Source organism: Rhizobium sp. R693 (assembly GCF_002211315.1).
In the GTDB taxonomy this organism is placed as follows: domain Bacteria; phylum Pseudomonadota; class Alphaproteobacteria; order Rhizobiales; family Rhizobiaceae; genus Rhizobium.
On record NZ_LOKY01000045.1, the window covers coordinates 1 to 56,587 of the forward strand.

General features: G+C 59.2%; 58 protein-coding genes and 1 pseudogene (1 of these 59 cut by a window edge). 48 read left to right on the forward strand and 11 right to left on the reverse strand.

Going from position 1 to position 56,587, the window contains the following annotated elements; translation table 11 throughout:
- The 3 genes and pseudogenes from ATY79_RS22950 to ATY79_RS22960 all read left to right on the forward strand — a co-directional run.
- Positions 1-847, forward strand: a pseudogene (locus tag ATY79_RS22950) (transposase); the annotation flags it as partial.
- Positions 848-1,319: 472 nt separating this feature from the next.
- Positions 1,320-2,066: a helix-turn-helix transcriptional regulator gene (locus ATY79_RS22955; RefSeq protein WP_088691364.1), complete on the forward strand. Its 747-nt coding sequence runs from the start codon at positions 1,320-1,322 to the stop codon at positions 2,064-2,066.
- 12 nt (positions 2,067-2,078) lie between these two features.
- A complete protein-coding gene (locus tag ATY79_RS22960) occupies positions 2,079-2,825 on the forward strand; it encodes a helix-turn-helix transcriptional regulator (RefSeq protein WP_088704991.1) in 747 nt (248 codons plus the stop codon).
- Positions 2,826-2,843: 18 nt separating this feature from the next.
- Here the strand turns inward: ATY79_RS22960 and ATY79_RS22965 are convergent, their stop codons facing one another.
- The 6 genes from ATY79_RS22965 to motA all read right to left on the reverse strand — a co-directional run bounded on the left by ATY79_RS22965 (position 2,844) and on the right by motA (position 8,034).
- A complete protein-coding gene (locus ATY79_RS22965) occupies positions 2,844-3,284 on the reverse strand; it encodes a hypothetical protein (RefSeq protein ID WP_088691366.1) in 441 nt (146 codons plus the stop codon).
- 4 nt (positions 3,285-3,288) lie between these two features.
- Positions 3,289-4,368, reverse strand: a complete 1,080-nt coding sequence (flhB, locus tag ATY79_RS22970) for a flagellar biosynthesis protein FlhB (RefSeq protein ID WP_088691367.1) — start codon at positions 4,366-4,368, stop codon at positions 3,289-3,291.
- A gap of 128 nt (positions 4,369-4,496) precedes the next feature.
- The gene (gene fliG / locus ATY79_RS22975; RefSeq protein ID WP_088691368.1) at positions 4,497-5,537 is read right to left on the reverse strand and encodes a flagellar motor switch protein FliG; all 1,041 of its coding nucleotides are present in this window, start codon (positions 5,535-5,537) and stop codon (positions 4,497-4,499) included.
- 29 nt (positions 5,538-5,566) lie between these two features.
- Entirely contained in the window at positions 5,567-6,151 is a 585-nt protein-coding gene (gene fliN, locus ATY79_RS22980; protein ID WP_088704992.1) for a flagellar motor switch protein FliN, read from the reverse strand.
- 65 nt (positions 6,152-6,216) lie between these two features.
- Complete coding sequence (locus tag ATY79_RS22985; RefSeq protein ID WP_088704993.1) at positions 6,217-7,155, reverse strand: FliM/FliN family flagellar motor switch protein; 939 nt, start codon at positions 7,153-7,155, stop codon at positions 6,217-6,219.
- 6 nt (positions 7,156-7,161) lie between these two features.
- Positions 7,162-8,034 (reverse strand): flagellar motor stator protein MotA, encoded by an 873-nt coding sequence (gene motA / locus ATY79_RS22990; protein ID WP_088691371.1) that lies wholly within the window; start codon positions 8,032-8,034, stop codon positions 7,162-7,164.
- Positions 8,035-8,284: 250 nt separating this feature from the next.
- On the opposite strand from motA, the gene flgF reads away from it, so the two are divergent.
- From flgF to fliP, 13 genes are all read left to right on the forward strand, one after another.
- Positions 8,285-9,019 carry a flagellar basal-body rod protein FlgF gene (flgF, locus tag ATY79_RS22995; RefSeq protein ID WP_088704994.1) on the forward strand — a complete coding sequence of 245 codons (735 nt, stop codon included), beginning with the start codon at positions 8,285-8,287 and terminating at the stop codon, positions 9,017-9,019.
- Positions 9,020-9,033: 14 nt separating this feature from the next.
- A complete protein-coding gene (gene fliI, locus ATY79_RS23000; RefSeq protein WP_088691373.1) occupies positions 9,034-10,425 on the forward strand; it encodes a flagellar protein export ATPase FliI in 1,392 nt (463 codons plus the stop codon).
- A gap of 11 nt (positions 10,426-10,436) precedes the next feature.
- Complete coding sequence (locus ATY79_RS23005; RefSeq protein ID WP_088691374.1) at positions 10,437-10,988, forward strand: flagellar protein; 552 nt, start codon at positions 10,437-10,439, stop codon at positions 10,986-10,988.
- A 172-nt stretch (positions 10,989-11,160) separates the two neighbouring features.
- Positions 11,161-11,553 (forward strand): flagellar basal body rod protein FlgB, encoded by a 393-nt coding sequence (flgB, locus tag ATY79_RS23010; RefSeq protein ID WP_088704995.1) that lies wholly within the window; start codon positions 11,161-11,163, stop codon positions 11,551-11,553.
- Positions 11,554-11,557: 4 nt separating this feature from the next.
- A complete protein-coding gene (flgC, locus tag ATY79_RS23015) occupies positions 11,558-11,974 on the forward strand; it encodes a flagellar basal body rod protein FlgC (protein WP_088691376.1) in 417 nt (138 codons plus the stop codon).
- Positions 11,974-12,300, forward strand: a complete 327-nt coding sequence (locus ATY79_RS23020) for a flagellar hook-basal body complex protein FliE (RefSeq protein ID WP_088691377.1) — start codon at positions 11,974-11,976, stop codon at positions 12,298-12,300. The genes flgC and ATY79_RS23020 overlap by 1 nt, the downstream gene beginning before the upstream one ends.
- A gap of 19 nt (positions 12,301-12,319) precedes the next feature.
- Positions 12,320-13,108 carry a flagellar basal-body rod protein FlgG gene (flgG, locus tag ATY79_RS23025; RefSeq protein WP_088691378.1) on the forward strand — a complete coding sequence of 263 codons (789 nt, stop codon included), beginning with the start codon at positions 12,320-12,322 and terminating at the stop codon, positions 13,106-13,108.
- Positions 13,109-13,125: 17 nt separating this feature from the next.
- On the forward strand, positions 13,126-13,611 hold the full coding sequence (flgA, locus tag ATY79_RS23030) for a flagellar basal body P-ring formation chaperone FlgA (RefSeq protein ID WP_088691379.1): 486 nt from the start codon (positions 13,126-13,128) through the stop codon (positions 13,609-13,611).
- Positions 13,608-14,729: a flagellar basal body P-ring protein FlgI gene (locus ATY79_RS23035; RefSeq protein WP_088691380.1), complete on the forward strand. Its 1,122-nt coding sequence runs from the start codon at positions 13,608-13,610 to the stop codon at positions 14,727-14,729. Before flgA ends, ATY79_RS23035 begins: the two co-directional genes overlap by 4 nt.
- Positions 14,726-15,259 carry a MotE family protein gene (locus tag ATY79_RS23040; RefSeq protein WP_088704996.1) on the forward strand — a complete coding sequence of 178 codons (534 nt, stop codon included), beginning with the start codon at positions 14,726-14,728 and terminating at the stop codon, positions 15,257-15,259. Before ATY79_RS23035 ends, ATY79_RS23040 begins: the two co-directional genes overlap by 4 nt.
- On the forward strand, positions 15,256-15,972 hold the full coding sequence (flgH, locus tag ATY79_RS23045; protein WP_088691382.1) for a flagellar basal body L-ring protein FlgH: 717 nt from the start codon (positions 15,256-15,258) through the stop codon (positions 15,970-15,972). Before ATY79_RS23040 ends, flgH begins: the two co-directional genes overlap by 4 nt.
- 11 nt (positions 15,973-15,983) lie before the next feature.
- Complete coding sequence (locus ATY79_RS23050; RefSeq protein WP_088704997.1) at positions 15,984-16,502, forward strand: flagellar basal body-associated FliL family protein; 519 nt, start codon at positions 15,984-15,986, stop codon at positions 16,500-16,502.
- Positions 16,499-17,236 carry a flagellar type III secretion system pore protein FliP gene (gene fliP, locus ATY79_RS23055; RefSeq protein WP_088691384.1) on the forward strand — a complete coding sequence of 246 codons (738 nt, stop codon included), beginning with the start codon at positions 16,499-16,501 and terminating at the stop codon, positions 17,234-17,236. The genes ATY79_RS23050 and fliP overlap by 4 nt, the downstream gene beginning before the upstream one ends.
- A gap of 86 nt (positions 17,237-17,322) precedes the next feature.
- Here fliP and ATY79_RS23060 read toward each other — a convergent pair whose 3' ends face one another.
- Positions 17,323-19,245 carry a glycosyl transferase gene (locus ATY79_RS23060; RefSeq protein WP_088691385.1) on the reverse strand — a complete coding sequence of 641 codons (1,923 nt, stop codon included), beginning with the start codon at positions 19,243-19,245 and terminating at the stop codon, positions 17,323-17,325.
- A 351-nt stretch (positions 19,246-19,596) separates the two neighbouring features.
- Here ATY79_RS23060 and ATY79_RS23065 point away from each other — a divergent pair, with 351 nt between their 5' ends.
- The 26 genes from ATY79_RS23065 to folD all read left to right on the forward strand — a co-directional run bounded on the left by ATY79_RS23065 (position 19,597) and on the right by folD (position 44,648).
- Positions 19,597-20,487 carry a flagellin gene (locus ATY79_RS23065; RefSeq protein WP_088691386.1) on the forward strand — a complete coding sequence of 297 codons (891 nt, stop codon included), beginning with the start codon at positions 19,597-19,599 and terminating at the stop codon, positions 20,485-20,487.
- Between the two features lie 275 nt (positions 20,488-20,762).
- A complete protein-coding gene (locus ATY79_RS23070) occupies positions 20,763-21,653 on the forward strand; it encodes a flagellin (protein ID WP_088691387.1) in 891 nt (296 codons plus the stop codon).
- Positions 21,654-21,909: 256 nt separating this feature from the next.
- The gene (locus tag ATY79_RS23075; RefSeq protein WP_088691388.1) at positions 21,910-22,818 is read left to right on the forward strand and encodes a flagellin; all 909 of its coding nucleotides are present in this window, start codon (positions 21,910-21,912) and stop codon (positions 22,816-22,818) included.
- A gap of 266 nt (positions 22,819-23,084) precedes the next feature.
- On the forward strand, positions 23,085-24,050 hold the full coding sequence (locus ATY79_RS23080; RefSeq protein ID WP_088691389.1) for a flagellin: 966 nt from the start codon (positions 23,085-23,087) through the stop codon (positions 24,048-24,050).
- Positions 24,051-24,217: 167 nt separating this feature from the next.
- Positions 24,218-24,853, forward strand: coding sequence for a hypothetical protein (locus tag ATY79_RS23085; protein WP_189638064.1), 636 nt, complete (start codon positions 24,218-24,220; stop codon positions 24,851-24,853).
- Positions 24,850-26,148: a MotB family protein gene (locus tag ATY79_RS23090; RefSeq protein ID WP_088691390.1), complete on the forward strand. Its 1,299-nt coding sequence runs from the start codon at positions 24,850-24,852 to the stop codon at positions 26,146-26,148. Before ATY79_RS23085 ends, ATY79_RS23090 begins: the two co-directional genes overlap by 4 nt.
- Positions 26,149-26,151: 3 nt before the next feature.
- Positions 26,152-27,459, forward strand: coding sequence for a chemotaxis protein MotC (gene motC, locus ATY79_RS23095; RefSeq protein ID WP_088704998.1), 1,308 nt, complete (start codon positions 26,152-26,154; stop codon positions 27,457-27,459).
- Position 27,460: 1 nt separating this feature from the next.
- A complete protein-coding gene (locus ATY79_RS23100) occupies positions 27,461-28,873 on the forward strand; it encodes a flagellar hook-length control protein FliK (RefSeq protein WP_088704999.1) in 1,413 nt (470 codons plus the stop codon).
- Positions 28,815-29,378 carry a transglycosylase SLT domain-containing protein gene (locus ATY79_RS23105; RefSeq protein ID WP_088705000.1) on the forward strand — a complete coding sequence of 188 codons (564 nt, stop codon included), beginning with the start codon at positions 28,815-28,817 and terminating at the stop codon, positions 29,376-29,378. Before ATY79_RS23100 ends, ATY79_RS23105 begins: the two co-directional genes overlap by 59 nt.
- A 283-nt stretch (positions 29,379-29,661) precedes the next feature.
- The gene (locus ATY79_RS23110) at positions 29,662-30,333 is read left to right on the forward strand and encodes a winged helix-turn-helix domain-containing protein (protein WP_088691394.1); all 672 of its coding nucleotides are present in this window, start codon (positions 29,662-29,664) and stop codon (positions 30,331-30,333) included.
- A 128-nt stretch (positions 30,334-30,461) separates the two neighbouring features.
- On the forward strand, positions 30,462-31,754 hold the full coding sequence (locus ATY79_RS23115) for a flagellar hook protein FlgE (protein ID WP_088691395.1): 1,293 nt from the start codon (positions 30,462-30,464) through the stop codon (positions 31,752-31,754).
- A gap of 18 nt (positions 31,755-31,772) precedes the next feature.
- Positions 31,773-33,254 carry a flagellar hook-associated protein FlgK gene (gene flgK, locus ATY79_RS23120; protein WP_088691396.1) on the forward strand — a complete coding sequence of 494 codons (1,482 nt, stop codon included), beginning with the start codon at positions 31,773-31,775 and terminating at the stop codon, positions 33,252-33,254.
- A gap of 3 nt (positions 33,255-33,257) precedes the next feature.
- Entirely contained in the window at positions 33,258-34,304 is a 1,047-nt protein-coding gene (locus ATY79_RS23125; protein WP_088691397.1) for a flagellar hook-associated family protein, read from the forward strand.
- 36 nt (positions 34,305-34,340) lie between these two features.
- Positions 34,341-34,688 (forward strand): flagellar biosynthesis regulator FlaF, encoded by a 348-nt coding sequence (gene flaF, locus ATY79_RS23130; RefSeq protein WP_088691398.1) that lies wholly within the window; start codon positions 34,341-34,343, stop codon positions 34,686-34,688.
- Positions 34,685-35,134 (forward strand): flagellar biosynthesis repressor FlbT, encoded by a 450-nt coding sequence (gene flbT / locus ATY79_RS23135; RefSeq protein ID WP_088691399.1) that lies wholly within the window; start codon positions 34,685-34,687, stop codon positions 35,132-35,134. The genes flaF and flbT overlap by 4 nt, the downstream gene beginning before the upstream one ends.
- Positions 35,125-35,559: a flagellar hook assembly protein FlgD gene (gene flgD, locus ATY79_RS23140; RefSeq protein ID WP_088691400.1), complete on the forward strand. Its 435-nt coding sequence runs from the start codon at positions 35,125-35,127 to the stop codon at positions 35,557-35,559. Before flbT ends, flgD begins: the two co-directional genes overlap by 10 nt.
- A gap of 61 nt (positions 35,560-35,620) precedes the next feature.
- Complete coding sequence (gene fliQ, locus ATY79_RS23145) at positions 35,621-35,887, forward strand: flagellar biosynthesis protein FliQ (protein ID WP_018856808.1); 267 nt, start codon at positions 35,621-35,623, stop codon at positions 35,885-35,887.
- 88 nt (positions 35,888-35,975) lie between these two features.
- Positions 35,976-38,063, forward strand: coding sequence for a flagellar biosynthesis protein FlhA (flhA, locus tag ATY79_RS23150; RefSeq protein ID WP_088705001.1), 2,088 nt, complete (start codon positions 35,976-35,978; stop codon positions 38,061-38,063).
- Entirely contained in the window at positions 38,060-38,812 is a 753-nt protein-coding gene (gene fliR / locus ATY79_RS23155) for a flagellar biosynthetic protein FliR (protein ID WP_088705002.1), read from the forward strand. The genes flhA and fliR overlap by 4 nt, the downstream gene beginning before the upstream one ends.
- Positions 38,813-38,816: 4 nt before the next feature.
- Positions 38,817-39,230, forward strand: coding sequence for a hypothetical protein (locus ATY79_RS23160; protein WP_088691403.1), 414 nt, complete (start codon positions 38,817-38,819; stop codon positions 39,228-39,230).
- Between the two features lie 31 nt (positions 39,231-39,261).
- A complete protein-coding gene (locus ATY79_RS23165) occupies positions 39,262-39,828 on the forward strand; it encodes a rod-binding protein (protein WP_088691404.1) in 567 nt (188 codons plus the stop codon).
- A 17-nt stretch (positions 39,829-39,845) separates the two neighbouring features.
- Positions 39,846-40,211 (forward strand): hypothetical protein, encoded by a 366-nt coding sequence (locus ATY79_RS23170; RefSeq protein ID WP_088691405.1) that lies wholly within the window; start codon positions 39,846-39,848, stop codon positions 40,209-40,211.
- Positions 40,211-40,744, forward strand: coding sequence for a hypothetical protein (locus ATY79_RS23175; RefSeq protein ID WP_088691406.1), 534 nt, complete (start codon positions 40,211-40,213; stop codon positions 40,742-40,744). Before ATY79_RS23170 ends, ATY79_RS23175 begins: the two co-directional genes overlap by 1 nt.
- A gap of 289 nt (positions 40,745-41,033) precedes the next feature.
- Positions 41,034-41,804, forward strand: coding sequence for a WecB/TagA/CpsF family glycosyltransferase (locus tag ATY79_RS23180; RefSeq protein ID WP_088705003.1), 771 nt, complete (start codon positions 41,034-41,036; stop codon positions 41,802-41,804).
- Positions 41,805-41,903: 99 nt separating this feature from the next.
- Positions 41,904-43,622: a succinoglycan biosynthesis protein gene (locus tag ATY79_RS23185; protein WP_088705004.1), complete on the forward strand. Its 1,719-nt coding sequence runs from the start codon at positions 41,904-41,906 to the stop codon at positions 43,620-43,622.
- 126 nt (positions 43,623-43,748) lie between these two features.
- Positions 43,749-44,648 (forward strand): bifunctional methylenetetrahydrofolate dehydrogenase/methenyltetrahydrofolate cyclohydrolase FolD, encoded by a 900-nt coding sequence (gene folD / locus ATY79_RS23190; RefSeq protein ID WP_088691409.1) that lies wholly within the window; start codon positions 43,749-43,751, stop codon positions 44,646-44,648.
- Here the strand turns inward: folD and ATY79_RS23195 are convergent.
- Positions 44,627-45,670, reverse strand: a complete 1,044-nt coding sequence (locus tag ATY79_RS23195) for a substrate-binding domain-containing protein (protein WP_088691410.1) — start codon at positions 45,668-45,670, stop codon at positions 44,627-44,629. The genes folD and ATY79_RS23195 overlap by 22 nt on opposite strands.
- A 284-nt stretch (positions 45,671-45,954) precedes the next feature.
- Here ATY79_RS23195 and ATY79_RS23200 point away from each other — a divergent pair, with 284 nt between their 5' ends.
- From ATY79_RS23200 to ATY79_RS23225, 6 genes are all read left to right on the forward strand, one after another.
- Entirely contained in the window at positions 45,955-47,319 is a 1,365-nt protein-coding gene (locus ATY79_RS23200; protein WP_088705005.1) for an ABC transporter substrate-binding protein, read from the forward strand.
- A gap of 172 nt (positions 47,320-47,491) precedes the next feature.
- Positions 47,492-48,505, forward strand: a complete 1,014-nt coding sequence (locus ATY79_RS23205; RefSeq protein ID WP_088691412.1) for a sugar ABC transporter permease — start codon at positions 47,492-47,494, stop codon at positions 48,503-48,505.
- 1 nt (position 48,506) lies between these two features.
- Complete coding sequence (locus tag ATY79_RS23210; RefSeq protein ID WP_088691413.1) at positions 48,507-49,670, forward strand: carbohydrate ABC transporter permease; 1,164 nt, start codon at positions 48,507-48,509, stop codon at positions 49,668-49,670.
- 33 nt (positions 49,671-49,703) lie between these two features.
- Positions 49,704-51,350, forward strand: a complete 1,647-nt coding sequence (locus ATY79_RS23215) for an alpha-glucosidase family protein (protein WP_088691414.1) — start codon at positions 49,704-49,706, stop codon at positions 51,348-51,350.
- Positions 51,351-51,371: 21 nt separating this feature from the next.
- Complete coding sequence (gene ugpC / locus ATY79_RS23220; protein WP_088705006.1) at positions 51,372-52,463, forward strand: sn-glycerol-3-phosphate ABC transporter ATP-binding protein UgpC; 1,092 nt, start codon at positions 51,372-51,374, stop codon at positions 52,461-52,463.
- A 265-nt stretch (positions 52,464-52,728) separates the two neighbouring features.
- Positions 52,729-53,082, forward strand: a complete 354-nt coding sequence (locus ATY79_RS23225) for a hypothetical protein (RefSeq protein WP_037077031.1) — start codon at positions 52,729-52,731, stop codon at positions 53,080-53,082.
- A gap of 76 nt (positions 53,083-53,158) precedes the next feature.
- Here ATY79_RS23225 and edd read toward each other — a convergent pair whose 3' ends face one another.
- The 3 genes in view from edd to zwf are tightly spaced (at most 60 nt apart) and all read right to left on the reverse strand, a layout consistent with a single transcriptional unit that may run on beyond the window.
- Positions 53,159-54,979, reverse strand: coding sequence for a phosphogluconate dehydratase (gene edd / locus ATY79_RS23230; protein ID WP_088705007.1), 1,821 nt, complete (start codon positions 54,977-54,979; stop codon positions 53,159-53,161).
- Positions 54,980-55,039: 60 nt separating this feature from the next.
- Complete coding sequence (gene pgl, locus ATY79_RS23235) at positions 55,040-55,738, reverse strand: 6-phosphogluconolactonase (RefSeq protein ID WP_088705008.1); 699 nt, start codon at positions 55,736-55,738, stop codon at positions 55,040-55,042.
- A 10-nt stretch (positions 55,739-55,748) separates the two neighbouring features.
- Positions 55,749-56,587 carry the 3' portion of a glucose-6-phosphate dehydrogenase gene (zwf, locus tag ATY79_RS23240; RefSeq protein WP_088705009.1) on the reverse strand. It continues 637 nt past the right edge of the window, so the window shows 839 of its 1,476 coding nt (coding positions 638-1,476); its start codon lies off the right edge, out of view; it ends in the stop codon at positions 55,749-55,751.

Here is a 56,587-nt window from a genome sequence, read left to right on the forward strand (position 1 = left end):
GTCGCCGCTTCAACAACACGGATGTGGCCCAGCCATCTTCGATCAGATCGTTGAGCAGGCGATCGCCCATGGGCTGGTCGACGGTACGGTGCTCTATACCGACTCGACCCATCTGAAGGCCAATGCCGACAAGGGCAAATACGATCTTGCGATGATCGCGAAGTCACGCTCCGACTACTGGGCCGATCTCGACCGGGCGATCGAGACCGAGCGGACGCTGCATGGTCAGAAGCCGTTGAAGGAAAGAAGAGCGCGAGCCGCAGGTGAAGGCGACCAAGGTGTCACGCACCGATCCCGACAGCGGCTACATGGTGCGTGACGGCAAGCCGAAAGGGCTTCTTCTATCTCGATCACCGCACCGTCGATGGCCGGCACGCCATCATCACCACCCAAAGACGGCATGATGCGCAAGTCGAAGTTCGTCTACGAGGCTGAGACCGACGGCTATCGCTGCCCGCAAGGCCAACTGCTCGCCTACGCCACCACCGACCGCAATGGCTATCGCCATTATCGCTCCGATCCGGCGATCTGCCGGGATTGCCCGCTCTTGGCCTCCTGCACCACCAACACCAAGGCGATTCGCACCATCACCCGCCATGTCTGGGCCGACGCCCGCCAGCGCACCGATGCTCACCGCCTGACCCCCTGGGGCAAGGCGATCTACAAACGCCGAAAGGAGACGGTCGAACGCTCCTTTGCCGACGCCAAGTAGTTGCACGGCCACCGCTATGCCCGCTTCCGAAGTCAAATCCGCGTCGCATGCCAGTGCCTGCTGGCCGCCGCAGCCCAGAACATCAAGAAGATCGCAATGGCGCGGACCAAAGCACCAAAGCCCAGCATGGCGTAAGCCAAGGCACCCTTCTTCCTCTCCGACAAAACAAGTCTGAACAAAACCGGCGATCCCAAAAAAAACCGCCGAAAATATCGACGGGTTTGTCAGCGGTCTGAAGCCGGGCAACCGGCCTTTTTCTTTGCCCGCACGCTGCACGGCGATCCAGCCATATTTTGCCATCGCTCTAATGCGGACGTGAAGATTTCTGAGGATAGACCTTGACAGAGGGCTGATATAGCCACGCGTTTTACGCGAATCGTATTGTCAGATTTCCCCGAATCACTTTAATTTAAGAATTCCTTAACAAGCGGAATTTGTGCACGAATCAGGGCACGAAATGCAGAAAATGTAAATCCCAAGAACTCGGAGATGGTGAATTGTGCCACCTATCGTAATCTTGGGTGATTCGCGGAGAGGTCGTAATTTGTTCAGGAGCATGCGGATCAAGCTTCTGTCGTAGGTGGTTTACAGCCGCGGGGTTTTGCCAATGGACATGCATATATTGCAGGCTCTCAAGAGCGACACGCACAAGGCAAACTTCGTTGGCATCGCGGCGACAAACCTCTCTTCACGCGACGAACTGATCGCACAACTCTGCGAGATCTCGAGCACGGGACGGTTGCAACCCGGCCTGCGCGCATTGACGGATTATGTAGGCGCGTCGCACTATCTCTTGGCGCGCGCGGACCTGGTGCAGGAGGCGGGCCTCGATTTCGTCGTCTCCTCGGACTGGCCATTCGACCTCGTCACCAATCTGGCGCACACCTTCGTCGGCGGCTTCGCCCGGGCGACGGAGCTCGAAAAGTGCATGCAGCTCTTCCAGCCGCATTTTGCGCTCCTGCCGGATACGGCGGACGCCCCCGACGGGGCCAGCCGCCAATACTGTTCGCTGATGTTCAACATCGGCCGCTCGCGCCTTGTGCTGATGTTCCTGTTTGATGATGGGTTCATCCTGTCGCAGGAGCGGTTGCGTGACGTCGGGCTCCTGACGGCCTATTTCGCCAGCTTCCTGCAATGCGGCGCTTCGAAGGCTGACCGGGATTTTGAATTGACCGATCGGGAACTGGAGTGCCTTTTCTGGATCGCCGAGGGCAAGACGAGCGACGAGATTGCAATGATCCTCGGCATCTCCCGTAACACCATCAACAACTACATCACCAGTGTCATGCGAAAGACGGCTACGAAGACTCGTTCCGAAGCCATCGCATTCGCGGTGAGGAACAATCTCGTCTAGGGGGACGGCGTTATGGGGCAGCCATCCGGTCGGTCGATGGGAACTTCGGAAATGATGCGCAGTGCGCGGGTCAACAAGGTGGCGAGCCGGTCTGACCTGTTCCCGCGCCTGATCGGTATGCAGAAACTCGCCGATGCCCAGAATTTCGCGGTCTATCGTATCAGCGCCGCTGGCGTCCCGGCAAAGCAGCGCCTAGTCTGCGAACTGGAAAATTGGGGTTCCGTCAACAGCGGCTTCAGCCGGGCGTTCATCGACGCCCACGGGGAGATGCTGCTCGATCACATCGAGAAGTCGCTTCTTCCTGTTGTATGGGCCGGAGGGCTCGATCGCGCCGCTCCCCAGCCTGCCAGTATCGCTCCTTTCATGAAGCGCCTGACGGACGGCCTGGTTCCGTTTTCCGGCATCGCGTTTCCGGCGCGCCTCGGTGCCGTTGGCAACGGCTTTGTTGTCTTTACCGGCGACGATCTCGAGCCGGCGAGCAATATGATCGTCGAACTGCACGCGAGATCGTGCCAGATCATGATCGACCTGCTGTCGCTCGACGAGCGCCGCGTAGCGGCTGCCGAAGCTCTCAGCGAACGCGAAATTGCCTGCCTGCAGCTTGCCGGAGACGGTCGCATCAGCGAAGAGATCGCAGAGAAGCTCGGGCTCTCCGTGCATACCGTCAACGCCTATCTCGGCTCGGCAACGATCAAGCTGGATTCGGTCAACCGAATCCAGGCGATCGCAAAAGCCATCCGCCTTGGATATATCAGCTGATGTGAAGGCGCGGGCGGTTTAGCTCGCCAGAGCCTGCAAAGGTTCTACGTTGAAGCGTGCGTCGCGCAGGCTTTGCTGTAGGAAAGCGGTGTTTTCGTCGGGATCCGCCGAGGGATTCTGGAACGCGATGTGGTTGATCTCGATGCCGGCGTGCGCCTCGGCAAGCGTCAGCTGCGCATAGATCGTAATGCCGCGCGGTTTGACCTCGAGGTCGATCACCACTTCGGGCTTGCCGCCCCACTCCAGCGTGTAGCTGCCGCCATGGCCGAAGTTGACCGTGCCGGGGTGGAAGAAAAGCTCGGCGGCCGACGATACCAGATCGGAAAGATTGCCGTAGTACTCGAAGCGCAGAAGAGAGATGAGGTCCGAAGCGTCCAGAAGCCGCAATTCCGTGGCAACGGGGCTGATTGCTTCAGCAAGGATTTTTTCACGCTGGGCAGAGTAGGGGCATTTTTTCATTCGGCTATCTTACCCGTTTGTTCTTGGCTTGCGTCGCGTAAACCCGATGAATGAGTTCCGCGACTGCCTTATAGAATACAGACGGTATGACACTATCGACCGAGACTTGCGCAAACATGGAGCGCGCGAGAGGCGGGTCTTCGAAAACGGGTATTCCATTCTTTTCCGCGATCTCTCTGATTTTCAACGCAATTAGGTCCTGGCCCTTGGCGACGACGACAGGCGCGTCATTTTCCTCGCGCACATAGCGCAGCGCGACGGCAAAGTGCGTCGGGTTGGCGATGACAAGCGTCGCGCGATCGACGTTGGCAATCATGCGGCGGCGAGCGCGGTCGCGCATCAGCGAGCGCTGGCGGTTTTTAACGAAGGGGTCACCCTGCGACTGCTTGTTTTCTTCCTTGATCTCGTGCCGCGTCATCTTCAGCTCGGTGAACCAGTGATAACGCGTCCAGAAGAAGTCGGCGATGGCCACGACGGCGGTAGCGATCAGGACGACGATGGTGATCTTCTGCATCGACGTCATCATGCGCGCGAAGATCGTCTGCGGATCGGAGAACATCGCGTCGATCGCGTTGAAGTATTCGCTTTTCAGCACAAAGAACATGACGACGCCAACGATCACGATCTTCGTCAGCGATTTGCCGAACTCGATGAGCCCAGGCAGGCTGAACAGCCGCGACCATCCCTTGGCGATTGAAATGCGCGAAAACTGCGGCCGTATGCGCTCGAGTACCGGCGTTGGCAGGTTCTGCGAGATGGACGCGGCGACCCCAAACACCATGAACAGGATGAAGGCCGGCGCGAGCAATGCCGCCGAAACCCAGCCCAAATGAACGAACAGGGAGAGGACGTCCGGCCCCGTCTCAATCTTCCATTGGTCGGGCTGCTCGAAAATGTCCTTCAGCGCCCCGCCGACTTTGCTGAGCCCGCTCGGCAGGAAGAAGATGATGTAGACGAAGGTGGCAAGAACAGTCGCAAAGAGCGGCACTTCGCGCGAAAACGGCACGTTGCCTTTCTCGGCGGCGTCGCTTTTCTTTTTCGCTGTCGGGTCTTCTGTTTTGCTGTCCTTGTCGTCGTCGGCCAAGGCCGAGGCCCTCCATCAAAAGAAATGGCCGCGCCAGGGCGCGGCCTTTCCTGAAGGGTATCTCCCTTTTACCGCGGCGATCAACCGCGGCAGCGGGGAGGGGACGCTTCGTGCACAACAACCGTGGCTTAAGCCGCTGCGGAGCCTTCGCCCTCGGTCTCCTTGAGCTGGATTTGCCCGGAGTTTGCCAAGCGGATCGCTTCCTGGGCGATGGCGCGGCGTGCGATAGCAATCTCGCGCGGATTGATGCCGACGGTTCCGCTCTGCAGATCCGATTCGATCATGCGGCGCTGGCGCGGGCTGATCGATGCCAGGACTGCCTCGCGCATATCGGCGGACGACCCGCGCAATGCCATGGTCAGGATGTCGGCCGAGATGTCGTTGAGCAGCATCACGCGGCTGCGCTGCGGCATGAGCATGAGGTCGTCGAAGAGGAAGATCTTCGGGCGGACCTTGTTGACCGATTCGCGGCTGATCGATTCGAGCGAGGTGAGCAGGGTATCGACCTGCGGCTTGTCCATCTCGTTCATCAGCTCGGCAACCTTCGTCGAGCCGATCGAATTCTTCTCGGCCTCGATCTCCGCCAACAGGCTCATCACCTGTTTCTCGATGATCTGTGCGGCCTTGGGGCTGACGGATTTGAGGTTGACGGTGCGGTTCATGATGTCCGCGCGGCGGCCGTCCGGAATCTGCATCAGGACCTTGGCGCCGAACGAAGAGGGCATCATGGAAAGAATATAGGCAACCGTCTGCGGATGCTCGCGCAGGAGGAACTTGCCGATGAAGGCCGGGTCGCCCTCGCCGAGACGGTCCCAGATCGACGTTTCGTACGCCTGGAAGGTGGTACGACGGCCGAGAAGGCTATCGACTTCGTCGGGCGTCAGGCCTTCTTCAAGGATGCTCTCGATCGCCCTGGCGTTGTCCATAAGACCGGCGCCTTCGGTGAACAGATCCTCAAATTCAGCGACAAGCCCGAGCAGCTCATCCGGCGGGATGGCGCGCAGTGTCTGCGCCGAGCCGATGATTGTCTGCAGCTCGGCCTGCGTGAAATACTTCAGCAGCCTGCCGGCGACCCCTTTCCCCATAGCGAGGAGAACAGCCGCCGCCTTTTCAGCCTGGGTCAACGGTTTCTCGGCTAGAGCGCCGCCGAAATCGTCAAAGTCCATCATGGTCTAACCTCTCCGTCCCTGCACCGGGATCAGGCTTTTTTCGTACTCAAAACTTCTATCAGTTTGACGCCGAAACGCGTGTCGTCGTTTTCCAGAACAGTGATCTCGCCGCGAGCGATCTTGCGGCCATTCACCATGATTTCGACCGGTTCACCGATCTTCTTGTCGAGTGCGATCGTTGCGCCTTCGTTCAGGTTCATCAGCCCGGCGACCTGCATTCGGCTGCTGCCGAGCATGATCTGAACGTCGATCGGGATGTCCATGATCAGGTCGAGGTTCGACTGCATGGCGCTGCCAAGCGGCGCCGGTTCGGAAGCGACCGCACCAAAGGAGCCGTCGCCGAAATCGGCGGAGCCGCCAAAGTCGGATGTTGCGCCGAAATCGCTGCCACCGAACCTGGAATCGCCAGCGGTATCCTCGAAATCGCCGCCAAAGGTGGACAGATCGGTGCTGCCGCTGAAGGCGTCGCTCTCCGCGGCGAAATCGGGCAGGCCGCCTTCCGCGTCGGTTTTCAGGACGCCGCGCAGGTCATCGATGGCCTGATCAAGCTCGGCCTCGTTGCCCGGGAGCTCCAATGAAAGGTCGCTGTTCTTGGGTGTCTTCTTCGTCGCCATGAAATCACTATTCCAGTTGAAACTTGCCTCAAGCTGCCGTGCGGCCAGCCCGGTTGGAAAATGGGCTAATTCATCAAGTGGCGGATGAGTTCGTCATCCGAGTTAATCGTATCCTTCACCCGGACGGTATAATTCTCGCCCGAACGTCCAAACTCGCAGACGTACAATTCCTTGCTGTTGGCGCTGACTTCGACGCGGACATCGCCGCGATCGTAGAAGGGAATGACATCGCCAGCTGCAAGCTTCGAAATGGTCCTGAGCGTCAGGTCCTGCAGACGGATCTTGGCGTTGAGCGTTACCTGCGAGCGGCGCACCTGCTCGCTGAGCTGATCCGTCCATTCGGACGATTTGGCCGACTGCCCCTTGGCCTTCGGAGCTGCCACCGTCGTCTTCAGCAGGGCAACCTGTGGAACGATCAGCGAGAAGTCCGAGGTAATGCCGGAAAGCGTGATCGACATGTTGATTGCGGCCGCAAACTCGTCAGGCTTGTCTTCGGCGGGCTTGGCGCGCGTTTCGAACGCATAGGGAAACTCCATGGTCGGCTCGAAGCCGCCAGGCGCGTCCACTGCGGAGCGAAGGACGTTGGCGATCTTCTCGAAGACCATGACCGCAAGCTCGAGCTCGATCACGGAGAGCAGGCGGTCCGCCGGCTGCTCGACGGTGTCGGCGGCCGCCCCCAGCAAATGCTCCATCAGCGTGATGATGAAGCTGTTACCGCAGGCCAGCGTAATGTTCTGCGACCAATTGCGGAGCGTCGCGTCGACAAGTGTCGTGTTGCCACCGAGATCGGCAACAAGGTCGTTCTTGTGCCCGCTGTCGCAACCGAGGTAGGCCACCTCGACGTCGAGGTTTGTCTCGCTCTTGATGATGTCTGGCAGGAAGACCGTATAGACGTCGCCGAATGCACTGCAGATCTTCGCAACAGTTGCCTTGTCGCCGAGCCTTCCGGTCAGCTTGGCAAGAAGTGCTTCGTCCATGAGGGGTTTCTTGAGGGTAGCGTTCATGACCGTTTACGCCGCCTTGCTCTCGCCGCCGGGGTTCATCATTTCCTGCTCGACGGCGTCGATCGAAGGACGTTCGTAAGCAGAGATCGTCTTGCGGCCGTATTCAAGCGCGACTTGCGGCACGGAGCCGTTCATGTAGGCAAGCAGCGTCTGTTTGACGATGACATACAGGCGATGCTGCTTGTTGCGGACGATCTTGATCTGGGAAACGATTGGCTGGCACACGCAATAAGACAGGAGAATGCCGAGGAAGGTGCCAACGAGTGCCGACCCGATCAAGTGACCGAGCACTTCGGGCGAATCATTGATGTGTGCCATGGCCTTGATGACACCGAGAACGGCGGCGACGATACCGATCGCCGGGAAGGCGTCGCCCATGATCTGAATGGCGTAGTATGGCTTCATCTTGTCGTGAAGGATCGTGTTGATCTCTTCATCCATCAGCGCTTCGATTTCATGCGAACGGGCATTACCGATGATGATCAGACGGACGTAGTCGCAGATGAATGCCGTCAGTTCCTTGTTCTTGAGGATCGTCGGAGCGGACTGGAAGATCGAGGACTCGGCCGGATTGTCGATATGGGCCTCGATCTCGTTGCGTGACTTCGTACGCAGGTCGCGCATCAGGGAATAGAGAACACCGAGCGTATCGAGGTAATTCCGTTCCTTCGGGACCGTGTGCTTGAACGCTTCACCGAGCGCCTTGCCGGAATCCTTTACGACCTTCATCGGGTTGCCCATCACGAAGCTGCCCAGGCCGGCGCCGCCGATGATGACGAGTTCGAAAGGTTGCCAGAGGGCGTCGATATGGCCGCCCATCGCCATGAAACTGCCGATGATGCAGCCGACCGTAATCACAAATCCGATAATGATATTCATCGTCAGTCCAAACCTGATCGTTATTTTCAACAGAAGGGATAGGGCTGCTGGCTTGCGTGAGGCTGATGATTGCCCCTGCAAATCAAGCTTTTCCATGCCAGCTTCGCGCAAGCATTTGCTGTCAGCTTGTTGGTGACGAATGGGCATCCGTGCCCGTGTCTGAGATGCCGCCTCAGCGAAATCCGTGGTCGAACCGACTCAAACACCCTGGATTTCGTACCGTTCATCGCCAATGCAGGAGCCTATCGGGATGCAATCCGGTCTTTATGTTTCGTTGTCGTCGCAGATCGCACTCGAACGTCGCCTCACCACCATCGCCGATAACATGGCGAACGTGAACACGACCGGCTTCCGCGGGACGGAAGTGAAGTTCGACGAGATGCTCGGTGAGACCGGCAACAAGATCAACGCCAAGATCGCCTATGTGTCACAGGGCAACGACTATTTGTCCGGCGACAGCGGCGAGCTGGAGCATACCGGAAACATGCTCGACTTCGCGATCAAGGGCGATGCCTGGTTCTCTCTGGACACACCGGCCGGCAAGGTTCTGACCAAGGATGGTCGCTTTACGATGAAGGGGAACGGCGAGCTCGTCTCCGTCCGCGGCTATTCGGTTCTCGACGCCGGTGGCTCGCCGATCACGCTTAACACGGCCGCTGGCGAACCCAAGGTCGGCGCCGATGGATTGATCTACCAGGACGGCAAGCAGGTCGGTTCGCTGGGTCTCTTCGAGGCCGATATCAGCAAGGGTTATCTGCGCTATGAGAACAGCGGCATCATGACGACCGAGCAGCCGCGTGCCGTCACCGACCGCTTCAATGTCGGCGTCCAGCAGGGTTATCTGGAAAACTCCAATGTCAACGCCATGCGCGAAATCACGCAGCTGATCGAAGTCAATCGCGCCTTCGAGAGCATGACATCGCTTTCGAAGGACAGCGAGGCTTCATTCAGCGAGGCGATCAAGACGCTCGGCGGCAGCCGCTAGCCGAGGTCTGACGCATGAGCCACACGCCGCTCACCGAAGCCGATCTCTCGCCGAAGCTCGCGCATCTTGCCGGGCTCGTATCGCGCTATTCAAATCCCGAGTTCCTGGTCGCTCCCGGCGGCCACGTCCAGACAATTGCGGCCGGCCATTACACCGTGACCGGCCTGTCTCGCCACGTGCGGCTCGGCGAATTCGTGGCGCACAAGTCGTCCACCGGCATCCATCTCGGTGAGGTCGTCCGCGTCGAGCCCGAACTGACCTATGTCTGCCCGATCGAGCCCGGCGAGCCGATCGGCATCCATGATACGGTCATCCGCAAGGGTGCCTTTCGCATTTCGCCGTCCGACAGCTGGTGCGGGCGTACGATCAACTCGCTGTGCGAGCCGATCGACGGCCTGGGTCCCATCGTCGAAGGACTCGGCCGCCGCTCCATTTCGAACACCGCTCCGCCGTCCATGACGCGAAAGCGTGTCGAGAAGGGTTTCAAGACAGGCGTTCGCGCCATCGACATCTTCTCGCCGCTCTGCCTTGGGCAGCGCCTCGGCATCTTCGCCGGTTCGGGTGTCGGTAAATCAACGCTGCTCTCGATGCTGGCGCGCGCTGATGCCTTCGACAAGGTCGTGATTGCGCTGGTTGGCGAACGTGGTCGCGAAGTGCGCGAGTTCATCGAGGATACGCTAGGCGCCAACATGAGGAAGGCGATCGCCGTCGTCGCGACGAGTGACGAGAGCCCGATGCTGCGCAAGATGGCGCCGCTGACAGCAGTTACCATCGCCGAGCATTTCCGCGATCGGGGCGACAATGTGCTCCTGATCGTCGATAGTGTCACCCGATTTGCCCACGCCATCCGCGAGGTCGCAACCGCGTCCGGCGAACCGCCGATCGCGCGCGGCTACCCCGCTTCCGTTTTCACCGAACTGCCACGTCTGCTGGAGCGTGCGGGCCCCGGCCCGGAAGGTACGGGAACGATTACCGCGATCATTTCGATCCTGGTCGATGGCGACAACCACAATGACCCGATCGCCGATTCGACGCGCGGCATTCTCGACGGCCACATCGTACTGCAGCGCAGTCTGGCGGAGGAGGGGCGCTACCCACCGATCGATCCGCTTGCCTCGATCTCGCGCCTGGCGCGCAAGGCATGGACTCCGGATCAGGAGAAGCTCGTATCGCGCCTGAAGACGCTGATTCACCGTTTTGAGGAGACACGCGACCTTCGCCTGATTGGCGGTTACCGCCAGGGCGCTGACCCTGATCTCGATATGGCGGTCAAGCAGGTACCGATTATTTACGATGTTTTGAAACAGTCGCCGGGCGATGTCGATTCGCAGGACGCCTTTGCCGATCTGGCCGGGGCGCTGAAGGCGGCGGCCGGCATCGGTGGCCAGCCGAATATCCGCAGGTAGAGGGGCGCGACGTGAACGATTTCGATGACGATGAGAAGATCGCCCCGCTGAAGCCTCTGCGGCGCAAAACAGTCTTTCTCGACCGTGCGCTGACAATTGCCGGCCTCGCCTTGGCGGGAGCGTCGGCATTCTTCCCGTGGTACGTCTTCTTCAATGAAGACAAGTTCGGCATCAACGTCGCGCAAGGCGACCGCACGCGCGATCTCCCGAACTGGCCGGCGCGAAACGTCTTCAGCGTCTCGCCGCTAGCGATGGCTAACAAGAACCAATACGAGAAGAAGCCCGAAATTCCGGTCGATCCGCTGACGACTGCGACCGTCTCCAACATCGGCAAGGAAGACGACAAAGGTCTGCCGGCCGAAGAACAGCCGTTTCCTGGCAAATCGGGTTTTCGCCTTCTCCACGTCGCAAACGGCCGCGCTCTGATTGCGGACGCCTCCGGCATGTACGTCGTGCGTGTAGGGTCCATTCTGCCGGACGAAAGCCGGCTGGCGACACTGGAGGAACGCGATGGCAAATGGGTCATCATCACCTCCAAGGGCGATGTCTACCAGCACAACTGAGTGCATACCCAAGCAGCGAATCAACAGAAGGCTCCGCCGGAAAAACGGTAGGAGCCTTCTTCGCATTCTGGAGCCAGCGGCCAACAAGATCCGGATTTCCGGACCGCATTCTCCGTAAGTCTGACGCAAGATTACCGCCGTAGGTTCGCCTCAGTAAAAACGGAGAGTTCCCATGCAACCGATTCAACTTTTCGACTTGGCCTCGCGGCAGGCCGAATGGCTGACGATCCGTCAGGAGGTTGTTGCCGGCAACATCGCGAATGCGAACACGCCGAAATATCACGCCAAGGACATCACGCCCTTCCAGGCCGTTCTCGACAAGTCGGACATCACGATGGCGCGCACGAATGCGGCGCATCTGAGCGGCAACGATCTCGGCACGAAGAGCGACATCGACGTCAAGGATGCGAGCCTCGATCAGGAAATCGGTGTTCAAGAATCCGGCAACACGGTCGGTCTTGCCGGGGAACTTTCTAAGTCTGGTGAAATCAAGCGTCAATACGAGTTGAACACGTCGCTGGTGAGCTCGTTCAACCGGATGATGCTGATGACGGTGAAGAGCTAAGATCATGGATCCTTTGTCAGCAGCACTCAAAATCGCTGGATCCGGGCTGGAGGCGCAATCGACGCGCCTGCGCATCGTGTCCGAAAACATTGCCAACGCCCGTTCGACCGGCGATACGCCCGGTGCCGATCCCTATCGCCGCAAGACGATTACCTTCGGGGAAGCCGTGGACCGCGCAAACGGCGTTACCACGGTCAATGTCAAGAAGCTCGGCGAAGATGAATCGAAGTTCACCACCGAATACGACCCAAGCAATCCGGCGGCAGACGAAAAGGGTGTAGTCAAGCTTCCGAACGTCAACATGCTGGTCGAGATGGCCGACATGCGGGAAGCAAACCGCTCTTATGACGCCAACCTGCAGACCATCAAACAATCCCGCGACCTGATCTCGGCAACGATCGATCTACTGAAGAGCCAATAATGATCAACAACGTCAATAGTGTCAGCTCCCTGTCGATGACCCGCGGCCTTGCCGCGATCGACCAGGACAATTCCACGGCCTCCTCCGCTGCAGAAAGCGCCGCAAACGACGGCGGCTTCGGCGCGGTTCTCAGCAACGTTGCGACAGGAGCGGTCAACACCCTGAAGAATGCGGAAAGCATGTCTTTTGCAGGCATCAAGGGCACCGCCACGACGCGTGAGGTCGTCGATGCCGTCATGCAGGCGCAGCAGACCCTTCAGACCGCAATCGCCATTCGCGACAAGGTGGTGACAGCGTTTCTCGACGTAACCCGGATGCAGATGTAATTGATTTAAGGACAAAGCCATGAGAGCGCTTGCCATTGCTGCAACGGGTATGGATGCCCAGCAGACCAATCTTGAAGTCATTGCCAACAACATCGCGAACATCAACACGACCGGCTTCAAGCGCGCTCGCGCTGAATTCACGGACTTGCTGTATCAGACAGAGCGGGCGAAAGGGGTTTCCAACCGCGCCAATCAAGCTACCGTTCCTGAAGGTGCAAACATCGGTCTCGGCGTTCAGACGTCTGCTGTCCGCAATCTGCATATCCAGGGCGAACTCGCACAGACTGGCAACGATCTCGATGTGGCCCTGGTCGGCCGCGGCTTCTTCCAGATCGAGGCACCGGACGGCACGACGCTCTATACGCGCGCCGGCGCATTCAACAAGAACGAAACTGGCCAGATCGTGACGGTCGACGGCTACACTGTCGCCCCGAACATCACGATTCCAACTGGCTCGACCGAATTGACGATCAGCCGCTCCGGCCAGGTGACCGCGAAGCTCCCGGGCGCGACGACGGTCACGACGCTTGGTCAATTGCAGATCGCCGACTTCGTCAACGAAGCCGGTCTTCAGCCCCTCGGCGACAACCTCTTTGCGCAAACAGCTGCTTCCGGTGATCCCGTTGTGGGCACGCCCGATGAAGAGGGCTTCGGCTACATGAAGCAGAGCTACCTGGAATCGTCGAACGTCGATCCGGTGAAGGAAATCACCGAGCTGATATCGGCGCAGCGTGCCTATGAAATGAACTCCAAGGTCATCACCACCGCCGACGAAATGGCCTCCATCGTCAGCAAGAACCTGAAGTAATCGGGAAGGGCCGAAACATGATGTTTTGCCGGGTCAAAGGTATTCTCGGATGGGCGGCAGCTGCCGCGATCGCGATCAGCGCACTTGCCGTGCCGCAAGCAGCCGCCGCTGCCGGCATGGGCTATGCGGTCGTTCCGACAACGACCATTTACCCGGGCGAAACGGTTTCCGGTGCCCAGCTCCAGGAAGTGGAAGTGACCAACCCGAACCTTACGGGAGACTACGCAAAGTCGATCCGCCAGGTGGAGGGGATGATCTCAAAGCGCACGCTCCTGCCGGGACGCACGATCTCCGTCTCGGCCCTGCGCGAGCCGTATACCGTGACGCGCGGCTCCTCGATCCGGCTGATCTTCACGCTCGGTGCGATGACGATCTCGGCAGCCGGGTCGCCGCTTGAAGACGGCATGACAGGTCAGCTCATCCGCGTTCGCAACATGGATTCCGGCGTGATTGTCAGCGGCACAGTGCTCGCCGACGGCACCATACACGTGGCCGCAAAATGAAGATGTTTTTCCGCCTTTTCGTAGCCCTCGCGTTTCTGTCTCCGAACGTCGCCGCCGTGACGCCGGCGGCTGCCATGACATCGCGCATCAAGGACATCGCATCCCTGCAGGCAGGACGCGACAACCAGCTGATCGGCTATGGTTTGATCGTCGGCCTCCAGGGCACCGGCGATGGCTTCCGTGCCTCGCCGTTCACGGAACAGTCGATGCGCGCGATGCTGCAGAATCTTGGCATTTCCACGCAGGGCAGTCAGTCCAATCCGAAGAATACGGCGGCGGTGATGGTTACGGCCAACCTGCCGCCCTTTGCCAGCCCGGGCAGCCGCATCGACGTGGACGTCAGTTCGCTGGGCGACGCCACCTCGTTGCGCGGCGGTACACTGATCATGACGTCGTTGTCGGGCGCTGACGGCCAGATCTACGCTGTCGCGCAAGGCTCAGTGGTCGTCTCGGGCTTCACCGCCCAAGGTCAGGCTTCGACGGTCACCGAGGGTGTGACGACCGCCGGACGGGTGCCGAACGGTGCGATCATCGAACGGGAGCTGCCGTCGCGCTTCAAGGACTCGGTCAATCTCGTCCTACAGCTACGAAACCCGGATTTCTCCACTGCCATCCGCATCGCCGATGTTGTCAACGGTTATGCTTCGGCTCGCTTCGGTGGCCCGGTAGCAGAAGCCAAGGATGCGCAGGAAGTCATCGTCCAGAAGCCGAGGACCGCGGATCTGACGCGCTTGATGGCGGATCTGGAAAATCTCGTCGTCGAGACGGACACCCCGGCGAAGGTTGTGGTGAACGAGCGCACCGGAACGATCGTCATCGGCGCGGACGTGCGCGTGTCGCCGGTCGCCGTCAGTTATGGTACTCTGACTGTCCAGGTGACCGAGACTCCGCAGATCATTCAGCCTGAGCCGTTCTCGCGTGGCGTAACGGCCGTACAGCCGCAGACGGACATCGCTGCCCAGAAGACGGGCGGCAAGGTGGCTCTGCTCGAGGGACCTGATCTCAAGACGCTCGTTTCGGGTCTCAACAATATCGGCGTGAAGCCGGACGGCATTATCGCCATCCTTCAGGGCATCAAGTCAGCCGGTGCGCTGCAAGCGGAGCTCGTCCTGCAATGATAGAGAAGTTGACTGTATCCGACCTGGTTCGACGGCTTGCATTGCCGGCGATGGCCGTCGTTGCTTTGTCCATTCCCGGCGCCTTTGCGCAGGAGCAGCCGACGCTAAAGGGTGAAATGACCTCGCAGGAGGAGATTAAGCAGTTCTGCACGAACATTGCCGATCCCGCTCGCGATCAGCGCTATCTGCTACAGAAGCAGGAGCTTGAGAAGCTTCGCGCCGACGTCGATTCCCGCATCGCCGAGATGAACAAGCGCAAAGAGGAATATCAGGACTGGCTGAAGCGCCGCGACGATTTTCTCAAGCAGGCCGAGGCGGGCCTGACCGATATCTACAAGAAAATGAAGCCGGACGCGGCTGCATCGCAACTGGAGCAAATGAGGATAGAAGTAGCGGCGGCCGTCATCATGCGGCTGAACCCCTCGCAGTCGAGCCTTATCCTCAACGAGATGGATCCGAAGAAGGCCGGCAACATTGCCAGCATCATCGCCAGCGCGTCCGATCCAAATACGTCGAAGGACCCCTCATGAACAAGCGTTTCCCCGCCGCGATTGTCGCCGTCGCCCTCCTTGCAGGCTGCGCATCGCCGCAGGCCGTCAACGAGATCGGCCGCGCCCCGTCCATGAGCCCGATCGGCAGCGGTCTCGCTTACGGCCAGACGCCGCAGATGGCGCTTTATCCGAAGCAGCCGCGCCAGGTTGCGCAGGGCTACTCCCTGTGGAGCGACTCGCAGGCCACCCTCTTCAAGGATGCCCGCGCTCTCAACGTCGGCGATATCCTGACTGTCGATATCCAGATCAACGATAAGGCCAAGTTCGAGAACGACACCAGCCGGAGCCGGACCAACTCGAGTGGCCTGAACTGGGATGTCAACGCCAACGTCATGGGCTGGAACCCTCAGTCGAAGACCGATGTGACCTACGGTTCCGACACCAGTACCGACGGCAAGGGCAAGATCGACCGGTCCGAAACGCTGAAGCTCATGGTCGCCGCAGTCGTCACGGGTATCCTCGAGAACGGTAACCTCGTGATCAGTGGCTCGCAGGAGGTCCGCGTCAATCAGGAGATCCGTATTCTCAACGTTGCCGGTATCGTCCGCCCGCAGGACGTCAACGCCGACAACCAGATTTCCTACGAGAAGATTGCTGAGGCCCGCATCTCCTACGGCGGTCGTGGCCGCCTGATGGAAGTGCAGCAGCCGCCGCGCGGTCAGCAGGCCGTCGATCTCTTCTCGCCGCTCTGAGGCTGAATACCATGGCAGAGACAGAAGACGCCGAAGGCCAGCCGAAGAAGAAATCGGCCGCTGTGATGGCCATCGCCGGGCTCGCGATCCTGACGCTACTCGGCGCCGGCGGCGGCTGGGTCGTCGGCGGCATGGTTGCGCCGAACATCAAGGGCGCCGAACAGGTCGAGCAGGCCAAAGCGGCTAAGGACGAGGCCGCACAGAAGAAGGAAGGTGAGGCCGGCCTGCCTCACATTTCGACCGAAGCCAACAATGTCGTGCAGCTCGAGCCAATCACGTCAAACCTTGCCTATCCATCCGAAAATTGGGTTCGCCTAGAAGTGGCCCTACTGTTCAATGGCCCGCCGGACGTGAAAATCGCGGAGGATATCCACCAGGATATTCTCTCCTATGTCCGCACCGTTTCTCTGCAGCAGATCGAGGGGCCACGCGGCTTCGAATATCTTAAGGATGACATCCAGGAGCGTGTTGACCTTCGCGCGCAAGGACGCGTATCGAAGGTCATGTTCAGGACCTTCGTCGTCGAATGATTCGATTCCTATTGCTGTTCGCTGCCATGATGGCGGCACCGGAGCTGGCGCATGCGCAGCAGCTCCCGACAAATTTGTTGAACTTGCCGGTCGACGGTTCGGTCGCGGCATGGATTATCAGAACCTTCGGCCTGTTGACCGTTCTTTCGGTCGCGCCTGGCATCCTAATCATGGTGACGAGCTTCCCGCGCTTCATCATCGCCTTCTCGATCCTTCGGTCGGGAATGGGCCTGTCGTCCACACCCTCGAATATGATCTTGTTGTCGCTCGCGCTGTTCATGACCTTCTACGTCATGCAACCGACGTTCGATCAGGCATGGCAGACCGGTGTTCAGCCGCTTCTGTCAAATCAGATCGACGAACAGCAGGCAGTCACACGTATCGCAGAGCCCTTCCGGACGTTCATGGCGGCCAATACGCGTGACAAGGACCTGGCGCTTTTCGTGGACTTGGCGCGGGAGCGCGGCCAGAGCGTCCAGACCGAAGAAAAGATCGATTATCGTGTCCTGATTCCCGCTTTCATGATCTCAGAGATCCGGCGCGGTTTCGAGATCGGGTTCCTGATCGTTCTTCCCTTCCTCGTTATCGATCTGATCGTCGCCACGATCACGATGGCGATGGGCATGATGATGCTGCCGCCGACATCGATTTCCTTGCCGTTCAAGATCCTCTTCTTCGTGCTGATCGACGGCTGGAACCTGTTGGTCGGAAGCCTCGTCCGCTCCTTCCACTGAGCCGTGCCGCTGTTAGGCCCAGCCCGATATAAAAATACCCGCCGGTGAAGCCGGCGGGCTTTAGTCTAGACGGCTCGAAGTGCTCCCTAGCCAAAGCTGAAGAACGGTTCCGTACGGGGTGGCAGCGCCGGGACGTCGATATGGTCCGGTTCCTGCCCGAGCTTCGCGCGCTCTACCATCATCTCGTAAGCCCTTTCGAGATGCAGGGTGAAACGCTCGGCGTCGAACAATGGCATGATGACAGCATTGTCCCGGATGCGGCGCTTGTATTCAGCGATGCGGTCGGGTGCGTTCGCAAGCTCGACGGCCATGTCTTCATAGGCCTTGATGTCGCTGGCTACTAGTTCCGGCAGGCCTATCGCGTTGAGCAAGCTTTCGCTGACGCGAGAGGCAAAATTGGTACCCTTGACGGTCAAAACCGGCAAGCCACCCCAGAGTTGCTCCGAGGTTGTTGTGTGACCGTTGACCGGGAAGGTATCGACGCCAAGATCGGCCACTTGTTGGCGATCGATGTGCTCTTCGTAGGACACGCGCGGGCAGAAGATCACTCGATCTGATTCCAGCCCTTTTTTGTTCATGTAATTGAGCAGGTTCTTCTCGGTGCGTGGCGAGGAAAGCATCAGCCAAAGCACGCTGTTTGGCACGCGTTTCAGAATGTTGCACCAGACGTCGAGTATCGCCGTGTTGATCTTGCGGTTTGCGTTGAACGAGGCAAAGACAAATGCTTCCTCCGGCAGCCCCACTTGGGCACGTGTCGTTGGCCTTGGCTTCGGACGATTGGCGGGGTCGTTGGGCTGATAGCAATCTGGCATGCGCACCAGCTTCTCGTAGTAGTTCGCTTCGCTGCTCGCGGGCAACACGAACCGGTCGCCGATGGAATAATCAAGGTCGAGGTCGGTCACGGTGCCTGGGAAACCAAGCCATGTTGCTTGCAGCGGAGCGCCGCCGTAGTTCAGGATTCTGGATCGACCGCCAAATGTGTGTCCCTTGAGGTCGACCAGAATGTCGATTTGCCGCTCCCGGATGGCATTTGCGGCTTCCTCGTCTGTCATGTCACGCACGATGCAAACGTCACCCCATTGTGAGCGATCGACGGTGCCGGCCTCATGTTCCAGGTATTTCTCTTCGGTATGGCAGAAGAGCGTTATTTCAAACTTGTCCCGGTCGTGCAGCTCCAGAATGCGGCGCAGCAGCTTCATGGTTGCGTGTCCGGCCCAGAAGTCGGACGAAAGATATCCGATGCGGATCTTCTTGCTCCAGGCGTGGGGGACGGCCTTTCGTCGCGCTGCCGCTTCCTTCAGCAGAAGAGATGGATTGTGAGAAGCAAGAGCATTGAGCGCTTCGTCACCGCACCAGTGGAGATTGTAGAAGGGATTGTCTCGTTCCAAGAAGCTTAGGTCGCCCTTATCGAGCATTTTCTGCACCGGAAGGAATTCCTTGGTGACGAGCTCGAAGTCGCAGACTTCACGGGCGAAGACGAGCTTGAGCAGCCGGAGCGGCATGATGTCCGGAAACTTCTTGAACAGATTATAGACGAGCGTCTCGTTCGTTGCGTCCAGAATGTCGTCGCTGAGGAGCCGCACTGCCAGACGGGCATGGTCGGGATGGCTGCTCTCGGAGATTACCTTGCGGTAGGGGCTCACGAGGTCCTTTCGGCCTTGCTTGAGAAGGATAGCGGTAAGAACGAAAGCTAGTTCGGCGTCCGAGCGAGCAAGGGTCATGACACGTAAGGCCTGCAGCAAGGCCTGGTGTTCGTCGCCACAGGCAAAATACAGGAGGGCGGCTTCGCGCGTGTAGGGCGACTCCTTGCCGTCGAGTTCACCGGCAAGCGCATAGGCGCTTGCAGCTTCCGATTTGAAGCCCAGTTTGAGAAGGTTCTTGGCCAGGAGAACGTACGTCTTGACGTCCCGCTGCGTGTCGATGAGCCTGTTCAGCACTTCCAGGGATTTCAGATATTGGCCCTTCTGGTAGTCCTTTGATGCCGCCGCAAACGAGATGTTCGTATTCAAGAACTCACTCCATCAGGAACTTCGTCAATGAGCGCTGCTGCCGGTCTCTCAGGCAAAATGAGCACTCGGTTTGAAACACCTAGACACATTAAGCTTGCTTGAAGCAGGTGTCCCGCTACCGAGCCAGAGCGTCGCGGCGTGTTCGCAGACTATTAACCACCCTACGGGGCCGACGCCGTTTCGTCAGCCGTTTTAATGAGTTGGCAATGAATGACTGCGAGATTGCCCCTCGACATGACGGGTTTGGTTGCTCAAACGAAACGGCACCGAGTGGCATGAAGCTGGTCCGTCATCGCCGGTATTGAAGTCCGGTATGTCCTCCTTTTGTATTTTGTTTTTGGGGACAGACTTATGACAAGCATTAACACCAATAACTCCGCAATGGCAGCTCTCCAGACGCTGCGCAACGTCAACAGCAATCTGTCCGACACGCAGAATGCCGTTTCGTCTGGTCTGCGCGTCGGCAAGGCTTCCGACAACGCTGCCTACTGGTCGATCGCCACGACGATGAAGTCGGACAACAAGGCTCTCTCGGCTGTATCCGACGCCCTCGGCATGGGTGCCGCAAAGCTCGATACCGCATACACGGCCGTTAACAGCGCCATCGACATCGTCGGCGACATCAAGGCGAAGCTGGTTGCAGCCAGCGAAGCCGGCGTCGACAAGTCGAAGCTGCAGGACGAAATCACGCAGCTGCAGTCACAGCTCAACAGCGTTGCTCAGTCCGCTTCGTTCAACGGCGAAAACTGGGTCAACAACGCCGGCGGCACCGTCAGCGTCGTTTCGTCCTTCGTCCGTGGCACCGGCGGTGCGGTCTCCATCAAGACCACCGATTATGCGCTCGGCGCCACTAACACACTGTTCGACGGCACGACGCAGGGCGGTATCCTCGGCGCAGCCGGAGCGAGCTCGGGCAGCTCGATCTACGGTTTTACGATCGGCTCCAGCACGACGCAGGGCAGCATCGACAACCTGCTGACGGACGTCGAAACCGCCTTGACGAGCATGACGACGCTCGGTTCGCAGCTTGGCTCGCTTCAGCAGCGCGTCGACATCCAGACCGACTTCGTTTCCTCGCTCAGCGACTCGATCGACTCCGGTATCGGCCGTCTGGTTGACGCTAACATGGAAGAAGAGTCCTCCAAGCTCAGCGCCCTGCAGACCCAGCAGCAGCTGGCCATCCAGTCGCTGTCGATTGCGAACTCCTCTTCGCAGAACATCCTCTCGCTGTTCCGCGGCTGATCGCCGTCACCAGCCATCTGAGAAGCGATTTACGGCCGGGTTTTCCCGGCCGTAAATGTTTTAACCGCAAGTTAACAAGTGGAGTTAATATAAGGATATTTTTAACTATTTTTTCTTTTTTGAGTTCAAGATTTCTTAACCATGCTGCTGTCTTATGTGCCTATCGAAACGGCGAGTTGACTGCGCAGCAAAGCGGCCAACAGGCATGATGCTGACCGCCGTTCCCGGTAGTCCGGAATGTCCCTTCCTACACATTCTGCCAAAGGGGCAATTAAATGACCAGCATTCTGACCAACAACTCCGCAATGGCAGCTCTCCAGACGCTGCGCAACGTCAACAGCAATCTGTCTGACACGCAGAATGCCGTTTCGTCTGGTCTGCGCGTCGGCAAGGCTTCCGACAACGCTGCCTACTGGTCGATCGCCACGACGATGAAGTCGGACAACAAGGCCCTCTCGGCTGTATCCGACGCCCTCGGCATGGGCGCCGCCAAGCTCGACACCGCATACACGGCCGTTAAAAGCGCCATCGACATCGTCGGCGACATCAAGGCGAAGCTGGTTGCAGCCAGCGAAGCCGGCGTCGACAAGTCGAAGCTGCAGGACGAAATCACGCAGCTGCAGGCACAGCTCAACAGCGTTGCTCAGTCCGCTTCGTTCAACGGCGAAAACTGGGTCAACAACGCCGGTGGCACCGTCAGCGTCGTTTCGTCCTTCGTCCGCGGCACCGGCGGTGCGGTCTCCATCAAGACCACCGATTATGCGCTCGGCGCCACCAACACGCTGTTCGACGGCACGACGCAGGGCGGTATCCTCGGCGCAGCCGGAGCGAGCTCGGGCAGCTCGATCTACGGTTTTACGATCGGCTCCAGCACGACCCAGGGCGACGTCGACAACCTGCTGACGGACGTCGAAACCGCCTTGACGAGCATGACGACGCTCGGTTCGCAGCTTGGCTCGCTTCAGCAGCGCGTCGACATCCAGACCGACTTCGTTTCCTCGCTCAGCGACTCGATCGACTCCGGTATCGGCCGTCTGGTTGACGCCGACATGGAAGAAGAGTCCTCCAAGCTCAGCGCCCTGCAGACCCAGCAGCAGCTGGCCATCCAGTCGCTGTCGATCGCGAACTCCTCTTCGCAGAACATAATGTCGCTGTTCCGCAACTAATATTAGGCGCCTTCGGACGCTTCAAAGAAGAGCCGCTGGTGTTACCGGCGGATATCGTGGAAGGCCGCGCTCCCCGAGCGCGGCCTTTTTAATGCTTATTAACTGACCGTTAACCAAACTCGTGTTTTCTGCCGTCAACGAAACGGTATGTTAACCAAGCTTAAGAAGCGGTTAGCGGGCATGACGCTGATGGCCGTTGCCGGTGGCGGACCGGAATGTCCCTTTTCAATATTTGCCAGCAAGGGGCGATAATTTCATGACCAGCATTTTGACCAACGTGGCGGCAATGTCCGCTCTCCAGACACTCCGGAGCATCAACGGCAACCTGGAGGACACGCAGAACCGTGTTTCGTCTGGTTACCGTGTCGCAGAGGCCAAGGACAATGCCGCCTACTGGTCGATTGCAACGACCATGCGTTCGGACAACAAGGCTCTCTCCGCTGTGTCCGATGCGCTCGGACTTGGCGCCGCGAAGGTCGACACCGCCTACTCAGCCATGGATAGCGCTATTGATATCGTAAGTGAGATCAAGGCCAAGATCGTCGCGGCGACGGAAAAGGGCGTCGACAAGACCAAGATCCAAGACGAGATCGGACAACTTCAGCAGCAATTGCTGAGTGTGGCGCAATCGGCCTCGTTTTCCGGTGAAAACTGGGTGGCTGGGAATACGACGAAGAGCGTCGTCTCCTCGTTCGTCCGCGATGCCAATGGTCAGGTGTCCGTGCAGACGACCCAATACGTTCTCGACGACACCTCCGCCGGCAACGTGCTTTTCGGCATGACGACGTCAGGATCGATCGACACGACGACTGGCATTATCGGTACGTCCTCAGGCAGCGTTGGCTCAATCTACGCGATGGATATCACGAGCTTTGGTTCTACCGATATCGATCTCGCCCTGACGACCGTTGAGTCCGGCCTCAGTGCGCTCACCAAGGCGGCGTCGCAGCTTGGCTCGATCTCGACGCGCATTGACCTGCAGGAAAGCTTCGTTTCCAATCTCAGTGACTCGATCGACTCGGGCGTCGGACGCCTTGTCGACGCCGATATGGAAGAGGAATCGAGTAAGCTGACCGCCCTGCAGACACAACAGCAGTTGGCGATCCAGTCACTGTCGATCGCAAACTCCAGCGCGCAGAACGTTCTCACGCTGTTCAAGGGCTAAGAGTGCCGCAACTCGCATGGACGAGATCGAAAGCCGCGTCATCGATGCGGCTTTCTCTTTGTTTTTGAACCGATAATCAAGATTGCGCGAGGCTTGCGCGGCCGATCTTGCCGCTCTTGCGCCAGGTCCGGGCCTTGGTTAACTTCGCTTAACAGTTGATTTGCTTTTAGCGACAAGCCGGCCTGGGGGACCAGCCGGGGGCATGACGCCAGGTCAGTCGCTGCCGGTCGCCGGCCTGTCCCGTTTCCCTACTCAGAGCAGAAAAAATGACCTATAAAATCGCCAGCTCGGCACAGGTAAACGCCCTTGCGGCGCTGCGCATCATCAACAAGGACGTTGCAACGGTTCAGCAGCAGGTTTCGTCAGGCTACCGCGTCGAAACGGCGGCGGATGACGCGACTTATTGGTCATTTGCGAGCGTCATGCGCTCGGACAGCAGCTCTTTGCAGAACGTTCACGACGCGCTCGGCGTCAGTGCATCGAAGGTCGACACCGCCTACACCTCGATGGAAAGCCTGATTGACCAGCTGGGCGAGATCCGCAAAACCCTGGTGACGGCTCAGGAGGCAGGTGTCGACAAGACGAAGCTCAATACAACCCTGACAGAACTGAAGGGGCAGTTGCAGACGACGGTCCAGACAACGAGCTTTGCGGGTGAGAACTGGCTGCTCAATCGCGATACCGCGCTTCCGACGTCGCGTTCCGTGATCGGCGGTTTTGTGCGCGGCACGAACGGTGAGTACCAGGCGCAGACGATCAGTTACCCGGCCGACCAGACAGTCATGATTGACACGACGGATGCCAATCGCGGCCTTCTCACGAAGACCATTGACGCGAATACGTTCAATTCCGACGGCACCTCGACGGCACGAAACTACTATCTGCTGGACGCCGGCTCGACGAGCCCTGCAAGCGGAACGGAGATAGCACTTGACGAGAATACCACCAGCGAGCAGGTCACGGACATGCTGAGTGTGGTCGACTCTATGCTGTCACAGTTGACCACCACGGCTGCCGGTCTTGGCACCATGAGCGCGCGCATCAGCGACCGCATTTCCTACACCGCGGATATGTCCGATCTAATCGACAAGGGTGTCGGTGCGCTCGTTGACACCGACATGGACGAAGCATCGACCCGCCAGACGGCGTTGTTGACGCAACAGAAGATGGGCGTTCAGGCGATTTCGATCCTGAACACCGCTGCCAGCAAAGTGCTGATCCTGCTGCAATAGTGGCCGGGGCGCCGTCGGGCCGGCTTGGCTGCGCCCTTCATCCTCGCGCAAGTTTGACACCCTATTTTCGGTACAAAGGCGCAGTGCGGAAACCGTGCCTGATCAGTTGTCAGTTCATGATGGGGCGCGGCATGTCGCAGTCTTCTGCAGCGAGAGGGGTGGTTTCGGTGAGTACGCTGCTTTCTCGGTACCTCAAGGATTTCGGCGAGCCGGCCGTCATCGCTCCCGTCGCGGAGGCCGACGATCTCGCGAACGATTTCGGTGGCTTTGTAGATATCGCAACCGAAGCGGTCGTGGATGTCGAAGCCGAGCGCCGCGGCGCATATGCCGAGGGCTATGCCGAGGCGACCGCAGTGCTGACGGAAAAGTATGAACTGGAGGCGCAAACGGTCGCGCTCGTTCATCAGCGCGAAGTCGAAGTGCTCCGTGATCGGTACGAGGTTGAGGCCGCGGAACTGATCGCCTCCCGGTTGGATGCCATGGCGCATGAGATTGCGGCGCTTGTCAGCGCGACGGTCGCGAAGGCGTTGGCGCCCGTGATGACCGATGCCCTATCACAGAAGGCTGCCGTCGATCTTGCCGGCATCGTTAGCCAGGCGGTGCTGGACGGGGAAGTGGGCAATGTGACCGTCAAGGGCCCGGCCCGGCTGTTCGATGTGCTGAAGAACACACTCGGTGAAAAGGCCGGCCTTCTGCGCCATCATGAAACCGGCGATGTCGACTTGACCGTTGAATTTGGCGACGCCGTCCTCGTCACGCGCATGTCAGCCTGGGCGACGAGCTTGAAGAAAGTTCTGGAATGAGTGATAGCGAAAACCACCACCACGGCAAGAACGAGATCATCATCGTCAAGCGGCATGGCGGCGGTGATCACGACGGTGCTCATGGTGGCGCCTGGAAGATCGCCTATGCCGACTTCATGACGGCCATGATGGCGTTCTTTCTCGTCATGTGGCTGGTCAACGCCGCAAACGAGGAGACCAAGGCCTCGGTCGCGACCTATTTCAATCCGATCAAGCTTGCCGACGAGAAGCCGACGGAAAAAGGCTTGAAGAAGCCTGTCGACCAGGCGGACGGCGACCAGAAGCAGGACAAGTCGAAGGAAAAAGAAGACGAGCCAACCAAGGGCGCTTCGGCCGCAAACGGCGACGATCAGACCTCGACATCCGGCGACCAAACCAATTACTCGGAAGCTGATTTCTTCGAGAATCCCTATTCGGTTCTGGCGGAGATCGCGCAGGAAGTCGGCCAGCAGGCAAACGTCAGCGCCAAGGGCGAGGGCGGCGCCAGCGACTCGGGTCCGGCAACCGGCGCCGACGGTGGTCAGGCCTATCGTGATCCGTTCGATCCGGACTTCTGGACCAAGCAGGTCGAAGTGACGCACGCCGACAAGAAGCAGCCGGCTTCGAGCGACGCTCCCGCCGATGGCGCGGCAGATGCCACCGAAGTTGCCAAGGCCGAAACCGAGACACCGGCGGATCCGACGAAGGCTGCCGACGCCGGCCATGCTCCGGACGACCAAGCCAAGGAAGCCGCGAAGAGCAAGTCGCAACACGCTGCGTCGTCCGTGGAAACGGCTTCTGAAAATGCCGAGGGCAAGGAAAAGCCGCAGACTGAGGCGCAAAGGGCCGGCGAGCAGAAGCAGGCCGAGGATCTGCAAAAGGAAATCGCCCAGCAAATCAGCGGCATTGCCGGCAAGCTCGCCGAAGGTCTGACGGTAACACCGTCGGAAGGCGGCCTCCTGGTCAGCATTTCCGATCAGAGTGACGATTCCATGTTCAACATTGGGTCGGCCGTGCCGCGCAAGGAGATGGTGCTTGCGATGGAAAAGATCGGTGAGATCCTGAAGAGCAAGCCGGGCGCGGTCGTCATCCGCGGCCATACGGACGGCCGTCAGTATAAGGGCGAGAACGAGAACTGGCGCTTGTCCATGGATCGCGCCCAGGCCGCCTACTATATGGTCGTTCGCGGCGGTCTCGACGAAAAGCGGATATCGCAGGTCTCAGGCTTTGCTGATCGCAAGTTGAAAGATCGGGCGGATCCGTTCAACGCGACCAACAGGCGTATCGAAATATTGCTGCAGGCGGATCAGGGATAATCCATGGTCCGTCACCACCGTCATCTTCTGCTTCTGATTCTCAGCCTCGCGGTAAGTTCTACTGCTGTCGCACAGGCGGAAGATCAAGAGGACATTGCGCCTTACAAGATGCTGCGGTCACTGCAGTTCGTGCAGGATGCCGTCGTGCTTGGCGATCACTCCGCCGCCGAGATGCAGCGCTTTATGCTCGGTACGATCGATCAGCGTCTGCGTACCATCGATCCGGCGGTTTTTGACGACGCCAGAAACGTAGACGCGGCGCTGATCTATGCGATGAGTGGCGGTAATCCCGAGACGCTCGAATATCTTGTCGCCCGCGATGTGAACGGTCACTTCGACAATCGCGTCAGTGATGTGTTGCGGAAGTATCTGAGCGGCAAGGGCTTGCTTGTCGCCAAGAGCCTTGTCGAGACCGCAAACGAGTACAAGGACAAGAAAATCGGTCCTTATCTTGCGCTGGTCGGCGGCAATGTCACCATCGCGAAGAGCCCGATGGAAGCGTTGAAGCTGTATGATCAAGCGCGCCTCAATGCGCCGGGCACGATCATCGAGGAGGCGGCGCTACGCCGCTCCGTATCGATCTGCGTCGAAGCCCGGATGGTGGACAAGGGGCTCGCTTATTCGCAGCGCTATGTGCGCCGCTTCCTGCATTCGCCTTATGCCAGCCAGTTCGCGGATCTTTTCGTCAAGCTGCTGGTCAATCATGATCATGAGGTAAAGCCCGACGACGTTGTTGATATCCTCTCCTTCATGGACGAGGCGAGGCAGCGTGAGGTCTATCTACGCATCGCCCGTGCGGCCGCCATCGCCGGCAAGGGTGATCTCGCGCGGATGGCTGCGGCGCGCGCACAGACGCTTGCGGGCGACTCAGACAACGCCTTTGGCGCGCTTGCGGATTTCTACGGCGGAATGGCGGCGATCTCGACGGACAAAATTGATACGGCCGCAAAAAACATCGCATCCATCCCCGACCAGGAACTGTCGCCACGCGATCAGGCTCTCAGGGCGGCAGCGAAAGCCATTGCAGAACAAGTGCTTCGCCCGCCCGACCCGGCAAGCTTGACGCAAGCGACGGCCCCTAAATCTCATAGTCAAGAAATTACTTCTGAACAGGCAGCGGCCTCACCAGAGGCGGAGCAGGGAGAGATACCAAATCCCACTCCAGGTCCTGTTGCCGGAGACGCGGCTGCAACGCCGCCATCCAATGTTGGGGGACAGCAGGACGCCGACCCGTCATTCAGCGCATTCGTGACGTCAAGCCGATCGCAGCTTGATGAGATCGACGGCCTCTTGAACAAAGAAAGTAATTGAGATGATGGACATCAGCGTTTCGGGGGGAGCGTCTGGAGCAGGGGCTGCCTCCGCGGTTGGCACTGCCCGTCAGACGGGCAGCGGCGGCGATACGGATGCAGGCGGGTTCTTCGATGTGCTGAACAAGACCAGCGGCAACTCGGCCGAGCAGCCCACGGCCGGGCAGCGCGCTGGTGACGGCAGCGCTTCCACCACGTCACCTCACGCGCGTACGAAGTCATTGATCGATCTCGGCAGCGCCTCCTTGGCCGCGCAGACGGAGATGAAAGAAAAGACGGCTGGGTCGGCCGACAAGGAGACCAAAAAGGCGGAGCGCGACCCGAAGGCCAAGGGCAAGCAGGCTGATGCCGCCGACTCGCAGGATCTTGCCGATAAGCTGGACGATGAAGCGACGGCACATTCGGCCAAGGTCACCAAGCCGGCCAAGGCCGAAGGCGCCGAGGCGACCGAGGTCAAGAAGGGCGCGGAAGGCGATGACACCCTCTCGGACGTGCTGAGCCTATTGAAACAAGCGCCGACTGACGGATCTGCGGCGGCAGCGTTCGCTGCAATGGCCGCCACGAGCCAACAGACTGATGGCAAGGTATCGACCGATCCGAAAGAAAAGTCCGCCGCCAGTATCAAACCCAAGGACGAAACGTCTGCTGACGCGACTCTCGCCGGCATTGATACGGCCGCCGACACTCAGGTGCCCGGCACAGAGGTCGCCGGCGATATTGACCCGACGACATTCCGACTGAGCCGCGCCGACGGCAGCGGTCAGTCCATGGACATGCACGTTGGCATTGACAAGGATGCCGTCGAGTCCGGCGGCAAGGTCAACATCGAAAGCGTCTCGGTTATGGATTCGCGCCGCTACATCGGCCTCGTGCAGAACACCAATTCTGCCGCGGTGACGGCCGCGATTTCAGGTGATCCGGAGTGGGCCAACGCCATGCAGCCGACATCTGCCCTGTCGAATGCGGCAGAGTGGACCAGCACCGGCAAGGTGGTGAATACGCTCAAGATCCAGATGAACCCGATCGACCTTGGCCTGGTCACCGCCACAATGCGACTGCAGGGCGACGCATTGAACGTCGACCTGAAGGTCGAGACAGGAGCGGCCTATCGCCAGCTCAAGGAAGATCACGGCAAGATCATCGAGGCGTTGCGCAGCCAGGGCTACGCGATCGACAACGTGACGATCAGCATGGCGCCCGTCGACCGTTCGGACGCCAGCAATCAGACGGGTGCGCAGGGCCAACAGCAAGGCCAGGCCTTTGCTCAGCAGGGTCAAGGCGGCGAGGCGCGAGAACGCCAAAATCAATCAGGGCAGCGAACTGGCGGAGGCTTCAATGGCTCGGGCGAAAGCGGTGTTGAAAGCGCTTCTTCTAGCGCCGCTGGCGGCGGCCGCACTGGCGACGTCTACCTCTAGCGCGCAGGCCTCCAACAGCGCCTGTGAGCAGGAGATCCAGGCGGCGGCACTGAAGTACGGTATCCCCGAGGGCATTCTCTATTCGGTTGGCCTGACTGAAACCGGACGCAAGGGATCGCTCTATCCCTACGCGCTGAACATCGAAGGAAAGGCCTTCTTTCCGCCCTCCGAGCAGGACGCTCTAAGGCAGATTGATGTTGCGCGCAGGTCAGGCGCGAAGCTCATCGACATCGGCTGCATGCAGATCAACCAGTACTACCATGGTGAGAATTTCCGGTCGGCGGAGGAGATGTTCGACCCCCGCCGCAATGTGGAATACGCGGCGCGGTTCCTGCGCAATCTCCATGACCGTCACGAAACATGGACGATGGCGGTCGCCCGCTATCACGCCGGACCCAACAACGACCCGGCCCAGAAGCAGTATGTCTGCCGGGTCATCGCCAATCTGGTCGCCACCGGCTACGGCAAATGGACTCGCAATGCGAGCAACTTCTGCCTGAATTGATTCAATCAAAACTGGTAGAAAATAGAACAAAGCAGAAATGTGTCATATTGTGGCGAGAATCTGTCTCAATGTGGCAAGGCAAGTCACATTTTGGCCCCTGTTAACTTTTCCACGAAATATTTGTGTGCATAGTTTTGAGGAGCCACTACATCTAGATCAAATCGCGCCTCAATTATTAATCAACTATTAATTTCTGCCAGTGAGTTCCTACAGCTTGTCCCAGAATCGCGCGATTCGTACCCATAGAGCATCGAGGTACCACAAGTGATTCGGAGGCGGACGAATGATCGTAGTGGTTGATGAGCGTGAGCTCGTGAAAGATGGTTACACTTCACTTTTCGGGCGGGAAGGCATTCCTTCCACGGGGTTTGATCCAAATGAATTCGGTGAATGGGTTCAGACGGCGGCCGATTCCGATATTGCGGCTGTCGAGGCATTTCTGATCGGGCAGGGGCAGCAGAATTTCGAGCTGCCGCGCGCAATTCGCGACCGGACCATGGCGCCGGTTATCGCGGTCAGTGACCAGCCGTCGCTCGAAAACACGCTTGCACTTTTTGATTGCGGCGTCGACGACGTCGTACGCAAGCCGGTTCACCCGCGCGAAATCCTGGCGCGAGCCGCCGCCATCCGGCGTCGATTGAAAGCGATTTCCAGCCACACCGACATTGGCGCGATCCGCGTGTTCTCTGATGGTCGTGATCCGGAAATTCACGGCGAAGTCTTCGCGCTTCCACGTCGCGAGCGCCGTATCCTCGAGTATTTGATCGCAAACCGCGGACGCCGTGTCACCAAGACGCAGATCTTCAACGCGATCTACGGGATCTTCGACGAGGAAGTCGAAGAAAACGTCGTTGAGAGCCACATTTCCAAGCTGCGTAAGAAGCTCCGGAAGAAGCTCGGTTTCGATCCGGTCGATTCGAAGCGCTTCCTCGGCTACTGCATTGATTGGAACTGATTTTTTCAGACCGGGCCGCGTTGCCTGGATCTAGTCGATCATTCTCTCGGCGATGGTTCAGCCCCAGACAGCTTCACGCAAGGCCCGCCAAATACTCTCAAGCCTACTAAGGGAATCGAGGTTTTCAGATGAGCATTTTTGGCAGCATGAAGACGGCCGTGTCCGGCATGAACGCCCAGGCCAACCGCCTCAGCACCGTCTCCGACAACATCGCGAACGCAAACACGACGGGCTACAAGGCTGTTTCGACCGCCTTCTCGTCGCTGGTGCTGCCGTCGACCTCGGGCAATTACAATTCGGGCGGCGTCCAGACGTCCGTTCGTCAGTCCGTTTCCGAGCAGGGCGATATATCCTACACCACGTCGAGCTACGATCTGGCGATCTCGGGCGACGGCTTCTTCATCGTTCAGAGCCCGGATGGCACTCCGGTTCTGACCCGCGCAGGCGACTTCACCAAGGATGACGAGGGTAATCTGGTCAATTCCGCCGGCTACACTCTGATGGGCTATTCCTATGACGCCGGCGCGCCGGCTGTCGTCGTCAACGGCTTCTCCGGCCTTGTGCCGATCAATGTCATGCAATCCGGTCTGACGGCAATCGCGTCGACGACCGGCACATTCTCGGGCAACCTGAACTCGAACGCGAATGTCGCAACAACCGGCCTGCCGAGTTCCAACCCGGCGTCGGTCACCAGCGATACCAAGCAGATGTCGATGGTCGGCTACGACAAGCTCGGCAACACCGTTCAGTATGACTTCTACTTCACCAAGACAGCAGGCGCGACGCCCACAACCTCCGGGACATGGGAGGTCGCAGTGTTCCGCCACGCCGATGCGGCAACAGGTGGAACGTCATCATTTCCGTACACTCCGGCAGCGTCGGCTCTCGTCGGCTCGACGAATTTGACCTACGACCTAAACGGCAAGCTAGATACGACGACAACGCCCGGTGCGCTGACGATCACCGATCCGGTGACGGGCGGCTCGATCGCGATGGACCTCAGCGGCTTCACGCAGCTGGCCTCTGGCTTCTCCGGCACAGGTACCCCGAACGGCCAGGCAGCAAGCCCGGTCAAGAGTGTCACGATCGACAAGGACGGCACGGTCTACGCAAAGTATTCCGACGGCACTTCCAAGCCGGTTTATCGTGTTCCCCTGGCCACCGTTGCCAGCCCCGACAACATGACCTTGATGAGCGGCAACGTCTACAGTGCCAACGGGCAGTCCGGTGTTACGGTCACGGGCTTTCCGCAGACGAACGGCTTCGGCTCGATCCAGTCGGGCGCATTGGAAAGTTCGAACGTCGACCTCGCCGGCGAACTGACCGAGATGATCGAGTCGCAGCGCAGCTACACCGCCAATTCCAAGGTCTTCCAGACGGGGTCCGACATCATGGACGTCCTCGTTAACCTCAAGAGATAAGTAGGGTTCGGATAAGCCATGTCGCTCACTTCCGCACTGAATTCCGCGCAGAGCATATTCAATAATACCGGCATTCAGAGCAGTGTCGTATCGAACAATATCTCGAATTCGAGTAACAGCGATTACGTGCGCCGGCAGGCGATGATCACGACGTCGCTGAATGGTGCGCAGGTTGTGAAAATCAGCCGCGCGCAGGAAGACGCGCTGTTGCGTCAATGGCTAAAGTCGAGTGCGCAGGACAGCGGCCAGCAAACTCTGCTCAGTGGCCTCACCGATCTCAAGTCGATCATGGGTGGCAACGACTACGAAACGTCGCCGGCGAATTACCTGGCGACATTTCGAGAAAAGTTGCAGGCATTTAGCACGTCGCCGAGCAGCACCATTGCTGCCCAGAGCGCGGTCACGGCAGCGCAGGACGTCGCCACTTCCCTCAACAATGCAACGAATTCCGTGCAGGCTGTCCGTCAGGGAGCCGACAAGGAAATCGCCACACAGGTCTCGACGCTCAACACACTGCTCTCGCAATTCAAGACGGCAAACGACGCCGTCAAGAGCGCCACCGCGACTGGCGGCAATCCGGCGGATGCTCTGGATGAACGCGACAAGCTGCTGAAGCAGATTTCCTCCATCGTTGGTGTGAATGCTGTCGATCGCGATAACGGCGACATGGCGCTCTATACCACCGACGGAACCGTCGTTTTCGATACGATCCCGCGTACCGTCACCTTCGTTGCGCAGGACACCTACACCGCACAGACGCAAGGCAATGGCGTCTACATCGATGGCGTGCTGCTCGCCAAGGCGCAGGGCTCGACGACAACTGCGCAGGGGAGCTTGCAAGCGCTCCTGCAGGTACGCGACGACATTGCGCCGAAGTTCCAGTCGCAACTCGATGAAATTGCAAAGTCGCTCGTCACCATGTTCTCGGAAACTGACGGCACCACGACCCAGCCGGGTCTGTTCGTCTGGAAGACGGCGACTGGTGCCACAGGCGGAACGCCGACGACGACGGGCGTCATCGCCGGCATCGCCGGCACCATCAGCGTAAACATCAATGTTCAAACCGGTGCGTTCAACGCTGCTACGGGTACCTACGGCGATCCGATGAGGTTGCGCGATGGGTCGATCTCCGGTCTCACCAACCTCAACACAACCAACAGCAGCGGGTTCTCCGACAATCTCGACGCTCTCTACACGGCGATGGGCACGGCACGGACCTTCTCGTCGGATGCCGGTCTCTCGTCCGATGTCAATATCATGGACTACGCCTCGAATTCGATCGGCTGGCTCGAGCAGTATCGAAGCGATGCGACGACAGCCTCCGAGAACACGTCAGCGGCGCTCTCGCGTTCGACGGAAGCTTATTCGAACGAGACCGGTGTTAATCTCGACGAGGAATTGACGCTGCTTCTCGATATCGAGCAGTCCTACAAGGCGGCCACGAAGATCCTCAACGCTGTCGACGAAATGTTGAAATCATTGCTGGACATAGCGAGTTAAGCCATGAAAAGTTCATTTATTTCTAGCTCAGCCATCCAGAACGCAATGCGATTGACGATCCGCCAGTCGCAGAAGCAATTGGTCAGCTCGTCTCTCGAAGCAACGACAGGCGTTTATGCCGATATCGGCGCCTCCATCGGCTCGGGCGCAGCCAAGAGCGTGAATTTCACGTCCGAAATCAGCCGCATCGCCGCCTTGAAGGGGAGTAATTCCGTCGTTTCGGCTCGCCTTGAGGCTTCGCAGCTCGGCCTCGACAGCATGAAGACGGCAGGCGACGGACTGGTCTCCAAGCTGACCGCGCTTCAAGGTAGTCAGGATCAGACCAGCATTACGGTCGCGACACAGTCGGCGACTGATGCGCTGTCGCAGTTGATGGATACGGGCAACTCGATGCTCAACGGCGAGTACCTGTTCTCCGGTATTAACACCGACGTTCAGCCGCTGAAGGACCAATCGGCCACAGTGACCGCCAATATCACGGCGGCGCTCGGCACCTACGCGAGCGGACTTGGCAAGACGGTGGGCGAGCTCACCGGTTCCGAGATGGAAACCTTCATTACCGGCACAGTCGAGCCGATGTTTTCGGAGGCAAGCTGGACCGATCCGACCACCGGTTGGTCGAGCGCTTCTAGCCAGAATATGACGAGCCGCATCAGCAACTCGGAAGTCGTCACGTCCTCTACCAATTCCAATTCGGACGGCATGCGCTACTTCGCGCTGGCGTCGATCACGGTTTCGGCGCTGGCAGGCCAGGGTCTCAGCGCAGACGCACTGGGCACGGTCACCAAGAAGGCGATCGGCTACGCCGCCCAGGCAACGACCGGCATCGTGACGCAGGCAAGCCAGCTCGGCCTTTCGCAGGAACGTGTCGAGAAAGCCAATGACGCACTCGATGCCCAGTCGAGCATCCTTCAGAACAAGCTCGTCGATCTCCAAGGCGTGGATACCTCGGAAGCATCGACGCTGGTCAATACCCTCCAGACGCAGCTGGAGACCGCTTATACGATCGTATCGAAAATTCAGCAGTTGAGTCTCGTGAACTACCTTTGATGATCAAGGGTACGAAAGACAAAGAAGGATGCATGAATGTATCAGTTCTCCTACTCCGAGATCATGGAGGACTCGGTGGCCGATGCGAAGGAGCGGGAGCGTCAGGTTCTCGACCGGTCCATCGACCTGCTGTCGATTGCACGGGACAAAGAGAAATACAGCCGGGAAGCCATCGATGCATTGTTCTACACCCGGCGTGTTTGGGTGAGCTTCATCGAGGATCTCAAGCATCCGGACAACCAGCTTGAAATCCAGTTGCGGGCCAACCTCATTTCGATCGCGATCTGGATCTTGAAGGAATGCGATCGGATCAGGCGCCGGCAATCGACGAACTACCAAGGCATTATCGACGTTACCACCATCATCAGGGATGGACTAAAATGAAAAGCACACTTCGCATCTCGCTAAAAGCCGGGGAAAAGATCTTCATTAACGGTGCGGTCCTGCGCGTCGATCGCAAGGTCGCGCTGGAATTCCTGAATGATGTAACATTCCTTCTCGAAAACCATGTCCTCCAGCCGGAAGACGCGACGACGCCTCTGCGCCAGCTCTACTTCATCGCGCAGATGATCCTGATTAATCCTGAGGGCAAAGAACAATCGACGGCGATGTTCCGCAAGTCGATCACGATGTTGCTCACCTGCTTCAAGAACGAGGAAGTCCTCGCGGAGCTGAAGCGCATTGATGGCCTTGTCTCGACCGGACGCGCATTCGACGCGCTGAAGGCGATCCGTGGTCTCTACCCGATCGAAGACAGCATTCTCAACAACCACGAAATGCCGCCGACGATGGTCGAGCACATTCGTAAGGAGATCGCACCATGGCGGTAAGCAGCGTTTCAAGCACGTCGAGCACTTCGTCATCGTCGAGCACCTCGAGCGCACAGCAGAAGGCGACGCTCAACTACGACAACTTCCTGCAGCTCCTCATCGCGCAGATGAAGAATCAGGATCCGACGGATCCGGTCGATGCCAGCGAGCAGATGTCGCAGCTGGCGAGCTTCTCTCAGGTGGAGCAGACGATCCAGACGAACACCAAGCTGGACAGCCTGCTGGCAAGCTCGAGCCTGACGCAGGGCAGCAGCTACATCGGAAAATACATGACCAGCGCCGACGGCACCGTCAAAGGCACGGTTGCTTCGGTCAAGGTCTATTCCGACGGCATCATTGCGACAACGACGGATGGCGGTAATATTCTCGTGCAGGCGGGAATCACCCTGTCTGAGACTGCCCCGACGACGTCGTCGTCGAGCTAAGCGCAATTTTGAGGCGGTTCGGTTACGTCGGAAGGACCGCAAGGCGATATGAGGTTGCCTGATGAATGAAGCTGATGCACTTGACCTCTTCCAGGCCGCGATCTGGACCGTCCTTGTTTCCGCCGGCCCGGCGGTGGCGGCGGCCATGATCGTCGGTCTGATCATCGCGTTGTTCCAGGCGCTGACGCAGGTTCAGGAAGCAACGCTCACCTTCGTTCCGAAGATCGTGGCCGTCCTCGTCACCATCGGCATCTCGGCGCCGTTTGTGGGGTCGCAGATTTCGATTTTCACCAATCTGGTGTTTTCGCGCATTCAGTCGGGCTTCTGAGCCACCCTCGCGCAAGCTTCGCCATTTAGTTCTCGTTCCGAATTGGTGGGCATCATGCCCCCACCTCTCATGAAGAGACGGAATCGAAATGGCGCAACCTCCCGCACTCCCCCTTCCGAAAGCCGGACTTAGCGTACGTGATATCGGTTTTGCCATGGGCATCATCGTTATTATCTGCGTGCTCTTCCTGCCGATCCCGCCGTTCCTCATCGATATGGGACTGGCCTTCTCGATCGCCTTCTCGGTACTGATCCTGATGGTGGCGCTGTGGATCCAAAAGCCGCTCGACTTCTCGTCCTTCCCGACCATCCTTCTGATCGCGACGATGACGCGCTTGGCGCTGAACATCGCGACGACCCGTGTCATTCTCTCACACGGCAACGAGGGCCATGATGCCGCCGGCGGTGTCATCGCCGGCTTTGCAAGCCTTGTCATGTCAGGCGACTTCGTGATCGGTCTGATCGTCTTCCTGATCCTGATCACCATCAACTTCATCGTCATCACCAAGGGCGCGACGCGTATCGCGGAAGTCGGCGCGCGCTTCACCCTCGACGCTATCCCCGGCAAGCAGATGTCGATCGATGCCGACCTCTCGGCCGGCATCATTGATGAGAAGGAGGCCCAGCGCCGCCGCAAGGAGCTGGAGGAGGAAAGCTCCTTCTTCGGTGCCATGGACGGTGCATCGAAATTCGTTCGCGGCGACGCGATTGCCGGTTTGCTGATCACTTGCATCAATGTTTTCGGCGGCATCATCATCGGCTATTTCCGGCACGGTATGCCGATCGGCGAGGCAGCCGATGTCTTCGTCAAGCTCTCGGTCGGTGACGGCCTCGTCTCGCAGATGCCGGCGCTTATCGTTTCGCTCGCCGCCGGCCTTCTCGTCTCGCGCGGCGGCACTGTCGGTTCCACCGAACAGGCGGTCGTCAACCAGCTGAGCGGCTATCCGCGTGCGCTTTCCGTGTCCGCTGTTCTGATGGCGATCCTCGGCCTCATGCCGGGTCTACCGTTTGTCCCCTTCATGTTCCTTTCCGGTCTTCTGGCCTTCGGTGCCTGGTTCATTCCTCGTCAGGTCGAGGCCGAGAACAAGGCCCGGCGCGAGCAGGAAGAGAAGAAGGTCGTCCAGAGCAAGGAACTTGAAAAGGACTCCGTCAAGTCGGTGCTGCGCACATCGGAAATCGAACTCGCGCTCGGCAAGATGGTATCGACGCGTCTGCTTGGTGCCCACCAGGAGCTCGCCTTCCGCGTCGGCAAGATGCGCAAGAAGTTCGCGACGCAGTACGGTTTCGTTGTTCCGGAAATCAAGGTCACCGACGACATCGGTATTGCCGAGAAGTCCTACCAGATCCGAATCCACGGCACGACGGTAGCTTCCAACATGCTGCGCGTCGGTGAAGTTCTTGTCGTCACCGGCTCCGGCCGCAAGCCGAGCATTCCGGGCGACGAGATTCGCGAACCAGCCTTCGGCATGCCGGCGGTTTCGATTCTTGAGGCTTTCACCGAGGACCTGAAGCGCGAAGGTTTCCAGCCGATCGACAACGTTTCTGTCGTGCTGACGCATATGAGCGAAGTGATCCGCAACAATCTGCCGGCGCTCCTGTCCTACAAGGACGTGAAGATCCTGATCGACAGGCTCGATCCGGAATACAAGAAGCTGGCCGACGAGATCTGCTCGTCGCATATGTCCTATTCCGGCTTGCAGGCGGTGCTGAAACTGCTCCTTGCCGAGCGCGTGTCCATCCGCAACCTGCATCTCATCCTGGAAGCCGTCGCCGAACTCGCGCCGCATGTCCGCAAGACCGAGCAGATTGTCGAGCACGTCCGCGTTCGTATGGCGCAGCAGCTATGCGGGGACCTTGCCGACAACGGCGTGCTCCGCGTGCTGCGACTCGGCAGCAAGTGGGACCTCGCTTTCCATCAGGCCCTGAAGCGCGACAACAAGGGCGAGATCATCGAATTCGACATCGACCCGCGCATGCTGGAGGAGTTCAGCGAGCAGGCGACGAAAGTTATCCGTGAATTCATGGATCGCGGCCTGCCGTTCGCCCTTGTCACCTCGCCGGAAACACGATCCTATGTGCGGATGATCATCGAACGATTGTTCGCAACGCTCCCGGTTCTGTCGCATGTCGAGCTGTCCAAGGGCATCGAGATAAAGATTCTGGGCTCGATTTCATGATAACTGACCCGCAAGGGACCGTTCTGGCGCTGTTCCTGATTTTCTGCAGGATCGGCGGCTGCGTCCTGGCGATGCCCGGCTTTTCGTCTGCCAGGGTACCGGCGCAATTGCGAATTTTTATTGCTGCTGCCCTGTCGCTGGCGATCCTGCCTGTGCTTTGGGACACTGTCTATCCGATCGTCCACACATCGAATGCCACCTACATCGGTTACATCTTCAGCGAAGCGCTGATTGGCGTCATGTACGGCATGCTTGCGCGCGTCTACACGCTCGGCCTGCAGTTCGCGGCCAGCGTGATTGCGATGATGGTTGGATACACCCAGCCGGCTGCGGCGGATGTCTTCGAGGACTCGCCGGAAAGCAGCCTTTCAGGTTTCATCACCTTTGCCGGGATGATGATCCTGTTCATGATGGACTTTCATCACATCGTATTCAGGGCGCTGGTCGATTCCTACACGTCGATGCCCTTCGGCGGTATCATGCAGATGCGCAGCACGCTGATCTCGTTCACCGACACGCTCTCATCGACGTTCATGATCATGCTGCGGCTCTCGAGCCCGTTCCTGATCTACGGCCTGATGTTCAACATCGCCATCGGCTTCATCAACAAGCTCGCGCCGCAGATTCCGGTGTATTTCATATCGACGCCTTACCTGCTTCTCGGCGGCCTTTTCCTTTTCTACTTCTCCGTGGCGGCGCTGGTCAGCCAGTTCGGCCAATCCTTCGCCAGCGTCTTCATCGGCAGGTAGCGACATGGCGGACAAGACACGCTCCCAGAAACTGAAACGCCTCGTGGCAGTTCAACGTCATCTGGAGCAGATGGCCGAATTCGACCTTGCCGAAACGAGCCGTCAGCGCGCGGAGGTCAACGAACAGATGGACAGCGTCATTCTGGCGCTTGGCTCGATGGACCCGGTCCATCATGCCTTTTCGCAGAGCTATGCAGATCGCTTCAACCGGCTCGGCATCAAGGACAAGCAACTGACCGGCATGCAGCAGATCCACGAAATGCGCGTCATGCAGGAGCGCGCGAAGGGCGATCGGCTGGAGGACGGCATGCGCGAGGCGCTGGAGTCCGAGCGCCGTGAAGCCGACGACAACGCAGTCTATGATCTCATCGATCAAAAGTTCGGTACGCCAGCCTCCAGCAAGCTTCAAAAATCATAATCGTCGCAATCTTAAACAAGAGGATTGTGACTTGGCTATTTCACCTCCGAGTGATCTGGTCCTGGATGTTGTCAAAGCTGCCGACCCTCTCGAGGTTCAGGCAGCCCAGGAAAAATTGAAAGCAAACCAGGCGGCGTTTGCGGCAAACAGTCTTGCCGAAGCCGGCAAGGGCTTCACGTCGGCCGTCGATATTCTCGATCGTGCCGTCGGCAAGACCGGTTTGAGCGACAGCAAGAATCGCAGCAGCAAGACGGAGCAGGTGCCCGAAACCTACCGTAAGTTCGAGGCGATGGTTCTTCAGAACTTCATCAAGAACATGCTGCCGAGTGATAGCGAGGAAGTGTACGGCAAGGGTGCCACCGGTGACATCTGGAAAGGCATGATGGCCGAACAGCTCGGCAACGAGATTTCGAAGGGCAACGGCATCGGCATTGCCAAGCAGCTCTATCAGGATGCGCTGAAGAAGCAGGAAGGCAAGGTCGCCAACGCTTCCACCGATCAGGATGATCGCAACATGGCGATGAGCATGATCGACGAATTCCAGCGCAAGACCTTCGGTACAACAACTGCGGACAACAAGTCCGCCAATGACGCCTGAGAGAATCGAGGACAAAAATGGAAATAATCTCGAACGACTACCGTATCAAATCGGTTCTTGGACGCCTTGAAATGATCATCGACAACGAAAACACGCGTATCGGCAACGATCCACAGTTCGATCTCAAGGTGTCGAACACGCACAAGAGCCGTTGCCTCTATGAGCTTTCGATGCTCTTCCGCGATACCGATCCGAAGGAACTGGCCGCCGCTCACCTCGAGCAGTTGCATGGGCTGAAGAAGAAGCTCGTTCTGAATGCACGGCGCGTCGAAGCACATCTGGAAGCAGTCCGCACAGTTGCTGACCTCCTGAAGAATGCGGTCCAGGATGCGGATGCCGACGGCACCTATTCCCAAGAGCAATTCGTAGCACGTGACGCTTGATGATTAAGCTCGTTCTGACAGGCGTCTGGGTTTGCGCGATCACGCTGGCATCGGTCTATTTCTCGGTGCACATGGCCACGGCGCCCGCGCCGGCTCCCGATGATTCCAAGCAAAGCCAGCTCGAGCTTGTAAAGGGCGAGACGATCACCGTGCCGATCATTGCCGACGGCGTCGTCACCGGCTACTTCCTCGGCAAGGTGTCCTTCATGATGAACAAGGACGCGGTGAAGAACGTGTCCTTGCCTCTCACGGAAATGACGACCGACGAGCTCTTTACGCTGCTCGTCGGCAACAAGATGATCGACATCTCCAACATGAAAGCCTTCGATCCGAATGCGTTCCGGGAGATGATCAAGAAAGACATTAACCAGCATCTTGGCGGAGACTATATAGACCAGGTCATGCTGGAGCAGCTCGACTACCTTTCCAAGGAAGAGGTGAAGGCGAACGCCTCGGGGCAGCAGAAGAAGACCGCCAAGCCCGTCAACGTCGTGGCTCCGGCGCCGGTAACGGACAAGGCTGCAACGGAATAGGTCTGGTCATTGCCCGAAGCGGCGCCATCGGCGCCGTTTTTTTCGGCCGCAGATGGTTAATGATTCCTTCGGTTTCGGCGAGGAATTCAAGCAGTTTTTCTAACAGATAGTTGAAATCGCGCTGTTATAAATCCCCGCGATGGGCTGACAGTGCACCGCATTCCGATTCTCGGAATTCTCTCATGCGTTCCCAGGCAAACGTTATCGGCCGGTGCTGAATCGTCCGGTGCGGCGACGTGATCTGGTCCGGGATGCATGCAGCATGAAACACTATCGTCAGGAAGCCGGCATGAGCCTGATCGCGAATTTCGCGGTCCTGTCGTCGCGCCGCGCGATCTTCGACCTACCGGTTTGCGATCTTGGCTGGGATGACGCGCTGGTGTTCATCAATGAACTCCTGTCGATACCGGTCGGGCAGACGTCCGTCTCGTTCGTCACCGCGCGCAATATGCTGATGTCGCTGCGCGACGCAGAATACCGTGGCATTCTCACGCAGAATCTGTTGCTCCCTGATGGCCCGGGCCTCGATATCGCGTCGAAAGTGGCGCACGGATCGCCGTTCCCCGCCCGTTTGAAGGCCGCCGATCTCCTACCGGCGCTGTTGACATACATGGAGATGCCGCGGCGCATCGGCCTGATCGGCAATACGCCCGAGGCGGTCAGGACGACAGCCGCGACGTTCCGGCGGCATGCTCCGTGGCATGAATTCATCATCATTTCCGACAGCTTTTCCGAGGCGGCAGACAAATCGGCGATCATCAAAGACATCGATCAGCAAGGGCTCGATTTGTTGATTGTCGGAACGACCACCGCATCCGAGGAGAAATGGGTCCATCAGAACATCCGGGCGGATCATGCTCGGCTGGTACTTGCTGTTGGCGACCTGTTCGAAGTCGTGACAGATACGATCCGCCACACGCCGAAGCTTCTGCGGATGATCGGGCTCGACCGCGGCTACCGCGGGATGCTGCAGTACGCCGTCGGCTCCGCTGCCTTCTTGTATCAGGTGCTCCAATACGGCATAACGCGCCGCAAGCGGCTACTGCGTCGGTCAGCGTAGTTACGTCAGTTAACCATTTCTTTGCTATGAACATTTAAGGTTGCTTAACCCTCCGCAAGTCGCGGGCGGCTCGACCGTTCATACGCATGAGATGTGGCGATGTACGACAGCAATCCGAGAAGCCAGGCCATTCTCCGGTCCCCGACAACACGGCGCGACCGTATCGCGATACCATCCGAAGCCGCCGTGATGCCGGCGGCGGAAGCCAAGCTGCTCGGCGTGATCGAGCGCGCGCTTGAGCAACAGCGTGCCAGCTGCGCCACTGGACCTGAAGTGCCAGCGCTGGTCAGTCGCATCGAAACAATCCTGGGCAAGAGGCTTGAGGCTGCAAACGATATCGAGGCCGCCATTGTCGAGACGCTCCCGGTTGCGCAGGTCCCCACCGGCCGTTCAAGGGAAGCAGCCGCAAATCTGAATGAGGCGCCATCCGCTATCTCCGAAAGAGCGCCGAAAATAAGGCGTTTGAGACCTCTCGCTACGATTGGTCTCATCTGCGCGCTGGGCGCAGCTACCGGTTGCCTGATCCCCACCGAGCCGGCGCGATATAGCGCGGAAGGGATGCTCACCGTCCAAGGCGCTGGTCAAGTCCGCGCCATGGCCACAAAAGCGGCCGAAAAGACGCTTTCGGCGTCTCACACGATCGCTGCGACCGTTGCGGCGTTGAAACTGGATCGAGATCCGGAGTTTTCCGGCGTCTCCTCCGACGCATTCTCGGTGGCCGTCGACCTGCTATCGACCGATGGCGCAGCGGTCGACCCTGTCTCGCGTGCCGAAGCATCGCTCATCTCCAAGATCCATACCACGACCGATTCCCACGCAGGCACGATCGATTTCAAGGTCACCACCGGCAGCGCGGAGAAATCCGCACGCATCGCGGGTTACCTCGCATCGGTCGTAACGGGTCCGGAAGCCGCAACCGGGGCCACCGAAGACGCGTCACTGAAAAAGGCGGACGATGCGGCCCAGCTCGAGCTCGCCTCCTTCACGCAGAAGAGCGGTGAAGGCAACGTCAAAGTCGCGACTGAGCTGCAACAACAGATTGGCAGCATTGACGCAGAGCTGAAGACGGCCGAGCAGCACATCATTACCGCGCAAGAGAAGGCGAGCAGGCTGAAGGTGGCCAAGGTCGCGGATGTTCTTGCCGGCACGCTTGATGCTGACCTCATGTCTCCGACACTCGTCGACCGCCGTGACAGATATGTCGCTGCACACCTGTCTCTGTCGCAGCTGTCTGCCAATCTCGGCCCTCGCCATCCGCGGCTGCAGGCGCAGCAGGCTGAGGTTGACGGCTTGAATGATGCGATTGGCGAGGACCTCGGCCGGATGCTGCGCGAAGCGAATGACGAGACGAAGTCAGCTACTTCAGACAAACGGCAGCTGAGTGATCGCCGCAATGCGCTTGTTGCCCAAAGCAAGGATACGGGTGTCGATCTGGCGAAGCTTACCGAGCTGCGCGACAAGGCAAGCGCGACGCGCTCGCGCCTGGAAGATGCGATCACCACAGGAGGCGTCGCGCCGGGTGGCAGTGTGCAACTGCAAAAGCCAATACAGACAATCGCCATGCCGACTGATCCGCGCTGGCTATCGCCACTGCTCGGCGTGCTTGCTGGCCTGGCATTTGGCTTGGCGGCCATCTCCTTCAAGGTGCGCTCCGCGCTTGCGGCGCCTGTAAAGAAGGAGCCGTCGCTGCGCACTCCCGCTCCGGCGCTGACGGTAGCCACGCCATCAGCGGCGGCACCAGTCGAGGTGCCGCAGGAAGTGGATATCATCCGTGCCGAGCTCGCCGCCATGCGCGACAGGTTGCGCACCGGTCGGTAGCCTCCTGACTTTGCTGCGACACGATTGTTCTTGCATTTGCCATTTTAGGCAGGATAGGGCGTGGACAGGCAAATCGCGCTGGGCGCCACCGGCTACAATGGGCTAAAGCAAGGGCAGGAGACAGTCTTGACGACAGTGATTGATGGCAAACTGGTTGCAGCTTCCGTAATCGAAACCGTGAAGGCCGCGACATCCGCGCTGGACAAGCAGAGCGGCGTCAAGACCGGCCTTGCGGTCGTCATCGTCGGCGACGATCCGGCCAGCCACGCCTACGTCAATTCCAAAAGCAAGATGGCGAAGGAATGCGGGTTCAAATCCGTCCAGCACACGTTGCCGGTCGAGACGACGCAGGAGGAGTTGGCAGCGCTCGTCGCTTCCTTGAACCACGACCCCTCAATCCACGGCATCCTAGTGCAATTGCCGTTGCCGAAGCATCTGAAATCCGAACCGATCATTCAATCGATCCTGCCCGAGAAGGATGTCGACGGTCTGCACGTCGTCAATGCCGGCAAGCTTGCGACCGGCGATCTCGAAACCGGCCTTGTGTCCTGCACCCCGGCTGGCGCGATGGTCTTCGTGCGCCGCACGCATGGTGAAGATCTCTCCGGCCTGAATGCTGTGGTGATCGGCCGCTCGAACCTGTTCGGAAAGCCGATGGCGCAGTTGCTGCTCAATGCTAATGCGACAGTGACCATCGCTCACTCGCGCACTAAGGATCTGCCGGCTGTCTGCCGCAATGCGGATATTCTGGTTGCTGCCGTCGGGCGTCCGGAGATGGTCAAGAGCGATTGGGTGAAGCCTGGCGCCACTGTCATCGATGTCGGCATCAACCGCGTTCCGGCTCCCGAAAAGGGCGAAGGCAAGACGCGCCTCGTCGGCGACGTTGCCTTCGATGGGGCTGCGAAGGTCGCGTCCGTTATTACGCCGGTTCCCGGTGGGGTAGGGCCGATGACAATCGCGATGCTGATGGCCAATACCGTCATCGCCGCCCATCGAGTGGCCGGTCAGACGCCGCCCAAATTCTGATCCCGCGGCGCCGGGCCTGTCGAGGCTCTGACGATCAGTTCGGTTTTCCAGAGTTCCTGCTCCGGAAAGGGCCCCTCCTGCTTGACCGTCCCGATAAGCCGTTGGGCGATACGCACGCCCGCGGCCCGCAGCGAGGATCGCGTCGTCGTCAGCGGCACCGAAAAGTTTTCGGGCTTCAGATGAGGCAGGACGTCGTCATGCGCGATCAGTGAAATGTCCTCGCCGAGCTTCAGCCCGGCTTGATTGACGGCACGGATGGCCCCGAGCGCCAGCACCGTACTGGAGCAGAGGATCGCCGTCGGGCGCTCCGGCATCTGCAGAAAGCGTTCCATGGCAGTCTGACCAAGTTCGTCCGTCATCGACGTATGGCTCACGCAGTCTTCCGGAAGCGACAGCCCTCGCTCGGAGAGCGCGGCGACAAGTCCGTTCTTGCGGCGGATTGCAAAGTCGAGATGCCCCGGCCCGTTGAGCAGGGCAAAGCGCGTATGGCCGAGCTGAAGCAGCAACCTCGCGGCATCATAGAAAGCGGCTTCGTTGTCGATATCGAGGTAGGGATAGTCGGGCTCGGAACCAATGGAGCGACCATGCACAAGGAATGGCATGGAGAGCGACTTCAACATTGGCAGCCGCGGATCGTGACCGCGCATATAGGCCACGAACAGCGCATCGACATTGCCGCTGATCGCAAGCCGGCGCAGTGCCCCGACCTCGTCGTTCGGATCGGCAGGCATGATTACGAAATGAAAATCGTGGCGCACGGCTTCCTCGCCGAGCCCCGTCAGGAACTCGCCGAAATGCACGTCGGAATAATGATCGGGAGCCGTCGGCATAACGAGGCCAATGGAGCCGGCCTTGCCGGTCGCAAGCCGCTGTGCCGCCTTGTTGGGGCGATAGCCGGTCTCCTTCACGGCTTGGAGCACGCGCTCGCGTGTCGCCTCATTGACTTCGGGATAACCGTTCAATGCACGGCTTACCGTTGTCTGCGACAGACCAAGCAATTCCGATAGCTGTTTCAAATTCACGTGTTATGCTTCCTCCGCTTGCCTTGGTCGCCAGCTCCCAATGGCATCCAAAGCGCTTTCAATTATGTAACAGTTGTTCGGCTTGACTCAAGAAAAATCGCTCCATATTCCCAAGGTATGGCGGGGGTGCTCCCGTGCATAAGGGGCACATTTGGTGCACTTTTTGCAAAATTGCTTGACTCTTTTCTGCCGAAAGTGAAATGAGTGCATCTGTCAAAGCGCTTTGGAACGACATCTAAACGGTTTCAAAAGTGCGGTTGGGATTGTGATGGGAGGTTGATCACATGAGAAAGACGTTTTTGATGGGCGCTGCCGCGGCAGCGCTTCTTGCTGCTGGTGCCGCATCGGCTGCCGATCTGAAGTTTGCCCCAGGGCAGGATTCGAAATTCAACTGGAAGAGCTACGACGATTTCAAGGCTGCTCACGCCGATCTGAAGGGCGAGCAGATGACCATCTTCGGACCGTGGCGCGGCGAAGATGAAGCCTTCTTCCGCAGCATTCTCGCCTATTTCACCGAAGCGACCGGCGTAGACGCCAAGTATTCCTCTTCGGAAAACTATGAACAGCAGATCGTCATCGACACGCAGGCCGGTTCTCCGCCGAATATTGCTATTCTGCCGCAGCCGGGTCTTCTTGCCGATCTCGCCAGCAAGGGCTTCCTGACGCCGCTTGGAGAGGAGAACTCCAAATGGGTCAAGGAAAACTACGGCGCCGGCGACAGCTGGGTCGGCTATGGCACCTACAAGGGCAAGGACGGCAAGGAAGCCTTCTACGCCTTCCCGTACAAGGCTGACGTGAAGTCGCTTGTTTGGTATGTGCCTGAGAATTTCAAGGAAGCAGGCTACAAGGTCCCGACGACCATGGAAGAGCTGCACGCCCTGACGGACCAGATCGTCAAGGACGGCGGCGTGCCGTGGTGCATCGGCCTCGGTTCCGGTGGTGCAACCGGCTGGCCGGCAACGGACTGGATCGAAGACATCATGCTGCGCCAGCAGAAGCCTGATGTTTACGACAAGTGGACCACCAATGAAGTCAAGTTCACGGATCCGGCCGTCGTCGCCGCGATCGACGAATTCGGTTCGTTTTCCAAGAACGAGAAGTATGTAAGCGGTGGCGTTGCAGCAGTTGCTGCGACCGACTTCCGCGACAGCCCGAAGGGTCTCTTCGGCGTGCCGCCGAAGTGCTACCTGCACCATCAGGCTTCGTTCATTCCGTCTTTCTTCCCTGAAGGCACGAAGCTCGGTCAGGATGCCGACTTCTTCTACATGCCGACCTACGCAGCGCACGCCGACCTCGGCAAGCCGGTTCTCGGCGCTGGTACGCTCGTGACCGTCACCAAGGACTCCAAGGCAGCCCGTGCCTTTGTCGAGTTCCTGAAGACCCCGATCGCCCACGAAGTCTGGATGGCACAGTCGAGCTTCCTGACGCCGTACAAGGGCGTCAACACGGCGGCATATGCCAATGACCAGATGAAGAGGGAAGGCGAGATCCTGACGACCGCGACCACTTTCCGCTTCGACGGTTCCGACCTGATGCCGGGCAAGATCGGCGCGGGTGCATTCTGGACAGGCATGGTCGATTTCGTTGGTGGTAAGTCTGCAGAGGAGACCGCCAACGAAATCCAGGGCGCCTGGGATGCCATCAAGTAACATCGCCTGACATTCATGCCGTCGGCAACGACGGCATGGTTCAAATGCGTGGCCGGATACCGGGAGTGTCCGGCCACTGTCGCCTGTCGCGTCAAGAGCGATGGGCGAAGTGACGATGATCAGTGCACGCGAACCCGTCGGGATAGACCGGGTAGCAGGGGAGGAGGGACGAATGCTGTCGCAGATAGTTTCCGCTTTGGGGGTCGTGGTCGTGGCGGTTTTCGCCTGCTCGGGCTACTTCTATTTTTCGAACAAGATCCTCGATTGGTCGCTGCCGGTGAAGGATGGCGATATCCATTCCGCAGCGCGCAACCTGAATCGCCGGGCGATGATCCGGCCGTGGCTGTTCATCGGGCCAGCCCTTTTCCTTCTTGTCGTCTACCTCGTTTATCCCGTAGTCGCGACGCTGATCCTTTCGTTCTACGATCGTTCCGGCGAACAGTTCGTAGGCTTTGCGAACTATCAGTGGGCCCTCACCGATCGCGAATTCCGTCAGTCGATCTTCAACAACATCCTGTGGCTCGCCGTCGTGCCTGCGGCCTGCACCTTCTTCGGTCTCGTCATCGCTGTCATGACCGACCGCATCTGGTGGGGCAATATCGCGAAAAGCATCGTCTTCATGCCGATGGCGATTTCCTTCGTCGGCGCATCCGTCATCTGGAAGTTCATTTACGAATACCGTGGCGGCAACGATGTTCAGATCGGTCTGCTGAATTCGATTGTTCAGTTGTTCGGCGGCACGCCGCAGGTGTGGATCTCAGTGCCCTTCTGGAACAACTTCTTCCTGATGATCATCCTGATCTGGATTCAGACCGGCTTCGCCATGGTGATCCTGTCTGCCGCACTGCGCGGCATCCCCGAGGAAACCATAGAGGCTGCCGTCATCGATGGCGCGAATGGCTGGCAGATCTTCTGGCGCATCATGGTGCCGCAGGTCTGGGGCACGATCGCCGTCGTCTGGACAACGATCACCATTCTCGTTCTCAAGGTCTTCGACATCGTGCTGACCATGACCAATGGTCAATGGAATACGATGGTGCTTGCCAATCTCATGTTCAACTGGCTCTTCCGGGGCGGTGGCGATTCCGGCCGAAGTGCTGTTATAGCGCTGATCATCATGTTGGCCGTGACGCCGATCATGGTTTGGAACGTTCGCCGCGCCAATCGCGAGCTGGGAGGCCACTGAGATGACACTCACCAGAGATTTCTTCAAGATCGGCCCCGCCCGCCTCTTTGTTCACTTCGTAGTCCTTGTGATCGTCATCGTCTGGCTAATCCCGACGCTCGGCATCTTCATCAGCGCCCTGCGAGACAAGGATCAGCTCGTCGTTTCCGGTTGGTGGACGGCCTTTGCGGGCTCGTCGCGAACCGTTGCCGTGCGCCTTGGGCAGCCTGACCAGCAAAAGCAGGAAGGCGCCGTCTACGTCATCTCAGGCAACGTACTGGAAGGCCAGCAAGGCCGCTCTATCCGTGCCTTCGGAACGCGCGTGCAGCAGCCGTCCGCGTACAAGGCCGGCGAGACGGCCGATCTTGGCGATGGCGTGTCGCTGACCATCAGCGACGACGGCAACTACCGCTACATGAAGAACGCCGCCTTCGGGCCTGACGATGGTGGCCGGCGTGTCTATGTTTCGGTTGCCACGCCGCCGGAGTTCACCCTGCAGAACTACAAGACGGTTCTGACAGGTGAGGGAATCGGCCAGTCCTTCATCAATTCGCTGACCGTCACCATCCCCGCGACGATCATCCCGATCCTCATTGCGGCTTTTGCAGCCTATGCGCTGAGCTGGATGGAATTCCCTGGGCGTGCGTTGCTCATCGCACTCGTCGTCGGGCTCATCGTCGTGCCGCTGCAGATGTCGCTCATCCCGCTTCTGAGGCTTTATAACGGCATTGGCTCACTGCTCGACGCTCCGTCGAAGACTTATCCCGGTATCTGGTTTGCGCACACCGCCTTCGGCATGCCGCTCGCCATCTATCTGCTGCGTGCCTATATCGCCGGTCTCCCGAAGGAGATCATCGAATCCGCCCGCGTCGATGGTGCCAGTGATTTCGAGATCTTTACCCGTATCGTACTGCCCTTGTCCTTCCCTGCGCTCGCGTCCTTCGCGATCTTCCAGTTCCTGTGGGTGTGGAACGACCTGCTTGTCGCCATGGTCTTCCTCGGTACCGACAGGGATCATCTCGTGCTGACCGGCGCGCTGAATGCGCTGCTCGGGTCGCGCGGTGGCAACTGGGAAATCCTGACGGCCTCGGCCTTCGTCACCATTGTCGTACCGCTGCTCGTGTTCTTCGGCTTGCAGCGTTATCTGGTGCGTGGTCTGCTCGCGGGCTCGGTCAAGGGCGGTTAGCAACCCCAAGAGCATCCAACAGGAAACACGAGCATGGCATCCCAATCCATTTTGACGGCCGACAAGGACTGGTGGCGCGGCGCGGTGATCTATCAGATCTACCCGCGCTCCTTCCAGGATTCGAACGGTGACGGCATCGGCGACTTGAAGGGCATCACCGCCCGCCTGCCGCATGTGGCATCGCTCGGCGCGGACGCGATCTGGATTTCGCCCTTCTTCACGTCGCCGATGCGCGATTTCGGCTACGATGTTTCCGACTACGAAAACGTCGATGCCATTTTCGGCACGCTGGTGGACTTCGACACGATGATATCCGAGGCGCATCGCCTCGGCATCCGCGTGATGATCGATCTCGTCATCTCGCATAGCTCCGACCAGCATCCCTGGTTCGTGGAGAGTCGCTCCAGCAAGACCAACGCCAAGGCGGACTGGTATGTCTGGGCCGATTCCAAGCCAGACGGCACGCCGCCGAACAACTGGCTGTCGATCTTCGGTGGTTCCGCGTGGGCGTGGGATCCGACACGCATGCAGTACTACATGCACAACTTCCTGACCTCGCAGCCGGACATGAACCTGCACAATCCCGAGGTTCAGGACCGGCTGCTGGATGTCGTGCGCTTCTGGCTGAAGCGCGGCGTCGATGGCTTCCGTCTCGATACGATCAATTTCTACTTCCACGACAAGGAGCTGCGCGACAATCCGGCGCTTGCCCCGGAGCGCCGCAACGCCTCGACGGCTCCGGCGGTCAATCCCTATAACTTCCAGGAGCATGTCTACGACAAGAACCGGCCGGAGAACCTGGAGTTCCTGAAGCGGTTCCGCGCCGTGCTCGAGGAGTTTCCGGCAATCGCCGCCGTCGGCGAAGTCGGCGACAGCCAACGCGGTCTTGAGATCGTCGGGGAATACACCTCCGGCAACGACAAGATGCACATGTGCTATGCCTTCGAGTTTCTGGCACCTGATCCGCTTTCTCCCGAGCGTGTCGAGGAGGTGATGGAAGACTTTGCGGCGGCTGCGCCGGATGGCTGGGCCTGCTGGGCATTCTCCAACCACGATGTCATGCGCCATGTCAGCCGCTGGGGCTCGCTGGTTGCCGATCACGACGCCTTTGCCAAGCAATATGCCTCGCTCCTGATGACGCTGCGCGGTTCCGTTTGCCTGTACCAGGGCGAGGAACTTGGCTTGACCGAAGCCGATCTTGCCTATCAGGACCTGCAGGATCCCTACGGCATTCAGTTCTGGCCGGAATTCAAGGGCCGAGACGGCTGCCGTACGCCGATGGTCTGGGACAGTCAGGTCGCCCAGGGCGGTTTCTCGACCGTCAAGCCGTGGCTGCCGGTTCCAGTCGAACACATTCTGCGCGCCGCTAGCGTCCAGCAGGGCGACGAGAACTCAGTTCTTGAGCACTATCGCCGCTTCCTTGCCTTCCGCAAACTGCACCCGGCCTTCGCCAAGGGTGAGATCGAGTTCATGGAACCGCAGGAGGACGTGCTGATCTTCGTGCGCGAGTACGGCGACGAAAAGCTGCTCTGCGTCTTCAACATGAGCGCGACCGAAAGTGCCGTCGTTTTGCCTGCAGGTGACTGGCAGGCGTTGACGGGCCACGGTTTCGTCAGCAATAACTATGGTGAGAAGATCGATATTCCGGCATGGGGAGCGTACTTCGCTCGTCTCGCCTGACGATGTGAGGAGGAGGAATTAATGACAGGACTGTCGCTTAAGGATATTCGCAAATCCTACGGCTCCGTGGACGTTCTCCACGGGATCGATCTGGAGATCAAGGAGGGCGAGTTCGTTGTGTTCGTCGGTCCTTCGGGCTGCGGAAAATCCACCCTGCTGCGCATGATTGCCGGCCTGGAGAACATCACCGGTGGCGACATGTATATCGATGGCCAGCTGGTCAACGATGTGCCGCCGTCGAAGCGCGGCATCGCGATGGTGTTCCAGTCCTACGCGCTCTATCCGCACATGACTGTCTACGACAACATGGCGTTTGGCATGAAGATCGCCGGCGAAAGCAAGCAGGAGATCGACCGCCGCGTTCGCGCCGCCGCCGAGAGCCTGCAGCTCACGCGATATCTCGATCGCCTGCCGAAGGCGCTCTCCGGTGGCCAGCGTCAGCGCGTCGCCATCGGCCGCGCCATCTGCCGCAATCCGAAGGTCTTCCTCTTCGACGAGCCGCTGTCGAACCTCGACGCAGCGCTTCGTGTTGCAACCCGCATCGAGATCGCCCGCCTGAGCGAGCAGATGGCGGGCACGACGATGATCTACGTCACCCACGATCAGGTGGAAGCGATGACGCTTGCTGACCGCATCGTCGTCCTCTCCGCCGGCAACATCGAGCAGGTGGGCGCACCGCTGGAACTCTACGAGCGTCCGGCAAATCTCTTCGTCGCCAAGTTCATCGGCTCTCCGGCCATGAATGTCATTCCGTCAACCATTACAGAGGCTGGCAACACGACGACGGTGACGTTGACCGGCGGCAAGTCCGTGACGCTCGACATTCCCACGGCCGCTGCCGAAAAGGGCAAGACCGCAAGCTTCGGCGTTCGTCCCGAAGATCTGCGCGTGGCTGGTGCCGGCGACGACTACCTTTTCGAGGGTGAAGTCTCGATCGTCGAGGCGCTTGGCGAAGTGACACTTCTCTATATCGAGGGTCTCGTTCAGGGCGAACCGATCATCGTCAAGCTGCCCGGCATTTACGATATCAAGAAGGGCCAGAAGATGCACTTCTCGGCCGACCGCTCAAAGCTGCATCTCTTTGACGCGGATGGTCGCACCTATCGCAAATAAAATCGCTTCGTTGCGACGACAAAAATCAAGCCCGGGGAACGCCACGTGTTGCCCGGGCTTTGTTATGTATCTGATCGAAAACAGAATTATCCCCGAAGATTCGCCGACTTGTTCAGTGGATATAGTGCTCCGGATCGAAACTATTCTCACGGTCTGTTAAGCATCGCCCGGTAGTATTTCCTCATTGAATGTCGAAGGGAATACGGCGGTGGCAGCATCCAATCAAATGCCTTCCGGGCACTTTCTGAACAAAGAAGAATCCTTCATGTACGACCGCGAAGTGCGGTTCAAGATGGAGGATACGATGAACGCCGCACGCATCGAATACACCGAGAAAGGCGTCATGCATATGGCGTCCCGGCGATGCGACATCATCCGCATTTCCAAGAGCAGCGCGGTTCTTGCGCTTCTTACGCAATACGCCCTTCCGAAGCAGTTCTACCTTGATATCCCGGATGCACGTATCACCAAGGTCGGCTGCATGCTGACGCGAGTGAATGCCAACAACACGATCGAAGTCCGCTTTCTGCGCATGCTGAATGACAAGGAATTGAACAAGATCTTTGTCTACAGCACGCACCCCGCACATCGCGATCGTGTGCTCGACATCCGCGCCTGATTTCCTGACGTAACACAAGACAAAGCCCGCGAGCGTCCTCGCGAGCTTCGTCGTTTGTCGGTCTAACTGTTGCTGCTTAGTGGAACAGCACGCTTGCACCGCGATCCGAAGGGCCAACGGCGCGGCGGAAGGGCGCAAACAGGTCGCGGCCCAGGCCAAACTCGTTCTCGGAGAGGTCGATGACTACGGACTCGCGTTCGGCCAGGTCCGCCGCATCGACCAGAACCTCCAGCGTGCCGGCGATAGCGTCGAGGCGGATGATGTCCCCGTCCTTGATCCGCGCGATCGGACCGCCGTCGACAGCTTCAGGCGTGACGTGGATTGCTGCCGGCACCTTGCCCGAGGCGCCCGACATGCGCCCATCGGTCAGTAGCGCAACGCGGAAGCCGCGGTCCTGCAGCACGCCGAGAGGTGGCGTCAGCTTATGCAATTCCGGCATGCCGTTCGCCTTCGGTCCCTGGAAACGGACGACGGCGACGAAATCCTTGTTGAGCTTGCCTTCCTTGAAGGCGTCCTGCAGCTCCTGCTGGCTGTGGAAGACGACGGCGGGCGCTTCGATAACATGCCGGTCCTGTTTGACCGCCGAGATCTTGATGACGGCCTTGCCGAGATTACCGCGCAGCATCTTCAAGCCGCCATTCGCCTGGAAGGGCGTCTCGATATTGGCAAGCACCTTCGGATCGACGCTCTTCTCGGGTGCGGGCTCCCGAATGATCGTTCCGTCTTCACCAAGGCGAGGATCGATGGTGTACGCCTGCAGGCCATGGCCGAAGACCGTGCGTACGTCATCATGCACCATGCCGTGCTTCAGCAGTTCCTTGATGAGGAAGCCCATGCCGCCGGCGGCGTGGAAGTGGTTCACATCGGCAAGCCCGTTAGGATAGACACGCGCCAGCAGCGGCACGATCTCCGAAAGCTCGGCAATATCCTGCCAGGTCAGCTGGATACCGGCAGCCCGCGCCATGGCGACGAGGTGCAGCGTGTGGTTCGTTGAGCCACCTGTGGCGTGCAGGCCGACGACGCCATTTACCACGGAGCGTTCGTCGATCATCTCGCCGGCCGGCGTGAATTCATTACCCTGCGCGGTGATCGCAAGCGCACGCTTGGCAGCCTCACGTGTGAAGGCTTCGCGCAATGGCGTGCCGGGATTGATGAAGGAGGAACCGGGCATGTGGAAGCCCATGATCTCCATCAGCATCTGGTTTGAATTCGCCGTGCCGTAGAAGGTGCAGGTGCCCGGACCGTGATAGGACTTCGATTCCGCTTCCAGCAGTTCGGCGCGCCCGACCTTGCCTTCGGCATAGAGCTGGCGCACACGTGACTTTTCGTCGTTCGGCAGCCCCGAGGTCATCGGACCGGCCGGAACGAAGATCGCCGGCAAATGTCCGAAGGAGAGAGCGGCGATGACGAGGCCGGGCACGATCTTGTCACAGACGCCGAGGAAGAGCGCGGCATCGAACATGTTGTGCGAGAGCCCCACGCCGGCAGCCATCGCGATCAGGTCGCGCGAGAACAGCGAAAGCTCCATGCCGGGCTGGCCCTGCGTGACACCGTCGCACATGGCAGGAACAGCGCCCGCGACCTGCGCGATGCCGCCGGCTTCGGCGGCCGCCTCGCGAATGATCGCCGGATAGTTCTCGAACGGCTGATGCGCGGAGAGCATGTCATTGTAGGAAGTGATGATGCCAAGATTGGGCACCCGGTCGCCCGCAAGTGCCTCTTTCTCGGAGGGGGAACAGACCGCGAAGCCATGCGCGAGGTTGGCGCAACCGAGAACTGAGCGACTTACACCCTTGGATGCCGCGTTGCGCAGGCGCTCCAGATAAAGTCCGCGCGTCGGCTTCGATCGTTCGACGATGCGGGCGGTGATCGCAGAAATGCGTGCATTAGCGGACATGGGAGGTATCCTGCCTTGGTTGCTCTTCAGTTTTTCGTTCGCGACTATCTGCCCGAAGGCCTACGGAGCCCAGTAAATTTCGACGGGGCTCGCGGCCCGCCGCAGAATGGCGCGGATCGGCATCTCTGCCTCGTCACCGGCGCTCTCGGCCTTCGTCAGGACGTCCTTCTTGCTCTCGCCTTCGATGTGAAGCACGAGCAGCTTTGCATCCTGGAGGCTGGAGAAGGTGAAGGTGAGCCGCGGCTCGCCCGCGCCGTCCGCCTCCATCGTAATGATACCACGCGGCGTCATGGGGTCGAGCGCGACCTTCAGATTGCTGCCATCAGGGAAGAATGAGGCGGTGTGGCCGTCGCCGCCCATTCCGAGGATTGCCACATCGAAGGGATTGCCGATCGAGGCTGTCTCCCTCGTTGCAAGCTTCGCCGCGTCCTCGACCGAACCTGCCGCCTGGTAGAGCGGCAGCAAGTTTGCGGCCTTCGCCTTGTTCTGCAGGAGGTTATCGGCCACCAGCAGATGGTTCGAGCGCGGATTGTCCGCCGGCACGAAGCGTTCGTCGACCAGGGTGACGGTCACCTTGGACCAGTCGAGATCACGAGCCGAAAGCTCCTGGAAAAACAGCTTCGGCGTCGAACCGCCGGAAACGGCAAGCGTTGCCGCTCCCCGCGTGTCGATTGCGGCGGAAAGCGACGCAGCGACTTTGTCCGCAAGGTTGCGAGCCAGTTCCGCGCCATTGGCAAAAGCATGCATCGTCGCTGCCATCGTCTTGATCCTACAGGTTGTCGTGCCAGGTGCGGCCATCACGCTCGATGAGCGCAATCGACTGGCTGGGCCCCCAGGTGCCGGCCGTGTATCCCTGAACCTTCTGGCCGGTGGATTCCCAACCCTTCAGGATCGGGTCGACCCACTGCCATGCAGCCTCGACCTCGTCGCGGCGCATGAACAGCGTCTGGTTGGAACGGATAACGTCCATCAGCAGGCGCTCATAGGCGTCCGGATTGCGGACCTGGAAGGCGTCGGCGAAGCTCATGTCGAGCGAGACGTTGCGCAGGCGCATGCCGCCCGGGCCTGGGTCCTTGATCATCAGCGACTGCTTGACGCCTTCATCAGGCTGCAGGCGAATGATGAGCTGGTTCTGGTTGATGCGGCCGGCCGACTGGTCGAAGACCGAGTGCGGGATCGGCTTGAAGGTAATGACAATCTCCGACATACGGCCGGCAAGGCGCTTGCCGGTGCGGATGTAGAAGGGAACGCCTGCCCAGCGCCAGTTGCCGATCTCGGCCTTGATCGCCACGAAGGTTTCGGTGTTCGAAACACCGCCCTCGAGCTCTTCCAGGTAGCCCTTGACGGGGCCGCTGCCGGACGCGCCTGCGCGATACTGACCGCGAACGGTGTTGGTTTCGACGTTCGATGCGTTGATCGGCTTCAGTGCGCGCAGCACCTTCAGCTTCTCGTCGCGAACGGCTTCGGAGTCCATCGAGGACGGAACTTCCATGGCGACCAGGCAGACGAGCTGCAGGATGTGGTTCTGCACCATGTCGCGCAGCGCGCCAGCGGTGTCATAGTATCCGGCGCGGCCTTCGAGGCCCACCGACTCGGCAACGGTGATCT

What these genes read in the sequence shown, in the direction of transcription:
- ATY79_RS22955 (WP_088691364.1), top strand. Translation starts at nt 1,320, where the DNA reads ATGGACATGCATATATTGCAGGCTCTCAAGAGCGACACGCACAAGGCA.
- ATY79_RS22960 (WP_088704991.1), top strand. Translation starts at nt 2,079, where the DNA reads ATGGGGCAGCCATCCGGTCGGTCGATGGGAACTTCGGAAATGATGCGC.
- ATY79_RS22965 (WP_088691366.1), bottom strand. Translation starts at nt 3,284, where the DNA reads ATGAAAAAATGCCCCTACTCTGCCCAGCGTGAAAAAATCCTTGCTGAA.
- fliG (WP_088691368.1), bottom strand. Translation starts at nt 5,537, where the DNA reads ATGATGGACTTTGACGATTTCGGCGGCGCTCTAGCCGAGAAACCGTTG.
- fliN (WP_088704992.1), bottom strand. Translation starts at nt 6,151, where the DNA reads ATGGCGACGAAGAAGACACCCAAGAACAGCGACCTTTCATTGGAGCTC.
- ATY79_RS22985 (WP_088704993.1), bottom strand. Translation starts at nt 7,155, where the DNA reads ATGAACGCTACCCTCAAGAAACCCCTCATGGACGAAGCACTTCTTGCC.
- motA (WP_088691371.1), bottom strand. Translation starts at nt 8,034, where the DNA reads ATGAATATCATTATCGGATTTGTGATTACGGTCGGCTGCATCATCGGC.
- flgF (WP_088704994.1), top strand. Translation starts at nt 8,285, where the DNA reads ATGCAATCCGGTCTTTATGTTTCGTTGTCGTCGCAGATCGCACTCGAA.
- fliI (WP_088691373.1), top strand. Translation starts at nt 9,034, where the DNA reads ATGAGCCACACGCCGCTCACCGAAGCCGATCTCTCGCCGAAGCTCGCG.
- flgB (WP_088704995.1), top strand. Translation starts at nt 11,161, where the DNA reads ATGCAACCGATTCAACTTTTCGACTTGGCCTCGCGGCAGGCCGAATGG.
- flgC (WP_088691376.1), top strand. Translation starts at nt 11,558, where the DNA reads ATGGATCCTTTGTCAGCAGCACTCAAAATCGCTGGATCCGGGCTGGAG.
- ATY79_RS23020 (WP_088691377.1), top strand. Translation starts at nt 11,974, where the DNA reads ATGATCAACAACGTCAATAGTGTCAGCTCCCTGTCGATGACCCGCGGC.
- flgG (WP_088691378.1), top strand. Translation starts at nt 12,320, where the DNA reads ATGAGAGCGCTTGCCATTGCTGCAACGGGTATGGATGCCCAGCAGACC.
- flgA (WP_088691379.1), top strand. Translation starts at nt 13,126, where the DNA reads ATGATGTTTTGCCGGGTCAAAGGTATTCTCGGATGGGCGGCAGCTGCC.
- ATY79_RS23035 (WP_088691380.1), top strand. Translation starts at nt 13,608, where the DNA reads ATGAAGATGTTTTTCCGCCTTTTCGTAGCCCTCGCGTTTCTGTCTCCG.
- ATY79_RS23040 (WP_088704996.1), top strand. Translation starts at nt 14,726, where the DNA reads ATGATAGAGAAGTTGACTGTATCCGACCTGGTTCGACGGCTTGCATTG.
- flgH (WP_088691382.1), top strand. Translation starts at nt 15,256, where the DNA reads ATGAACAAGCGTTTCCCCGCCGCGATTGTCGCCGTCGCCCTCCTTGCA.
- ATY79_RS23050 (WP_088704997.1), top strand. Translation starts at nt 15,984, where the DNA reads ATGGCAGAGACAGAAGACGCCGAAGGCCAGCCGAAGAAGAAATCGGCC.
- fliP (WP_088691384.1), top strand. Translation starts at nt 16,499, where the DNA reads ATGATTCGATTCCTATTGCTGTTCGCTGCCATGATGGCGGCACCGGAG.
- ATY79_RS23065 (WP_088691386.1), top strand. Translation starts at nt 19,597, where the DNA reads ATGACAAGCATTAACACCAATAACTCCGCAATGGCAGCTCTCCAGACG.
- ATY79_RS23070 (WP_088691387.1), top strand. Translation starts at nt 20,763, where the DNA reads ATGACCAGCATTCTGACCAACAACTCCGCAATGGCAGCTCTCCAGACG.
- ATY79_RS23075 (WP_088691388.1), top strand. Translation starts at nt 21,910, where the DNA reads ATGACCAGCATTTTGACCAACGTGGCGGCAATGTCCGCTCTCCAGACA.
- ATY79_RS23080 (WP_088691389.1), top strand. Translation starts at nt 23,085, where the DNA reads ATGACCTATAAAATCGCCAGCTCGGCACAGGTAAACGCCCTTGCGGCG.
- ATY79_RS23090 (WP_088691390.1), top strand. Translation starts at nt 24,850, where the DNA reads ATGAGTGATAGCGAAAACCACCACCACGGCAAGAACGAGATCATCATC.
- motC (WP_088704998.1), top strand. Translation starts at nt 26,152, where the DNA reads ATGGTCCGTCACCACCGTCATCTTCTGCTTCTGATTCTCAGCCTCGCG.
- ATY79_RS23100 (WP_088704999.1), top strand. Translation starts at nt 27,461, where the DNA reads ATGATGGACATCAGCGTTTCGGGGGGAGCGTCTGGAGCAGGGGCTGCC.
- ATY79_RS23110 (WP_088691394.1), top strand. Translation starts at nt 29,662, where the DNA reads ATGATCGTAGTGGTTGATGAGCGTGAGCTCGTGAAAGATGGTTACACT.
- ATY79_RS23115 (WP_088691395.1), top strand. Translation starts at nt 30,462, where the DNA reads ATGAGCATTTTTGGCAGCATGAAGACGGCCGTGTCCGGCATGAACGCC.
- flgK (WP_088691396.1), top strand. Translation starts at nt 31,773, where the DNA reads ATGTCGCTCACTTCCGCACTGAATTCCGCGCAGAGCATATTCAATAAT.
- ATY79_RS23125 (WP_088691397.1), top strand. Translation starts at nt 33,258, where the DNA reads ATGAAAAGTTCATTTATTTCTAGCTCAGCCATCCAGAACGCAATGCGA.
- flaF (WP_088691398.1), top strand. Translation starts at nt 34,341, where the DNA reads ATGTATCAGTTCTCCTACTCCGAGATCATGGAGGACTCGGTGGCCGAT.
- flbT (WP_088691399.1), top strand. Translation starts at nt 34,685, where the DNA reads ATGAAAAGCACACTTCGCATCTCGCTAAAAGCCGGGGAAAAGATCTTC.
- flgD (WP_088691400.1), top strand. Translation starts at nt 35,125, where the DNA reads ATGGCGGTAAGCAGCGTTTCAAGCACGTCGAGCACTTCGTCATCGTCG.
- fliQ (WP_018856808.1), top strand. Translation starts at nt 35,621, where the DNA reads ATGAATGAAGCTGATGCACTTGACCTCTTCCAGGCCGCGATCTGGACC.
- flhA (WP_088705001.1), top strand. Translation starts at nt 35,976, where the DNA reads ATGGCGCAACCTCCCGCACTCCCCCTTCCGAAAGCCGGACTTAGCGTA.
- fliR (WP_088705002.1), top strand. Translation starts at nt 38,060, where the DNA reads ATGATAACTGACCCGCAAGGGACCGTTCTGGCGCTGTTCCTGATTTTC.
- ATY79_RS23160 (WP_088691403.1), top strand. Translation starts at nt 38,817, where the DNA reads ATGGCGGACAAGACACGCTCCCAGAAACTGAAACGCCTCGTGGCAGTT.
- ATY79_RS23170 (WP_088691405.1), top strand. Translation starts at nt 39,846, where the DNA reads ATGGAAATAATCTCGAACGACTACCGTATCAAATCGGTTCTTGGACGC.
- ATY79_RS23175 (WP_088691406.1), top strand. Translation starts at nt 40,211, where the DNA reads ATGATTAAGCTCGTTCTGACAGGCGTCTGGGTTTGCGCGATCACGCTG.
- ATY79_RS23180 (WP_088705003.1), top strand. Translation starts at nt 41,034, where the DNA reads ATGAGCCTGATCGCGAATTTCGCGGTCCTGTCGTCGCGCCGCGCGATC.
- ATY79_RS23185 (WP_088705004.1), top strand. Translation starts at nt 41,904, where the DNA reads ATGTACGACAGCAATCCGAGAAGCCAGGCCATTCTCCGGTCCCCGACA.
- ATY79_RS23200 (WP_088705005.1), top strand. Translation starts at nt 45,955, where the DNA reads ATGAGAAAGACGTTTTTGATGGGCGCTGCCGCGGCAGCGCTTCTTGCT.
- ATY79_RS23205 (WP_088691412.1), top strand. Translation starts at nt 47,492, where the DNA reads ATGCTGTCGCAGATAGTTTCCGCTTTGGGGGTCGTGGTCGTGGCGGTT.
- ATY79_RS23210 (WP_088691413.1), top strand. Translation starts at nt 48,507, where the DNA reads ATGACACTCACCAGAGATTTCTTCAAGATCGGCCCCGCCCGCCTCTTT.
- ATY79_RS23215 (WP_088691414.1), top strand. Translation starts at nt 49,704, where the DNA reads ATGGCATCCCAATCCATTTTGACGGCCGACAAGGACTGGTGGCGCGGC.
- ugpC (WP_088705006.1), top strand. Translation starts at nt 51,372, where the DNA reads ATGACAGGACTGTCGCTTAAGGATATTCGCAAATCCTACGGCTCCGTG.
- ATY79_RS23225 (WP_037077031.1), top strand. Translation starts at nt 52,729, where the DNA reads ATGTACGACCGCGAAGTGCGGTTCAAGATGGAGGATACGATGAACGCC.
- edd (WP_088705007.1), bottom strand. Translation starts at nt 54,979, where the DNA reads ATGTCCGCTAATGCACGCATTTCTGCGATCACCGCCCGCATCGTCGAA.
- pgl (WP_088705008.1), bottom strand. Translation starts at nt 55,738, where the DNA reads ATGGCAGCGACGATGCATGCTTTTGCCAATGGCGCGGAACTGGCTCGC.